This window comes from Candidatus Limimorpha sp. (genome assembly GCF_056203535.1).
The window spans coordinates 1-57,671 of sequence record NZ_JBADWU010000073.1; the positions used below are offsets into that span (position 1 = coordinate 1).

At 44.2% G+C, this 57,671-nt stretch carries 40 protein-coding genes (1 of these 40 running past the window's edge); 15 read left to right on the top strand and 25 right to left on the bottom strand.

What is annotated here, in order from left to right; all coding sequences use genetic code 11:
- Window positions 1-686 precede the first annotated feature (686 nt).
- From AC06MN_RS08545 to AC06MN_RS08555, 3 genes are all read left to right on the top strand, one after another.
- Window positions 687-1,391, top strand: a complete 705-nt coding sequence (locus AC06MN_RS08545; protein WP_475671946.1) for a hypothetical protein — start codon at window positions 687-689, stop codon at window positions 1,389-1,391.
- Window positions 1,392-1,424: 33 nt separating this feature from the next.
- The gene (locus tag AC06MN_RS08550; RefSeq protein ID WP_475671947.1) at window positions 1,425-3,290 is read left to right on the top strand and encodes a T9SS type A sorting domain-containing protein; all 1,866 of its coding nucleotides are present in this window, start codon (window positions 1,425-1,427) and stop codon (window positions 3,288-3,290) included.
- Between the two features lie 620 nt (window positions 3,291-3,910).
- On the top strand, window positions 3,911-4,924 hold the full coding sequence (locus AC06MN_RS08555) for a hypothetical protein (protein WP_475671948.1): 1,014 nt from the start codon (window positions 3,911-3,913) through the stop codon (window positions 4,922-4,924).
- Between the two features lie 531 nt (window positions 4,925-5,455).
- On the opposite strand, the gene AC06MN_RS08560 is transcribed toward AC06MN_RS08555, so the two are convergent.
- The 12 genes from AC06MN_RS08560 to AC06MN_RS08615 all read right to left on the bottom strand — a co-directional run bounded on the left by AC06MN_RS08560 (window position 5,456) and on the right by AC06MN_RS08615 (window position 27,184).
- Complete coding sequence (locus AC06MN_RS08560; RefSeq protein WP_475671949.1) at window positions 5,456-6,796, bottom strand: ATP-binding protein; 1,341 nt, start codon at window positions 6,794-6,796, stop codon at window positions 5,456-5,458.
- 707 nt (window positions 6,797-7,503) lie between these two features.
- The gene (locus AC06MN_RS08565; RefSeq protein ID WP_475671950.1) at window positions 7,504-8,379 is read right to left on the bottom strand and encodes a sensor histidine kinase; all 876 of its coding nucleotides are present in this window, start codon (window positions 8,377-8,379) and stop codon (window positions 7,504-7,506) included.
- The gene (locus tag AC06MN_RS08570; RefSeq protein ID WP_475671951.1) at window positions 8,379-9,710 is read right to left on the bottom strand and encodes a sigma-54-dependent transcriptional regulator; all 1,332 of its coding nucleotides are present in this window, start codon (window positions 9,708-9,710) and stop codon (window positions 8,379-8,381) included. The genes AC06MN_RS08565 and AC06MN_RS08570 overlap by 1 nt, the downstream gene beginning before the upstream one ends.
- Before the next feature lie 15 nt (window positions 9,711-9,725).
- Window positions 9,726-11,240 (bottom strand): Fic family protein, encoded by a 1,515-nt coding sequence (locus AC06MN_RS08575; RefSeq protein ID WP_475671952.1) that lies wholly within the window; start codon window positions 11,238-11,240, stop codon window positions 9,726-9,728.
- 305 nt (window positions 11,241-11,545) lie between these two features.
- Window positions 11,546-12,766 (bottom strand): ATP-binding protein, encoded by a 1,221-nt coding sequence (locus AC06MN_RS08580; protein ID WP_475671953.1) that lies wholly within the window; start codon window positions 12,764-12,766, stop codon window positions 11,546-11,548.
- Between the two features lie 315 nt (window positions 12,767-13,081).
- Complete coding sequence (locus AC06MN_RS08585; RefSeq protein WP_475671954.1) at window positions 13,082-15,442, bottom strand: ABC transporter permease; 2,361 nt, start codon at window positions 15,440-15,442, stop codon at window positions 13,082-13,084.
- 125 nt (window positions 15,443-15,567) lie between these two features.
- Window positions 15,568-17,985 carry an ABC transporter permease gene (locus AC06MN_RS08590; RefSeq protein WP_475671955.1) on the bottom strand — a complete coding sequence of 806 codons (2,418 nt, stop codon included), beginning with the start codon at window positions 17,983-17,985 and terminating at the stop codon, window positions 15,568-15,570.
- Window positions 17,986-18,345: 360 nt separating this feature from the next.
- Window positions 18,346-19,026 carry an ABC transporter ATP-binding protein gene (locus AC06MN_RS08595; RefSeq protein WP_475671956.1) on the bottom strand — a complete coding sequence of 227 codons (681 nt, stop codon included), beginning with the start codon at window positions 19,024-19,026 and terminating at the stop codon, window positions 18,346-18,348.
- Window positions 19,027-19,168: 142 nt separating this feature from the next.
- A complete protein-coding gene (locus AC06MN_RS08600; protein ID WP_475671957.1) occupies window positions 19,169-21,499 on the bottom strand; it encodes an ABC transporter permease in 2,331 nt (776 codons plus the stop codon).
- Between the two features lie 92 nt (window positions 21,500-21,591).
- Window positions 21,592-23,937 carry an ABC transporter permease gene (locus AC06MN_RS08605; RefSeq protein WP_475671958.1) on the bottom strand — a complete coding sequence of 782 codons (2,346 nt, stop codon included), beginning with the start codon at window positions 23,935-23,937 and terminating at the stop codon, window positions 21,592-21,594.
- 295 nt (window positions 23,938-24,232) lie between these two features.
- Window positions 24,233-25,492 carry an efflux RND transporter periplasmic adaptor subunit gene (locus AC06MN_RS08610; RefSeq protein ID WP_475671959.1) on the bottom strand — a complete coding sequence of 420 codons (1,260 nt, stop codon included), beginning with the start codon at window positions 25,490-25,492 and terminating at the stop codon, window positions 24,233-24,235.
- A gap of 339 nt (window positions 25,493-25,831) precedes the next feature.
- Window positions 25,832-27,184 carry a TolC family protein gene (locus tag AC06MN_RS08615; RefSeq protein WP_475671960.1) on the bottom strand — a complete coding sequence of 451 codons (1,353 nt, stop codon included), beginning with the start codon at window positions 27,182-27,184 and terminating at the stop codon, window positions 25,832-25,834.
- Between the two features lie 199 nt (window positions 27,185-27,383).
- On the opposite strand from AC06MN_RS08615, the gene AC06MN_RS08620 reads away from it, so the two are divergent.
- The 4 genes from AC06MN_RS08620 (at window position 27,384) to AC06MN_RS08635 (ending at window position 32,793) form a co-directional block, all read left to right on the top strand.
- Window positions 27,384-29,084 (top strand): M23 family metallopeptidase, encoded by a 1,701-nt coding sequence (locus tag AC06MN_RS08620; RefSeq protein ID WP_475671961.1) that lies wholly within the window; start codon window positions 27,384-27,386, stop codon window positions 29,082-29,084.
- 159 nt (window positions 29,085-29,243) lie between these two features.
- Window positions 29,244-30,488: a hypothetical protein gene (locus AC06MN_RS08625; RefSeq protein WP_475671962.1), complete on the top strand. Its 1,245-nt coding sequence runs from the start codon at window positions 29,244-29,246 to the stop codon at window positions 30,486-30,488.
- Window positions 30,489-30,869: 381 nt separating this feature from the next.
- Window positions 30,870-31,661 (top strand): SDR family NAD(P)-dependent oxidoreductase, encoded by a 792-nt coding sequence (locus AC06MN_RS08630; RefSeq protein WP_475671963.1) that lies wholly within the window; start codon window positions 30,870-30,872, stop codon window positions 31,659-31,661.
- 64 nt (window positions 31,662-31,725) lie between these two features.
- Complete coding sequence (locus AC06MN_RS08635; RefSeq protein WP_475671964.1) at window positions 31,726-32,793, top strand: VOC family protein; 1,068 nt, start codon at window positions 31,726-31,728, stop codon at window positions 32,791-32,793.
- Between the two features lie 54 nt (window positions 32,794-32,847).
- Here AC06MN_RS08635 and AC06MN_RS08640 read toward each other — a convergent pair whose 3' ends face one another.
- The 7 genes from AC06MN_RS08640 to AC06MN_RS08670 all read right to left on the bottom strand — a co-directional run bounded on the left by AC06MN_RS08640 (window position 32,848) and on the right by AC06MN_RS08670 (window position 39,960).
- Complete coding sequence (locus tag AC06MN_RS08640) at window positions 32,848-33,363, bottom strand: OmpH/Skp family outer membrane protein (protein ID WP_475671965.1); 516 nt, start codon at window positions 33,361-33,363, stop codon at window positions 32,848-32,850.
- A gap of 78 nt (window positions 33,364-33,441) precedes the next feature.
- Window positions 33,442-34,098 (bottom strand): OmpH/Skp family outer membrane protein, encoded by a 657-nt coding sequence (locus AC06MN_RS08645; protein WP_475671966.1) that lies wholly within the window; start codon window positions 34,096-34,098, stop codon window positions 33,442-33,444.
- 62 nt (window positions 34,099-34,160) lie between these two features.
- Entirely contained in the window at window positions 34,161-36,797 is a 2,637-nt protein-coding gene (locus tag AC06MN_RS08650) for a BamA/OMP85 family outer membrane protein (protein WP_475671967.1), read from the bottom strand.
- A gap of 5 nt (window positions 36,798-36,802) precedes the next feature.
- Complete coding sequence (locus AC06MN_RS08655; RefSeq protein WP_475671968.1) at window positions 36,803-37,549, bottom strand: isoprenyl transferase; 747 nt, start codon at window positions 37,547-37,549, stop codon at window positions 36,803-36,805.
- 3 nt (window positions 37,550-37,552) lie between these two features.
- On the bottom strand, window positions 37,553-38,347 hold the full coding sequence (gene porG / locus AC06MN_RS08660) for a type IX secretion system protein PorG (RefSeq protein WP_475671969.1): 795 nt from the start codon (window positions 38,345-38,347) through the stop codon (window positions 37,553-37,555).
- Between the two features lie 110 nt (window positions 38,348-38,457).
- Window positions 38,458-39,336 carry an NAD kinase gene (locus AC06MN_RS08665; RefSeq protein ID WP_475671970.1) on the bottom strand — a complete coding sequence of 293 codons (879 nt, stop codon included), beginning with the start codon at window positions 39,334-39,336 and terminating at the stop codon, window positions 38,458-38,460.
- Window positions 39,337-39,630: 294 nt separating this feature from the next.
- Window positions 39,631-39,960, bottom strand: coding sequence for a nucleotide pyrophosphohydrolase (locus AC06MN_RS08670; protein WP_475671971.1), 330 nt, complete (start codon window positions 39,958-39,960; stop codon window positions 39,631-39,633).
- Between the two features lie 153 nt (window positions 39,961-40,113).
- On the opposite strand from AC06MN_RS08670, the gene aroE reads away from it, so the two are divergent.
- The 3 genes from aroE to AC06MN_RS08685 are packed head-to-tail and all read left to right on the top strand — an operon-like array spanning window position 40,114 to window position 43,877.
- On the top strand, window positions 40,114-40,845 hold the full coding sequence (aroE, locus tag AC06MN_RS08675) for a shikimate dehydrogenase (RefSeq protein WP_475671972.1): 732 nt from the start codon (window positions 40,114-40,116) through the stop codon (window positions 40,843-40,845).
- A 12-nt stretch (window positions 40,846-40,857) separates the two neighbouring features.
- On the top strand, window positions 40,858-42,996 hold the full coding sequence (locus AC06MN_RS08680) for a Tex family protein (RefSeq protein WP_475671973.1): 2,139 nt from the start codon (window positions 40,858-40,860) through the stop codon (window positions 42,994-42,996).
- Window positions 42,997-43,040: 44 nt separating this feature from the next.
- Window positions 43,041-43,877, top strand: a complete 837-nt coding sequence (locus tag AC06MN_RS08685) for an outer membrane beta-barrel protein (protein WP_475671974.1) — start codon at window positions 43,041-43,043, stop codon at window positions 43,875-43,877.
- 174 nt (window positions 43,878-44,051) lie between these two features.
- On the opposite strand, the gene AC06MN_RS08690 is transcribed toward AC06MN_RS08685, so the two are convergent.
- The 3 genes from AC06MN_RS08690 to rimM form a co-directional block, all read right to left on the bottom strand.
- Window positions 44,052-44,744, bottom strand: coding sequence for an ATP-grasp domain-containing protein (locus AC06MN_RS08690; RefSeq protein WP_475671975.1), 693 nt, complete (start codon window positions 44,742-44,744; stop codon window positions 44,052-44,054).
- Between the two features lie 67 nt (window positions 44,745-44,811).
- Window positions 44,812-45,522 (bottom strand): tRNA1(Val) (adenine(37)-N6)-methyltransferase, encoded by a 711-nt coding sequence (locus AC06MN_RS08695; protein ID WP_475671976.1) that lies wholly within the window; start codon window positions 45,520-45,522, stop codon window positions 44,812-44,814.
- Window positions 45,519-46,043 carry a ribosome maturation factor RimM gene (gene rimM, locus AC06MN_RS08700; protein ID WP_475671977.1) on the bottom strand — a complete coding sequence of 175 codons (525 nt, stop codon included), beginning with the start codon at window positions 46,041-46,043 and terminating at the stop codon, window positions 45,519-45,521. Before rimM ends, AC06MN_RS08695 begins: the two co-directional genes overlap by 4 nt.
- A 270-nt stretch (window positions 46,044-46,313) precedes the next feature.
- Between rimM and AC06MN_RS08705 the strand changes: the two genes are divergently transcribed.
- Window positions 46,314-47,381 (top strand): hypothetical protein, encoded by a 1,068-nt coding sequence (locus tag AC06MN_RS08705; RefSeq protein WP_475671978.1) that lies wholly within the window; start codon window positions 46,314-46,316, stop codon window positions 47,379-47,381.
- Window positions 47,382-47,511: 130 nt separating this feature from the next.
- On the opposite strand, the gene AC06MN_RS08710 is transcribed toward AC06MN_RS08705, so the two are convergent.
- Both AC06MN_RS08710 and AC06MN_RS08715 read right to left on the bottom strand, forming a co-directional pair.
- Window positions 47,512-48,183: a nucleotidyl transferase AbiEii/AbiGii toxin family protein gene (locus tag AC06MN_RS08710; protein WP_475671979.1), complete on the bottom strand. Its 672-nt coding sequence runs from the start codon at window positions 48,181-48,183 to the stop codon at window positions 47,512-47,514.
- Complete coding sequence (locus AC06MN_RS08715; RefSeq protein ID WP_475671980.1) at window positions 48,167-48,697, bottom strand: helix-turn-helix transcriptional regulator; 531 nt, start codon at window positions 48,695-48,697, stop codon at window positions 48,167-48,169. Before AC06MN_RS08715 ends, AC06MN_RS08710 begins: the two co-directional genes overlap by 17 nt.
- Before the next feature lie 188 nt (window positions 48,698-48,885).
- Here AC06MN_RS08715 and AC06MN_RS08720 point away from each other — a divergent pair, with 188 nt between their 5' ends.
- The 3 genes from AC06MN_RS08720 (at window position 48,886) to pepE (ending at window position 53,907) form a co-directional block, all read left to right on the top strand.
- The gene (locus AC06MN_RS08720; protein WP_475671981.1) at window positions 48,886-50,307 is read left to right on the top strand and encodes an arylsulfatase; all 1,422 of its coding nucleotides are present in this window, start codon (window positions 48,886-48,888) and stop codon (window positions 50,305-50,307) included.
- 188 nt (window positions 50,308-50,495) lie between these two features.
- Window positions 50,496-52,808: a hypothetical protein gene (locus AC06MN_RS08725; protein WP_475671982.1), complete on the top strand. Its 2,313-nt coding sequence runs from the start codon at window positions 50,496-50,498 to the stop codon at window positions 52,806-52,808.
- A gap of 325 nt (window positions 52,809-53,133) precedes the next feature.
- Window positions 53,134-53,907, top strand: a complete 774-nt coding sequence (gene pepE, locus AC06MN_RS08730) for a dipeptidase PepE (RefSeq protein WP_475671983.1) — start codon at window positions 53,134-53,136, stop codon at window positions 53,905-53,907.
- A gap of 2 nt (window positions 53,908-53,909) precedes the next feature.
- On the opposite strand, the gene AC06MN_RS08735 is transcribed toward pepE, so the two are convergent.
- Window positions 53,910-55,283: a hypothetical protein gene (locus AC06MN_RS08735; protein ID WP_475671984.1), complete on the bottom strand. Its 1,374-nt coding sequence runs from the start codon at window positions 55,281-55,283 to the stop codon at window positions 53,910-53,912.
- Between the two features lie 109 nt (window positions 55,284-55,392).
- On the opposite strand from AC06MN_RS08735, the gene AC06MN_RS08740 reads away from it, so the two are divergent.
- A protein-coding gene (locus AC06MN_RS08740; protein WP_475671985.1) for a calcium-translocating P-type ATPase, PMCA-type crosses the window boundary here: on the top strand, window positions 55,393-57,671 show its 5' portion. 484 nt of this gene lie beyond the right edge of the window; the window shows 2,279 of its 2,763 coding nt (coding positions 1-2,279); its start codon is at window positions 55,393-55,395; its stop codon lies beyond the right edge, outside the window.

Here is a 57,671-nt window from a genome sequence, read left to right on the forward strand (position 1 = left end):
ATGCGCGGTTCCTGAGCTTGTCGAAGGATGCGCATCCAAAAATCCAATCTGCGTAAAATCAGCGTCATCAGCGAAATCTGCGGTTCAAAAAATCATATTCCGCCAAGACGGGAGAAAGTAAATGCGGAGTAAATTTGTCGAATAATTATGAGTAAATTTCTAAAGGGAAACAAATCTAACATAAATCTTTACACAAATCTTTTTCTTGTTCTTTCCTTTTTTAATCCATGTCGGTGCGCCTCATCGGTCGCCCGACAACTGTCATCGTCAAGACGATGCCAGCAACAGGGGCGGAAGGATTTTGGGGCGATTAGCCCACGGCGGCTTGCCGCCATCATTCTCCAGCACGAAAGCAAGGATTTATGATAGATTTATGAAAGATTTGTTTCTAAAAACATCTTGCGCCAGCCAATCCGTAGAAATTCATGCGCTTGCGCATCCAAAAATCCAATCTGCGTAAAATCAGCGTCATCAGCGAAATCTGCGGTTCTGAAAAAATCAATCTGTACAATCCGTAAAATCTGTAGTTTGTTGAAAATCAGTGTAATCTACAAAATCTGCGGCTTCAAAATATCACCTCCATCAAAAAAATCCGCCAAATTTCTTTCCAATCTAAATTCTATTCTTATATTTGCAGCCAAATACTCAAATCAAACAATTTTATTAATTAACTAAATCCTAATAGAATGAAAAAGAAACTACTCATTTTGACGATGGCTTTTGTAGCATTAGCCACAGTCATGCTTACTTCCTGCAAAAAGGAAGAAAAACCTTCTTTTGAAGGCTCACGTAATGACATTACTGAAATGAAAGAAACTCCAAATCGAGGTATTGATCCAGTTTTGGTGATTCAAGAGTTGGCAAGAAACTACGGCATGATATTTGACTTTGATAATCTTTGGGGACCATATAGTGTTTCTCTCAATTCTATGGTTGATATTTATGTTGTGCCATCGTCTTGGTCTATTTACAACAATTTTTATCTGACATTCTTTCTAAACAGAAGTGCAAATTTACTAGGTATATATGTAGCGGATTTGTCTTATGCTTTTGGGTTAAAAGAATCGTCATTTGCTCCTCCGTTTACTTCATATTACTATGAAGTTGTTGACCCAGAGCTTTTTAATGTAGGTGTTGACAGCAATCAGAAAGACTATAATGTTGTTTTTACAGGAGAAGTTCAAATTAGCGCTTCAAATGGTCAGCGTTCTCTTGTCGTTGATAATAATATCGGTACAATTCCTAATATTGACTATAATCTTTTCTACAATCTTTCTCATGGTATTTATACTTTAGAGCGCCCCCATATGTATCCTATGAGTTCGAGTTTTGGACGTATCGAAATGGCATTTTGTATGGCCAATACTTTTTATGTAAACTTTTATCAATAATCAATAACATTAACATTCTTTAAAAAATTAAAAATGAGAAAATTTTCATTACTTTTGATGACTGCTGCCTTACTGATTGGCGGTAATCTGATGGCACAAGAAGTGCTAGTTCGGGACTCTTTTGAAGAGTACACTGTTGGCAACGGCCTTATGACCGAATCAGCCGCTGCTGGAAACGATTGGTGGGAATCATGGCCAAGCAATCCTCCTGCGACAGAACCTATCATTTCTGACGAATTTGCGTCAGATGGTGTAAAGTCTGCGCATTTGACCTACCGTAATGATGCTGTTTTTCTCCTTGGTAACGAAGAAAACGGCATCTACGACCTTGAGTTCGACATCCTTGTTCCTCAGGGCAAGAACGGTTACTTCAACATCCTGCACAACTATGCTGGTTCAGCCAGCACATGGGCTATGCAGTGCTACCTCCACCTGACCAACGATGGCTCGACCTCAACTTCAGCTCCGGGCCACGGCACCATCCACGCCGGTTCAAACGGCACCGCTGACGTTGCTTGCGTTTACGATGCTTGGATGCACTTCCGTCTCCATGTCGACACCGACAACGATGTGGCTGAATACTACTACACCGCTCCGGGCGAATCGGAAGTTCTCGTCTGCACATGGCAGTGGAGCTTGGACAGCTTCGGTGCAAACACCGTTGGCCGTACCCTTTCAGCTATGGACTTCTACCCTCCAGAGAATGCCGCTACATCAGAATACTATCTTGATAACTTCAGCTTCACAAAGCTTAGCGGCGAATCAGCTCCACTCATGAGTGTTGACGTTGACGATTTCTATTTCGAACTCGAAGAAGACGACATGGATTCTCAAGCCTTCACTATCAGCAACGATGGTAACTCAATCGGCGACTACATTGCTTACATCGACTTCGGCGAAGGTCAAGGCGGTTCTGCAACACAGCAAATCTACTACGACATTGATCCTAACCTCGAAACCGGTGACAACATTTCAGGTGTCGGCCTCAATATTGAAGAACCAGAACTGATTGAAGTTGGCGCTATGTTCTCAGCTGCTTCATACGCTGGCGCTGTCATGGGCACCAAGATCACCAAGGCTGAATATCTCATCGTCGAATTCACCGAAGGTGGCAACGGCATCGAGCCTAACACTCCTCTCACATTCCGCATCTATGGCCAAGGCCTCTATGGTCAGCCAGGCGCAGTGCTTGCCGAAAAGGTCCTGCCTTACAACCAGATTGTCAACAACCAATGGAACACCGTCACTTTCGACGAGCCAGTCGACCTGACCGGTTACAATGTTTGGGCTACCTGTGAATTCACACAGGCTATCGGCGGTTATCCGATGTGCTTCGACGGTGGCACACACGTCGAAGGTGGCGACATGTACCGCACCAAGGGCGGTGGCGCTTTCAACTCGGCTTCAGCTAACTTCTCACAAGATTATGGTAACTTCCACATCCGCATCACCTGCCAGGGCAGCCCAGTATCTGCAACTTGGGCAAGCATCAACAAGGCCGACGGTTCTCTTATGGCTGGCGCAAGTGATGAAATCAGACTGTCTGTCAACTCAATCGGTCTCAGCGAAGGTGATGAATACGAAGCAACACTCGTCATCAACAGCAACGACCCAGAAAATCCTTTGATTGTCCTTCCTATCACCCTCAAGGTTGGTGATGTCAACGTTGATGAAAACTCAAGCGTTTACAGCATCTATCCTAACCCAACAACATCACAGGTCACCATCGAAGGTGAAAACATCAACAGCGTGGCTATCTACAATGTTGCCGGTCAGTTGGTTCGCGTTCAGAAGCTCACTTCTAACGTCCTTGATATGAATGTTGAAGCAGGTGTCTACTTCCTCAACATCATCGACAACAATGGCAACAGCACTGTTCAGCGCGTTGTCGTTAAATAATCCTGAAACGTAATAACGTAAATCTGATACGAAAGCGGGGCGCAAATTTGCGCTCCGCTTTTTTTTGTGTAGGGAAAGTAAATACGGAGTAAATTTGACGAGTAAATTGGGAGTAAATTTTTATCGGACATAAATCTGACAAAAATCTGTCGCAAATCTTCATTGCTGTGCAGGAATGATATTTGCGCCAGTCAAATCTGTGTTAATTTATGCGCTGTTCCTGAGCGAAGCCGAAGGACGCGCATTTGAAATTCAATCAGCGTAATCAGTGAAATCAGCGGTTCAAAAAATAAAGTTCCGCCAAAGCGGTAGAAAGTAAATTCGGAGTAAATTTTAGAGTAAATTATGAGTAAATTTTTTCTTTCGCCAGCCAATCCGTGTTAATTTATGCGCTTGCGCATTAAAAATTAAATCTGTGTAAAATCAGCGTCATCTGCGAAATATGCGGTTCGAAAAAAACAATCCGTTCAATCTGTAAATCTGTAGTTTATTACCCGTCAGCGTCATCTGCGAAATATGCGGTTCTGAAAAAATCAATCCGTCCAATCCGTAGTTGCTCAAAAATGTTGCATATCGCAAATTATTCCCTATATTTGCCGCGAATTCAATTGACTTTGCTTATGCGTCACATATCATTCCTATCAGTTATTGCCTCAATTCTGTTCCTTGTTTCGTGCCATCCCGAGGTGGATTTGTTTGCCGATTACAAGGAAGTCCCTGTCATTTATGGCCTTTTGGATGCCGACGCCGACACCAATTTCATTCTCATCAAGCGTGCCTTTTTGTCGGAAAATGCCATGTATTATGCCGCTATTCCCGATTCAACCAGCTATCCGGGGCGTTTGGATGCGCGTCTGGTGGAATACGTCGATGGTGAGAAGTTGCGCGAAATTATCCTCGACACGATAACCAAATGCAACAAGGAGCCGGGTGTTTTCCCTTCGCCGAAGCAAAAGATGTATTATACGGCGGAAAAACTGCATGGCAACACCGCCAAACACGAATACAGCTACCGGCTACTTGTCGCTTTCAAGGATTGGACTTTGGAAGCCAAGACCATAATGGTGGGCGGCAGCGATTTTGCGGTCTGGAGCCGGACGGCCAATTTCTCGATGTTTCCTGATGAAGCCTATCCGAGCAAAATGTTTTTCTATCCGGCCTTACACGGAGCCATGTATCAGGTGACTATGGAGTTTTCTTTCGGAGAGCAGCGAGGCGATGACGGCGACACCGTCACACGCACCATGTCGTGCGATTGGGGTGTTTATGATGCCAATGAGTTGAATTTCAAGGATGGAAAGTATTATCTCAACTATAGTTGGAGGACTTTCTATGCCAATTTGCGTGAGTTTTTGGGTGCTGATACTGTCCCGATTGGCATCAAACGCTATATCAGCGATTGGCCTGTCACTTTCTATGTCTGTGCCGGAGGCCGCGAAATGCTGGAGTATAACATGGTTAATGGTGCTTCGGGTACCGACATGCAAGACCAACTTGACTACAGCCCCATTGATGGTGGCATTGGCTTGTTTTCGTCGCGCAGTTTCAGGGAGCAGCGGGCGCGTCTGGCTGGCAATACCGTTCCCGAACTGGTCGAAAAAGGCTGGGGCTTTAAGTTCATTGGCGGAGAATGAAACGGAGATGTGTGGAGGAATTTTTTAAAGGGGAACAAATCTAAAACAAATTTTGTCTTACATCTATGTTTTTAAAAACCTCAAACTTATATGGATTCCCGCCCTGCGGTCGGGAATGGAGAGTTCGGGATTAATAAAGAAGCGGCGACGGCCTATCATCACGTTTAATGTGAACCTCACACGCCGCCGCCTTTATGATACCCCTAACTTTCTCCATTCCTGTCGTCAGACGGAAATCTCAAACTTATGTTTTCGCTGTCCAAAAAGCGGAAGCAAATATTTATGATAGATTCATGAAAGATTTGTTTCTAAAAACATCTCGCGTCAGCCAATCAGTGTTAATTTATGCGCGGTTCCTTGCGCTCTCTGAGCTTGTCGAAGGATGCGCATTTAAAATTTCCGTGTCAATCCACTAAATCCGTGTTCGATTCAAAGCAGTCTATTGAAAATCAGTGTAATCTGCGAAATCAGCGGTTCGAAAAAATCTCTGCGGAAGTCAGCGTAATCAGCGGGAAAAAAGCCGTCCAGAATTCACATAGGTTGAAAGACGAAAACCGGCTGCGGTATTTCCGCTGGTTTCAGATACATGATCATGTAAACCGGCATATAGCTGACTTTGCCCGACTGTTGCATGTTGCCTGATGAAAACACGATGCTCCTTTGAATGTTGTAGTCGTTGTTGTCCAACACATTGCTTAATGCGTTGTGTCGTTTGTAGTCTTTCCCCGACTTTACCTCGATGGGAATGACTTCGTTTTCGTGTTCGATGACAAAATCCAGTTCGCCTTGACTTTTGCTGTTGAAATAGTGAAGGGGATAGCCATGAGCCTTTAGCTCTTGGGCAATGAAATTCTCGAAAATGGCACCGAAATTGATGTTGGTTTCTCCCGATATGATTTGCAGTTGAAATTCAGAGGCATAACAGCAGGCCAAAAGCCCTACATCATTTAGAAATAGTTTGAAAAGGTTGCGCTGCTCATTAAGCCGCAACGGGATGCGTGGTTCATCGACATTGAAGACCGGCAAGGCGACACCAGCATCAGCTAACCAAATGAAACTGTTTTTGAAACGCTCATATTTGGCATTTTGGTTGAGCGTTTTCATGATGAACCGCTTGTTTTTGGCATTCAGTTCCGATGGAACCGTATCGAAAATTTCCTTGATGTAGAGTTTGTTGTCTGGGTCGTGTTTAGCAATGTCTTTATAATACATTCGGATGATGCTTTCCTGTTCATTGCGTACATGCTGCAAATTGTTGGTGGACAGGTATTTCATTACTGCTGATGGCATCCCGCCAATCACGAGATAAAGCCGAACCAGTTCCAGCATTTTTTTGTGAACCACTTCATCGACACATTTGTGCTGCACGAAACATTCATTCAGATGAGCCATCACTTCATCGCTCATGCCCACGGCAAAGGCAAATTCTTCAAAATCAAGTGGAAACATTTCTTTTTCGGTCATGTAACCGACAGGAACACTTCGTAAGTCGTTCAATTCGACACCTAATAATGAACCGCTCATTACATAACGGTAGCTACCTTCGTCGACGAGAAATTTTATGGCAGTAACGATTTCTGGACATTCCTGAACTTCGTCAAAGAAAATCAGGGTTTTGCCTGGTATCAGTTTCTTGTTAGCAAAGGCAGATAGGCGCAACAAAATTTCACTTACGCTGTTGGGCTTGCCGAAAATGGTTTTCAGTTGCGGTTGTTCGACAAAATTCAGTTCAATAAACTGCTCGAAACATTCTTTGCCGATCTTCCTGACGGCGAAGGTCTTTCCGACTTGTCGAGCACCAGTAACGAGCAAGGATTTCTTTTCTTCTTTGAAGAAATTTGTCAAGTAGTTGTAAATCTTCCTTTTAATCATTGTCTTTGCCATTTTTTCATCCTGTATTTTGCTTTATTCTGCCGTTTTTCCAACCTATTTTCGGTCTATTTTTACCGTTTTTCCAACTTTTATGAGACGCAAAAATACAATTATTTCCAATTTAATGGCCAGATTCCCCCAAAAAACTTGTGTCAATAAGATCTGCGAAATCTGCGGTTCGAAAAATAATGTTCCGCCAAGGCGGTAGAAAGTAAATTCGGAGTAAATTTTAGAGTAAATTTAAAGGGAAACAAATCTAACATAAATCTTTACACAAATCTTTTTTTATCATTGTCTCCACCATCGTCATTATCGCGTAGGCGAGGACGGTTGTCGATAATAGTCATCGTCAAGACGATGCCAGCTACAGGGATGGAAGAATTTTTGGGGCGATTAGCCCAAGACGGCTTGTCCCTTCGATGCTTCGACAAGCTCAGCAACCTAAGCTCAGGGAACAACCATCATTCTCCAGCACGGAAGCAAAAATTTATGATAGATTTTTGAAAGATTTATGTCCAAAATCCATCATGCGTCAGCCAATCCGTGTTAATTTATGCGCTTGCGCATCCAAAAATTCTGCGCAATCTGTATTATCTGTAGTTTATTGAAAATCAGCGAAATCTGCGAAATCTGCGGTTCGAAAGAATCCAATCTGTAATTATAAAAAAACAACCTTATTTTGTAAGATTTGCTTCCAAATCATCAAATCACCGAAACACCAGCTCGAACACGGTCTTTTCCGGCGTGCTTTCCAACAAATCGATGGAGCCGTTGTGAAGGTTCATGATTTGGCGCGAAATGCTGAGGCCGATGCCCGAACCATTTGGTTTAGTAGTGAAGAAAGGTACGAAAATCTGTTCCTGACTTTCGCGGCTGATGGCTTTGCCGTTGTTACTGACCACGATACGCACCTGCTCCTCGGCATTGATGCACGCTTCAATTTCAATTCGGCTTGCCCCGGCTTGCACTGCGTTCTTTATCAGATTCACCATGATTTGCGACAGCTGGCTTTCATCAGCATAAAGGATAATGTCATCTGAAAGTGCTGTATAAGTGCATTTTGCATTGGCAGCAGCGCATTGTTCCGAAGTCAGGTTGATGACTTTCTCCATCAATTCCGAAAGCATGATGGCTTTCTTAATGGGTCGCGCCACACCCGCCAAGGCGCGATACGACTCAACGAATCTGATTAAATCCTTCGATGAAGATGAAATCGTTTTCAAACCTGTTTTCACATCTAATTGTGTTTCTTCGGGATGCTCGACGGAGCGGCTCAAAGCCTCGCTCAAGGAGGCTATCGGGCTGACCGTATTCATGATTTCGTGCGTCAGGACACGGATGAGTTTTATCCACGATTGCTGCTCGTCGCGCTGGCGGTTACGTTCTAATATCCAACGCATTCGGTTTAGCGTGGTGTTGAATTTCCCATTTTCCTGAAAGCGGAAATTCATCTCGTCATCCTCAAAAGCATCAAGCATATACGCCACCTTATTTCGGTCTTTGCGCCGCACGATGATGGCCGTAGCGATGGCTGTCACCGCAACACTGGCGAAAACAATCAATATCACGAGCCATATTTGCATCAGATACCGTATTTTTTGAGTTTGTTGTATAAGGTCGGTCGGCTGATATTCAGCGATTTCGCCACCAAAGTCAAATTGCCGTTATGCCTTTCCATAGCCTCTCGGATGGCTTTTTCCTCCGTTTCCTCCAAGGTTTGCGTCTGGGTTTCGGTTGACTTTGACACCGATGTGATTTTCAAATCGTTTGGCGTGAGCATAGTGCTTTCGGCAAGGATAACCGCTTTTTCGATGCAGTTCTGCAACTCACGGATATTGCCGCTCCACTGCTGGTTTTCAAGCACTTCCCTACCCGATTCGCTCAAACCTTCAATGTTTCGATGGTATTTTCCGTTGAATTGCCTGATAAAGATTTCAGCCAAAGGCAAAATATCGCTTTTACGTTCACGAAGCGGCGGCAGATGCAGCGGCATGGTGTTGAGGCGATAATACAATTCCTCGCGGAAACGGCCTTCCCTGACCATTTTTTCAAGGTTCATATTGGTGGCGCAAATCAGGCGGATGTCAATCGGAACTAACTTATTATCACCGACTTTCGTAATGCTTCTGTTTTGTATGGCGCGCAAAAGCTTAGCTTGAAGATGCAGCGGAATGTTGCCGATTTCGTCGAGGAAAAGCGTGCCGCCGTTGGCTTGCTCAAACTTGCCGATGTGGTCGGCATGGGCATCGGTGAACGCGCCTTTGACATGGCCGAAGAGTTCGCTTTCAAACAAAGTCTCGGTGATGGCTCCGGCATCGACACAGACCATCTGACGGTTGCTTCTTTTGCTCAAGCGATGGATTTCATTGGCTAGGACATCCTTTCCCGTGCCATTTTCGCCAGTAATCAAGACCGTTGCATCAGTTGGCGCAATCTTGCCGACATGATGACGGATGGTTTGCATGGCCTGACTTTCGCCCCAAAACATTTCGACGCTTTCGTCTGACACTCTATGTTTTGGAGAATCCTTGCAAGCCTTTTGGCAGGCATTGTTCAAGGTGGCAAGCAGCTTTTCGTTTTCCCAAGGCTTCACAACGAAATCGAAAGCACCGCGACGCATTCCCTCAACCGCCAAGGCAATGTCGGCGTAGGCCGTAAACAGCACCACTTCGGTTTGCGATGCCATGCGCTTGATTTCCGTCGTCCAAAAAAGGCCCTCGTTGCCCGTGTTGATGTCGGAGTAAAAATTCATGTCGAGCAGTACAACATCGGGCTTGAAGGTCTCCATTTCGGAAACCAAAGTCGCGGGCGAAGCGATGATTTTCACCTGCCCGAAATGCGGCGGCAGCAACAGCTTCAGTGCAGCGCGAATGCCCTGATTATCATCGACTACTAAGATTTTGCCTTTGTTCATAAGCAACTAATTTATTCAGATTCCTTCATTTACAAGTTTAGCTAATAAAGCCGCAAAATCGCCGATGTCACCTTTGACACTTGCTTTTTCCAACGATGCCATATATTCACTTCTGACATTTTGCGGAACGATTGTCCATCGGTAGCCGCCCGAAGCCAACATGACATTCATCAGGAAACGCCCCATACGCCCGTTGCCGTCCATATAAGGGTGAATGAACGTGAACATGAAATGCCCCAACACAGCCCGCACCCAAGCATCCGTTTCGGCTTTCAGCAAGTCAAACAAAACCGGCATGGCATCTCTCACGGCTTCCGGATTTAATGGCGTGTGCATGGAATTCTTAATGTATACTTGTCCAGAGCGATAGCCAGCAAGGTCAGTAGGTTTGATGATGCCAGCCATAACGCAAGGTGCAAACATTTCACGATACCAGTTCCTATGGTCTTCTGCCACAGTTTCGCCTGCATTTTCCCCTTCAAGAATCCGTTTAATGCTTTTTCTGACTTCCTGAAACGCTTGCCAATAGCCCCTTGCCGCAAGAGCGTTTTTATTCTCTTTGTCTGATTCGTTTTTCTCCGGATTCCATTGCCCCGTCCTGACTTTTTCAATCAGTTCTTCGGTCACTTTGTAGCCTTCGATAGAGAGGGAATGATAGGCATCCTGCTTGTATCTTTCATCAACATCAAGCAAATAGGATTTCGCATCCATTAATACAGTAACCTTTGGTTTTACAGATAAGACATCGCTTCTCATATTTTGCCACATCAGCCTGATACGAGTGGCGTATGGCGACACATCACGCACAAAATCAATCTTTTCTGCAAAAGGGTCTTCCTCGCGCACCACATAGCCCAACTTTTCCATAGTTGTCTTGATTTCGTTAGCGACCATCGGCATTTGCACATTGTTGAATGCTCCTATCAGGCGTCCTGCTTTCGCCGAGCGGCCTTTATCCAAAAGAAACGGCAAGACATCGGAAGCATCGCGGATGGTGGCCAGGGCCGTTCTCGCCGTAATAGTGTCATTCTGGAAAAAAGCGGGAGAAGCCATCACAAGCGCTTCGGGAATACCATACACGTTCAAACCGTAACGCGATTCCTTGACTGGCATTGAGGCGCAATCCGCTTTCAGGAAAAAAATACTGCATCCGAAAAGCAGATTGACAAGCGTATTCTGGCATTTCGGCGAGCGCACTATCACTTGCGGCGAAATAGTCCAATCGCCTGTCGAAACATCCAAAGAAGCCTCAACGGAAAGACTCCAGTCTTCACCTAACTTTTCGCGCGTATATGTCGACACAAAATCCCTATATGATATGTACCAATCAGTCGTGTCACCTGTTTTTGACGACGGATTAGAGGCAATGTACCATCCATTGATGACTTTTGTAAGGAAACCATTTTCCTCAAGCCGTTCAAGATGCGTGCGGGAAATGTCGGCAGAACGGACGACGAAAGTCTTTTTGTCCTGCTGCAATTGTCTCAGAACCGACAATGACTGGGCGAGTTTTTCTGCTGGTGTTGCCATGATGTTTCGTTTATAATACGCTGCAAAATTACACTAATTTTTTCGCTGCGCAATTACACGTAAGTTTTTGCTGCGCAATTACACGTAAGTTTTTGCTATGACACACGCAAATCCTATGATTTTTAGGTCTGTTTGCCATTAAAAATATGTGTAATTTACAGATAAAATTCATCGCATTTTATTTATCATCATATTATTGATAATCTGATATTTAACGCAATTTCATTGTGGTAGTTGGCCAATTTTTGTTATGGCACTTGGCCGATTTTTGTTGTGGCACTTGGCATTATTTTATTTCTGCCATTTCAATCTTTCAGACTTCCGATTGGGACGACCAAAACGCCATCGGTTCTGCGGTAGGCATAATCGCCGACACCAGTGAGAATCATTAGAAAACTCGGCTTTTTCATGCGTTCCGTGTCAATTTTTTCAGATAATCGAAGCAGATTCTTCGCTCCTTCGCCGATGTTTGCATCACCGCCAAGTTTAATTTCAACCAATCCGTATGTTCCGTTTCTCTTATGAATGACGGCATCGCACTCCAGCCCTGACTTGTCGCGATAATGATAGACAGTTCCATCAATAGCATCAGCATAAACACGCAAATCCCTGATACACATTGTTTCAAACATAAGTCCCATGGTCTCCAAATCATCCAACAAGTCTTCAGGGCCAAGACCCAAAGATGCCGTTGCAATGGAAGGGTCGGTGAAATAGCGCGTGTCGCTTGTGCGTATTGCCGTTTTTGAACGCAGATTCGGATTCCATGCAGGGACATCTTCAATCACGAAGATTTTCTTTAAAGCGTTGATATACGAATAGATAGTATTCTCATTCAATGTATCTTCATCATTCACTTTCATATCGGCCAAAATAGTTCCGACAGGAGTTTGCGCACCCTGAAGCCGTGCATACGATTTCATCAGCCGCTCGGCGCGTTGCGGATCACGCGCAACACCATCGACACGCGAAATGTCGGAGCGTGTAACGGCCTTATAATATTCCTTTGCCTGCATAAGCGCCGCCCTGACACTTTTTTTCTGAGTGGCTTGCGGCCAACCGCCACGGCAAATCAGAAAAGCGAGGCGGTCGATGTCAACCGAAGAATTTCCGTCAACCACCGAGGGATTTTTAAAGAGTGCGGCAAGGCTCACATCGCCACTTGAATCGCCTGATTCCCAGAGGCTCATCGTGCGCATGGTAAGCCAGGCGAAACGACCTGTTCCCGTATGGAAAATGTCGTCATTGGATGGCGGAACAGCCGAACCTGTCAAAATGAATTGTCCATCTTCACCGCGTCTATCCACCTCAAAACGGACAGCATCCCAAAGTTTGGGCGCAATTTGCCACTTGTCAATCAGCCTCGGCACTTCGCCACTCAACAGCTTGCTGATGTTTGTGGTGACAAGCGTAATGTTCTGTTCCTTTTTCTCAGGATCAGCCATGAACAACACGCTTTTGGCCTGCTGAAGAGCCGTAGTCGTCTTGCCGCAATACTTTGGACCTTCTATCAAAACTGCTCCCATCGCCTCTAATTTTTCACTTAGCAAAACATCTGCAATTCGCCGTCTATACGCAATCATTTTTTATTGATTTTTATTCGGCGGCAAAATTACACTAATTATTTTAATTATCAAACATTTAACAATATTTTGTTATGGCACTTGGCCGATTTTCGTTGTGGCATTTGGCCAATTTTCGTTGTGGCACTTGGCATCGTTTTTGGGGCCGTATCACTATAGAGACGTTTCATGAAACGTCTCTACAATCGTATCGTTATTTATGAGACGTTGCCGTAACGTCTTTTTGGGACAAATAACGTAAGGTTAATACACAAACCATCACTTTTGCAGTACATCGACTATTTTCCTTTTACCAACAGTGTTCACATTCAACAGCGTAACTCCTGACAATAGCAACACAAAGACCAACAAAACACATAAGGATACAATTACAATTGAAAAATCGCTAATATGGAAGGCAAAATTGCGAAGCCACCGCATTGAAACATAACATGACAACACAATTGCGGCAAAAAGCGGGAAAACATACAGCATTAGTTTTCTATTGATATAATACACTCCTATTTGCGTTGGCGTCGCGCCATACACTTTACGTATGGCCATGTTCGCCGCTTCCTGATTTATATGATAAGATATAATAGCAGCAAAGCCTGTAAGCGACAACAACAATGCTGCAATGAAGAAAATCATAGAAAGTGTTCCCATTTGAGATTCCTGCCGATAAGGCTTTTTGTCATCCACAAAACGATAGTCGAAGGAAGATGTATACAGATATGGAGCGACAGCATCTTTTATGAAAGCCAAAGTCTGTTCTTTTTCTTCTGACATAATTTTCACCATTACATTGGGCTGATTTTCAGGATAATAAAGCATAACCAAAGGCAAGATGGCATCATGTAAATCCCTGAAATTAAAATCTTTGACAACTCCAACAATACCGCCTTCGCCAGCAAACGTTTCAATTCGTTTGCCAATTGCATCATGCGCTGTCATTCCCATCGCTGCAGCGGCAGTCTCATTAATCACATATTCCCAATTTCCCGCGTAAGAGCCTTCAAAATAATCATCAATGTTCAGATTTTCATCAAGAAACCTTCCTTCTATTAATTGTAATCCTATCATTTTCATAAAAGAAGCATCTGTAGTCCAAACATAAAACGGCACATCTTCCTCTTTTCCTTCCCATGACACATTTGAACTAAAGCCTCTAATGTCTTTCACACTTCCTTCACACAATCCGACTTCTACGATTCTTGGGTCTTGAAGCAGTTTCTCCTTGATTAAAGGAACTTCATAACTACTGATATTGAGCGCATTGATAGATACTATATCGCTTGTATTGATGCCGTCTTCATGATTTCGCATAAAAGAAAGCTGGAGTAAGATAGTAAATGTGAACACAGCCATTAAAGCCGACACTGCAACCTGAAAGACAGAAACACCGTTGCTAAAACGGATGCCTTTGCTGAAACGCATCCGGCTTTTCAGAATGTCGGCAAGCCTGACGCTATGAAGGCAATAGTACTGAAACATAACGGTAGACAGGGGAAGTATCACAAGCAAACCGAAAACGAAACAAATCACAGGCCAGCCTATTTCAACCTGAATTTTTGATTGCATAAGAGACTGAAAAACAGGAAGCAACAAAAAAATTAAAAGCAGAGAAAACACTATTGCAAAGGCAGTATTTAAAAATGATGATTTTGCACTTTCTGCCAATATGACGACATCGTTTCCTCCAAATACTTTCCTAACAGCCATGTCTTTTGTGTGCTTTATCATGCGCGACACATCCAGAGTAGCACAATTGACCACCATGACAACAATTATCAAGACCATTCCAACAATAATGATCCAAACATAGGCCGACTTACCATTGTTGGTACTGTAAGGGTCATCAAAGTCGGAATGAAGATGAATATCGTACAATGGCTGGAATTCAAGGAAGCGATGACGGTCATAATCAGTCATTTGAATACGAGCCAAACGATTAGCTTCAGCAGTTGAAAAATTTGCATGAGGATAGGTCTTGACATAAACACATCCATCAAATGTAGCATTGTCTGAAACTTTCATCTCTCTTGCATCTTTTGGCACCACAATGTCAAAAGGCAAGTGAGTGTTTGCAGGGACATCTACGACCAAAACTATTTCCGACACAGTTTTATCGCCCATATGAAAGACCGAAATTGACTTCCCCAACGCAGATTCCTTACCGAAAAGTCTGTTCGCTATGTCTTTGGAAACAGCAACCTGGCCTGGTTCCAAATCCGTTTTTTCAAAACCTTCAACTATAGGATATGAGAAAAAAGAGAAAAAATTACTGGTGGAAACAATTGCGTCAACAAAAATACCTTCATCTTCGTCAACATTTTGAATAGAAAAAGGACTTTCACCTTCATTCTTGCACAAATAGAATGACAAACCATCCTCTATTTGAGGAATTTTAGCAGGAAGATCTTTATAAAGTCGGCAGACCACATTAGGCTGTCTTATGCCAGTAGTACTTTCAACGGAAACCAATCTGTAGATCCTCTCGCCATCCTTATTGAAATGGTCGTATGAAAGCTCATTCACCACCCAAAAGAAAAGCAATCCCGAAATAGTAATTCCTATGACTAAGCATAGAATATTTATCAGTCCGAAACGCCTTTCGCTATTGTTTGCTCTAATTTTCATTTATTTAGTGTTTTTTCAAATTATGAAATGTTTTTCTGTATGATTTCATGCAAAAATACAAATTATTGTGAAATTGAATGAACAGAATGCTTTGTGTTTCTTGCCGTTAAACAATCCAGATGGACTCATTCCGTCCGAATCGATTTCACTGGATTTTCCGTCGCGGCACGCAGCGAACGCAAGGTGACGACGGCCAGCGTAATGGCCAAAACCACCAACAACGCCATGACGAAAACCCACCAATACAGGCGCGTGTGATAGGCGAAGCCTTCGAAATAGCGTCTGATGACGAAATAGGCAATCGGGACGGCTATCGCGAAGCAAATCAGGACGATATAGATGAATTTGCGGTTGAACATGAGCAAGATGTCCTTGATACTGGCACCTTGCACACGACGCAAACCGATTTCCTTGCGGCGGTATTGCGTCTCGAAAAGCACCAAGCCAAACACGCCAATCAACGAAATGAGAATGGAAATCAGGGAAAAGACCGTCACCAAAGTGGCAAGTTTTTGCTCCTGTTCGTATTGACGGCCCAATTCCTTGTCGAAGAAATCTATATCAAGGCCTTCGTGATTGATATTCGGCGACATTTCGACAATTTTATCTTTCACATAATCAATAACTTCCTTGATATTGGCATTTGATGCGGTGCGGATATAGACATGCGAAAGGAGTTTCCACGAATTCGGGCCGAAAATATAAAAGGCAAACGGTTCGGTTTCGTGTTGCAAAGGCATGAAATTGAAATCCTTGCAAAATCCGGCAATGCGCGTCTCGCCATTATGTCCTTCAACTTTGTCTTCCAAGGTCATTCCGTATTGGTCTCTTGCCTTTTCGTTGAAGATGAAAACGCCCATCGTGTCAAGTTCGTCGGCTTTTGAAAAATCGGAGCCTTCGTCCATTTCCATCTTCATGAAATCCAAAAAGTTATAGGAAACCGGATAACACTGGAAAGAGATTGATGTCTCTTTGAAGTTGCGCCCCCAGCCCATGCGTTGTTCTGCAATGAAATTCCCGTTGGCGAAAGCGACATCAGAAATCTGCGGATTCTTTTTCAATTCTGAAGCAAAAGTCTCCCTATCATCAAAACTGACGACTAAACGAGACGGAATTTCTCCCGTCAACAGCTGTTCCTTGTCAAATCCCATATCATAATTCATCAGATAATCGTGCTGCAACTTTACAAACGAAGCACTGATAATCAGCGCAATGGAAATGACAAACTGCACGCCGACCAAAGTCATGCGCAGGCGTTGTCCCGATTTCGACGCGCCATAATTGCCTTTTGAAGTCAGGGCCAAAGGGAACGATGTGATGTAATGCGCTGGATAAAGTGTAGCGATGACGGCAAAAAACAAACCTGCGCCAACGACGGCAGCAACCATCGGCAGATTGTCGGCAAGCGCAATGGATACGGAAATGTAACTTGCGATGAATGAATGTTTAAGCACAAGAACGATAAGCAAAGCAAAAAGCAAGGCAATGACCACCAATCCGACAGCCTCGAAAACGAAATTCAGTTTCATGCTGGCGATTGAGCAACCATAAACACGATGCGTGTTCACGCCACGGATGCGCTGCGGCACCATCGCCATGAAAAAATTGACGAAATTGATGAAAGCAATGACAATCACTAAAATGGCAATCATCAAAAGCGCATTGGTCGTCGAGCGGCTGCCTTTGCTGCCTGTCAGACTATCGTTGGCAAAATAGGTGTCGTAAACCGAAATAAGCCTGAATTTATCCGCTTGGTTACGTGCTATTTCTTCATCGTAATGATAAACTTCCATAAAGTATTCTTTTGCCTTTGCTTTTGCGACTTCTAAGAACTGCTGTTCATCATCGGCGGAATGTAATTTGACGAGATGCGCAAAACTCCATTCGCTATAGTCGTCAATCCAAGCATCACCCACATCCTTAAACATCTCTACACATTCCCAATTGCTGTTTTTTGGAAAATCGGTGACAATTGCTACGACTGAACGCTGGTTCTTCCCCCATTCATTGCCAAAGCAGAAAGTATCACCGACATCCAAGCCCAAACGCTTTGAAGCCGATTCCGTAATGACATAGGCATCTCCCGCTTTACCCCAATTGCCTTTCACCAGCTGCACGCCTAACATTTCTACGGCATTATTAGAAACACCAAAATCAACGGCATACGCATTAAGATTTTCGTACGAATCATTTTCATCGTTCTGAATGAGTACTGGAGTTTGACAGAATTTCACCATTTGATTGCCTAACGCGGGCATCAAGCCGAAATCCTCGACGGCAGGATTGCCTTCGCAAATGGAATTGCCTAAGGGACGAGATAAGAAAGAAAAATAACTTCCTGATACTGTCCCAAAACTTCCTCCGTCCATTTCCAAATAAAAGACACGCTCGCCATCAGGGACGGATTTGTTGAAAGTGAAATCGTGGCGCACCTGAACAAGAATGAGATACGCCGTAGCAAACGCCACCGCCAGCCCGATGATATTCAGCACCGAAGCAGCCGTAAAGCGTTTTAATGTCGTTATGAAATTCTTGATAATCATGATGGTTGTGTTTTGTGGATTTTAAATAAGTAGCCATACAAGATGGCACAAATAATAGTGTTTGTAGTTTCCGTAACCTTCAAGCCATTCAAAATCAGTAAGGATTTTTTGCAGGATTTTTAGTGAAGATTTTGAGCGAAGCGACCTTTGTTATGGAATGAATTCCTCTATTTTTAGTAGGATTTTTAGTTTGGATTTTTCGCAAGATTTCGAAAAAATCACGACAAAAAATCCGAACTAAAAATCTTCCATAAAATATTTCTACGAATTTCATTTTTGATGGTCGGGCTTTGCCCTCAAAATCCCAACTAAAAATCCTTTTGAAAATCATAACCGAAAATATCAGGTTGTGGTTTAAAATCACAGCAAATCAACCACATCCTTCACAATCTGTCCATCGAACAGGTTGATGATGCGGTCGGCAATGGCGGCATCTTTTTGCGAGTGCGTCACCATGACGATGGTGGTGCCTTCGCCGTTCAGTTCTTTCAGCAGGTTCATCACCTCCCTGCCGTTTTTCGAGTCGAGGTTGCCCGTAGGTTCGTCGGCGAGAATCAGTTTCGGGTTGCTGACGCAAGCTCGGGCAATGGCCACACGCTGCTGCTGACCGCCTGAAAGCTGCTGCGGGAAATGCTTGGCACGGTGCGTGATGCTCATGCGTTTCATCATTTCGGCCACCCTTTCCTTGCGCTCGGCGGCGCCGATGTTCATGTAACGCAAAGGCAGTTCGATGTTCTCATACACATCGAGTTCGTCAATCAGGTTGAAACTCTGGAACACGAAACCGATGTTGCCCTTGCGGAACTTGGTGCGGTCCTTTTCCTTGAGTTTTCCGACTTCCTCGCCTAAAAGTTCGTAAGAGCCTTCCGTCGGGTTGTCCAAAAGGCCAAGGATGTTGAGCAGCGTTGATTTGCCGCAGCCCGAAGGCCCCATAATAGCGACAAATTCGCCGTCCTTGATTTCAAATGATACGCCGTTCAAGGCTGTCGTTTCGATTTCTTCCGTGCGGAAGATTTTGCTAAGATTTGTTACTTTGATCATGATAATTGTTGTTTATTTGTTATTTGTTTATATGTTGAATTGTTTGTTTGACTGCGGGACTTCGGGGTCGCGAGGTTGCGGGATGTTTGCGGCTCTCGTGCTCTCGCGATCCCGTGACCTCGTGACCTCATGGCTTCGCCGTTTACTCTTTCTTTAACGCCTCCGCCGGATTGACTTTCGCCACCGAGACGATTTGCCACAACACAGAGCCAATGGCTATCGCAAAGGAAATCAACACGGTGACGACAAATATCCAGGGATGGAGGTCGATTCTGTAATAATATTTTTCCAAAAAGATGTTTGAAATCCAGACTGCAATTGGAATTGCCAAAATATTGGAAATCAAAATCATAATAGAATAATTCCTTAAATTGCGAATGATTTCCTCTTCTATTGTGCTTCCAAAGACTTTGCAAATGGCAATACGGTTTCGGTTTTCTGATGCGAAATGCGTGCTCATGGCCACAAGCCCAAGAATTGAAATGAGAATGGCAACAATGGAAAAGATCTCAATCAGCGTTTTGGTTGTACTTAAACCACCTGTCGAATACCGCTTTATTTCGGAAAGGTAATTCATCGTGTAAGGATATACGAAAGTGCCATGCTTTTCTTTTGAATAGCTTCCGTATGCCTTGCTGATTTCTTTCCTTGCATCATATTGATTTCCAACAGTTTCAACAAGCAATCCTCCGTGTATATTTTCAGGATTCTGAATAATGATAACGCCAAATTCGTTGCCTTTTGCAATTGGGCCGAAAACCACGATGAAATCTTCGACAACGCCAGCCTCATTGTTGTATTTTGCCAAAGGCGTTCCTTCCAAGTCAAAATGCGCGGCATCGAAACCTAAAGCCTTGAATGCTGATTCGCTGAGCAAAACAGAGCCAGCCTCAATGTCTGAAAAACGATTTATTTCTTTGAATTTCAACATATTGAATATTGTTGTATCGCAATACATAGGGCGCAAGGAATAAGGTTTTTCTTCCTTTTCCTCAATGCTTGAAACCAATTTTCCTGGCACATCACTGACGAAGCCAATGCTTTTCACGCATGGCAAAGCCTTTAATTTGTCGGCCAAAGGAAGCATTTCATCATAACTCACACCTAATTCAATATAGAACTTGTTATCGAAGTCGCAGCCCGTCGGCTTGTTTATGAAATGCCGCACCTGAAGCTCAAGAACAAGGCTGAACGCAATCAGAATGACGGCAATCATATTTTGCAAAACAATGAAAACTTTCGAGAATAATTGCTTGTCTTTCAATCGAAAAGAGCCTTTTGTAACATCAAGCGGAGAAAAACGCGAGACCATGATGGCTGGAACCAATCCCGAAACTAAAGCCACAACCAAAATCATGAGCGCATAACAAATAAAGTATTTTGGCGTAAACGGCACTTCAATCATAATGTCGGTACCAATCAAGTCCCATATCAAAGGCATGATGGCTATGGCAATCAGGAGGCCTATCAGAAAACAAATTGTTGTAAAAGCAAGCGATTCAGCAAAATAGCGCAACAAAACATTCCGCTTTTCTGCGCCCAGCAAACGACGCATCGCCATTTCCTTGGCTCGTTTTCCCGTCAAGGCTGCATTCAGATTGATGTAATTGAAGACTGCCGAAACCAGCAAGGCCAAACCTGCAATTATCAACACGATAAGCATTGTTTTAGATCCTCTGTTATACCAAATGTTTTTCTCGGAAAAGAAAACCTTGTCGAGCCGAATGACATCAGCCCCCGACGTGCCGTCTTTGCGGTACAAATCGGGATAAACACTACGGCACAAACCATCCATTTTCTTTTTTACAGATTCAATATCAGCATTTTGCTGTAACCTGAAATATGTATTCCATGACCCAGCATTGAAATTATCGCCTATCTCGCGTTCATCTTTCAGAAATTCAAATTCCTCGCAATTCACAAACACTTCGTATGGATAAAGCATTGATTTCCATCCGTTTCTGATAATTCCTGCCACCGTAAAATCATAACCTGCAAAATTCACTGACTTTCCCATCGCCTCATGGCGGTTTTCAAATAAACTGTTGGCTAAAGACTCAGAAAGTATCACTGAATTTTTGCCATTAATGGCATCAGGATTCCCTTCCACAAAATGCTGTGGAAACAACTCAAAAAACGCACTGTCGCAAGCAATTGACATTCTGACTTGCAGTATTTTCTTCTCTGCTTTTATTGTAAATTTCTCATCATCAAGCGTATAGAAATGCGTGGCAAGCTCAACTTCGGGGATAGCTTCAACAACCGATTGCTTCATCGCATAATCTGATGCAATGAATTTTTCGTCACAAACGGCATAGATACGCTCCGAGTTTTCAAATTCATGCCGCACGGATAGCTGCTCGCTTACGAAGCAGAAAATGATGATGACGAAAGCCAGAGAAACGCTCAAGCCAACCGCCTCGATGGCGCTGTAGAGCTTGTTTCGGCTAATGAATCTGATGAATGAACGCATGATGTGATATGTTTAATTGTTTATTTGTTGAATTGTTTCCGCTTGCTGAGCTATTTCAAATAATCTATATGTCCAAAAGTCTAATTGTCCCCCTACTCTTTCTTTAACGCTTCCGTCGGATTGACTTTCGCCACCGAGACGATTTGCCACAACACCGAGCCAATGGCTATCGCAAAGGAAATCAACACGGTAACGATGAATATCCAAGGATGCAAGTCGATTCGATAGGCGAAATCTTCCAGATATTTTCCGCAAAGCCATACGCCAATCGGAATGGCTATCACGTTGGCAATCAAAATGATGATAACGTAATCGCGCAGGTTTTTGCGGACTTCGCTTTCCATTGTGCCACCGAAAATCTTGCGGATGGCAATGGTCTTTTCACGCTCCGACGCGAAATGCGTGCTCATGGCCACCAAACCCAGCAAGGAAAGAATGACCGAAATGAGCATGAAAAGTTCCATCAGGCGCATTCTGCGTTGCGGCTTTTCCAAACATTGATGAATGATAACATCCACAAAATCATTGCATGACGCCGCCATATATAGGCCTCTCGCTTCTTCGACATATTTCTTATACAACGCGCCGATGGCTTCCTTCGCCTCCTTGTGGTCGCCTTTTATTTCCATCAGGAAACCGTTTCTGAAATTGGTCTTTAAAAGCATGACCATTCCAAAACTTTCGTCCGTGACATGCAGCACATCGCTGACCATGAAATCGCCGACGACACCGCAAATTTCGTTACCGAAATTGCCTTGCTGCCATTTCACAATCGTGTCCACATTGATTTCGCCGTAGGGCAAACCCGTAAGTTCGGCCAACATGCTTTGCGTCATAAAGCAACCCTGAGGAACCGTCGTATCGCCGAAAATACTCAGAATCGGTATCTCAAGCATATTCAAGACTGCCGTGTCGCAAATCATAAAATGAGCCACCTCCTCATCTTCCTCATCATTCAAATGGCCGAGATATATAGCATTTGGAACTTTGGTAGGAATGCCCGTTGTGGTTCCAAACCGCGAAACGCAAGGCAAAGCCTGCAACTCGTTGGCCAAAGCCTCGTTATGCGATGGGTCGAGCGTGAAACTGGCATCCAAGAAATACAAATCCTTGGTGCGGCAACCAACATCTCTGTTTTGGACATGACGCATCTGCAATTCCATAGTCAACACCAAGGAAATCAGCACGATAGTTATCACATTCTGAACGACGATGAATATTTTCGAGGCAAACATTTTGTTATGCAGCCTGACTTTTCCATTCACCACATCAATCGGTCGCGCCTTCGAAATCAGCAGTGCGGGCATAATGCCAGCCAAAAACGAAACCACGGCAACAATCAGCAGATAGTAGCACAAATATCTGAATGACAACGAAATGCTAATCGGTATCGTAGCATCCATTAACTGGTTGACTAAAGGCAAAATCAGGAAAGCAAGCCCCAAACCGACAAGGAAACAGATGAAAGTGAAGGCAAACGACTCGGCAAGATATTTCCCGACAATATCACGCTTTTGGGCGCCGACCAAACGCCGCGATGCCATTTCCTTGGCGCGTTTTCCCGTGAGGGCGACATTCAGATTGATGTAGTTGATAATGGCCGAAACTAAAAGCAGCAAACCTACAGCCAACAGATTGTTTATCATCGACTTGTCGCCTTTTCGCAAGCCGAATGCCTGAGAACTTGAGAAATACACCTCGTCTAAGCGCACTATTGCCGACTCCTCGAAAAACGCATCGTGAAATCCGTTTCCGTAAGCCGTTTCGTAGGCAGCATCGACTTTGTTTTTCACCGATTTCATATCGACATTCGGGCTGAATTTCGCGAAAGTGAAAGGCCTGCCAAAGTGATTGAACGGATTTTCAATTTCAGTTTTCATCAAGATGAACTTGGAAATTTCAACCACCACATCATCATCGGGCAACAGTGTGTTTTGGAAATCGGAAATCACGCCTGCAATGATGTATTCCTGGTTATCAATAACGAGTTTTGTCCCGATGACTTCGTCCGATTCTATGCTGTTGGCCAGTTTTTGCGAGACGAATGCACATTGCTCATTGTCAATCATATCGGCATCGCCGCTGACGAATCTGGCAGGAAACAAATCGAAATACTCGCGGTCGCAGGCAAGCACATTTGTCCTGAATTTCAAATCCTTGACTTCAACAATCGTATTCTGAAACGACTGGAACCGAGAGAGTTTCTCAATTTCAGGAATGCCTTTCAAAGCATCCTTGGTTCCATACGAAATGGCAAGTTTTTCGTTTGTGCCCATTGCGTAGATGTTTTTGTAATCGGGATTTTCCCGCGGAATGTTCATCTGTTCCGTCACAAAGCAGAAAATGATGATGAGGAAAGCCAGCGAAACGCTCAGGCCCACCGCCTCGATGGCGCTGTAGAGCTTGTTTCGGCTAATGAATCTGATGAATGAACGCATGATTTGTTATGTTTAATTGTTTAGTTGTTTATTTGTTTATTTGTTGAATTGTTGTCCGTTTCCGCTTGCTGAGCCTGTCGAAGCAAGATCCCGTTTTCCATTTCAAAATCTCACTTCGACAAGCTCAGTGAGCTAATAATCAATTTGTCCAGAAGTCCAATTGTCAAAATGTCTAATTGTCCAAAAGTCAAAATGTCCAAAAGTCCAATTGTCAAAATGTCTAATTATCCAAAAGTCAAGATGTCCAAAAGTCTAATCTTCAAAATGTCTAATTGTCCAAAAGTCTAATCATCCCTTACTTCATCATCAGCACATCATTCTCCCCGAAATTGTCATAGCCCGAAACAATGACCTTCTCCCCTTCGCTGAGGCCTTCCAATACTTCGTAATACTGCGGATTTTGCCGCCCGATGCGGATTTCGCGTTTCGTCGCCTTGGTGCCATCGTCCGAAACCACATAAATCCATTTGCCGCCGGTCTTCTGGTAGAATGAACCGCGCGGAATGATAATGCCTTCCGTCGGCTGACCCAACTGAAGATTAAGGTAATAGGTCTGACCGGAACGGATGTTTTCGGGCTGCTCGCCATCGAACTTAAAATCGGCCTTGAATTTGCCATCGCGCACCTCGGGATAAACCTTGCGCAACAAAGCATCGAAGGTCTCGCCTTGACGTTCGAAAGTGGCGGAAAGGCCGGTCATCACACGGTCAATGTAATGTTCATCTATCTGTGCTTCAATCTTGTAGCTTTCCAGGTTGTTGATTTGTCCGATTTTCGTTCCCGCGCCGACCGATTGTCCCAAAACGACATCCAACAAGCCCAATTCGCCGTCAATCGGTGCCTTGATGCTCAGATTGTCCTTGCGCTTACGAATCATCTGCATGTTGATGCGCATATTGGCAAGGCTTTCGTTCATCTGCTCGATTTCCACGCTGCGGTAAAGGCTGTCCTGACGCGCACGGTTTTTCACCAATTCCAATTTGTCCAAAGCCAGCTGATAATCCTCTTCGGCTTGCAGAAAATCCTCTTTTGCAATGAGTTGGTCGTTGTAAAGCGCTTTCTTGCTGTCGTAATCGCGTTTGGCACGACGCACATCTACATTCAGCTGTAGCCTTTCCTGCTGAAGACTAAGTTTCTGCTGCTCCATCGAAATCAAGGTGTTGCGCAAGATGTTTTCCTTTTCGGCCAATTCCGCTTCTGAGTTAAGAATCTGCAAATCAAGGTTTTCATTGTTCAACACAACGATGACATCACCTTGATTGACATGGCTGCCTTCCTCCATCACGATTTGCTCGACGAGGCCGCCTTCCTGCGGACTCAACTGAATGGTCGTCATAGGCTGCACCTGTCCACTGACACGGATGTAATCGTTAAACTCGCCGAATTTCACCGTGTTGACCGTAATCGTTTCGGCATTCACGCGCAAGGTCTTCACATCAGGCCGCGCAATGAGGTAAATCACGAAAGCCGCCACGACTCCGCCAATCCACCACGGCAATGCCTTTTTGCTGAAAACAGCTTGCAATCCCTTTTTGGGTTCAATTTCTCTATCCATTTTTTTATTTATTTGTTTATTCTCATTTTTATTGGACGCACGCAGTGCGTCCCTACACAATTCCTTTTTTGTTTTAGACGCGATGAATCGCGTCTCTACCTTTTTTTATCTCGCGAAGGGTGTCGTTCGCAAGCTCACTTTGCCCTTCGCTCTATTAATCTGCCCTTTCAGGGCGGACACGTGCTCTTTTTTTTCGCAAAGGGTGCTGCTCGCTGCGCTCGCTTTGCCCTTCGCTTGACTAAACTGCCCTTTCAGGGCGAACACGTGTCAAAATCCTTCTCCATCTCTTATTTCTTCCAGATTCTTTCCTCCTAACTCCTCACTCCTAATTCCTAACTCTTAAAACTGCTCCACATAACTCACACCTTTATAATATTTTACAACGCTGCATTTCATGTAATATTTCAACAAGGCGTAAAGGCGGTTTGCCTTGGCTTCCAAATATTTTGCTGAGGCCGTCTGGTATTCTATGGACGAAATCAAGCCCTGTTCCAATCGCTTGGTATTCAAGGCAAAGGCCTCCTCCTGAACCTTCTCCAACTGCTCGGCCTGAAGCAAGGCTGCCCAAGCGCCGTTCTTATCCTGGATGGCACGAAATACCTCATTTTCAATGTTTTTCATCGTCTGATTGTATTCCGCTTCGGCACGACGAAATTCATTTTTCCGCCTTGCAATATTGGAATGAGCCGACAAACGGTCGAAAATCGGGATGTTCAACGAGACTTGCAAGTATTCGCCGCTGTTGTTGCGCAACTGATTGAAAAAAGGCGTGGAAACATAATCCGGTTGATTCGGATAGGTATAATAACTCGTTGACCATCCACCATTTAGACTTAAAGATGGCAACAACTGCCACTTGGCTGTTCGCCATTCCAATTTGCTCCTGTCCATTGTGCCTTTTGCAATCAAGGCATCAACATTCGATGCTTTTGCAAAACTGATTATGGAATTTGGATTGTCATCATCCGATTCCAAAACTTGTTCATCTTCAACTGCGCAATCGATTTCAAAATCCTCATCGACAGGCCAAAACATGACATCTTTCAGGCTAATCATCGCATCATTGTAAAGATTCTGCATATCAATGAGTTGAAAGCGGCGGTCGGCTAAATCCGCTTCCATTTGCACCACATCGGCATGGCCTTTCTGGCCCAGACTTTCCTGCTTTTGCGCCAATGCCAACGACTTTTCGGCAGCCTCAACCTGAATCTGCATCGTTTTCACCATTTCGGCATAATACACCGCATTATAGAAAGCTTCCATCGTGGTCAGGCAAATGCCGTCCTTGGCCTGCTGATCCTTGCTCAAGCCCATTTCCATCATCGTCTTGCTGATTTTCAAATTGTTAATCGCTTGAAAACCATTGAACAACATAATACCTCCCGACAAGGAGTAGCCATTGTTGAAAGATGTCGTATTGACATAAACATTGGTCTCAGGGTCAATGTTTCTACCGTAATAATTATAGGCATAGGTGCTGCCCTGAATGCTTGGCGTAAAGGCACTTAGGATGGCATCGCGGCGGGCAATGCGCTCGTCATCGCGGTCAGCTTGCTGTAGGCGCATCTGCGTCGAATTGCTGATGGCGTATTCCATGCAGTCTTTCAAGGTCATTTTCCGAATGGTCTGCGCTTCCGAAATGTTTTTTGCCAATAATGCGCATACCAAAATCCATATTTTCATTCTTTTCATCGACATAAAGTTTAAAAACAAAGTACTGCAAGCACACGTCGTGCCAAACTCGTTAATAAACAATATATCAATAATTTACAAAATAATATAATTGTAAAATTGTAAAGAAACTTTACAGTGGGTGTAAAGAATGTTTACAATACATGCGGTTTGAAGTTTTTGAAAAATTGCGTAATTTTGCAAGCATAAATCTATAGAAATGAAAAAATCGTGTTTATTTTTAGCAGCTTTGCTGTTTCCGTTTGTCACTTTTGCGCAAACCACGTTCCCGAAATATGGCAAACCCATTGATATTCCGATTTATCTGTCGGCCACTTTTGCCGAATTGCGGCCAAATCATCTTCATGCCGGCATCGACATAAAGACGCAGGCGGTGGAGGGAAAGAAGGTCTATGCCGTCGCCGATGGTTATGTGAGTCGTATCGGCGTGTCGCCTTACGGTTATGGCAATGTCTTGTATATCACTCATTATGACGGATATACGTCGGTTTACGGACACTTGCAGCGTTTCAGCAGCGAGATTGCAAAGTATGTGAAGGATTATCAGTATGCAAACAAGACTTTTGCAGCACAAATTTATCCAGGAAAAGACAAATTCCGTGTGAAAAAAGGTGATGTTATTGCCTATTCTGGCAATTCAGGTGGCTCGGGCGGCCCTCATTTGCATTTTGAAATTCGTCATACTGAAAGCGAAAAACCTGTCAATCCGCTGTTTTTCGGCTACCAGATTGAGGATAATGTGAAGCCTCTGATTCAGGGCTTTGCCATCTATCCGCTGAATGGCGCCACTTTGGAAAATGCTGGCAAGGCGAAATATTATTCCGTGACAGGGCAAAACGGCAAATACAGTTTGAAAGACAGGACTTTGGTCACAGCCAATGGTGAAATCGCTTTCGGCATTTCGACTTACGACCAAGTCGGCACTTCGACTAACAAAAACGGTCCGTACAGTTACGAATTGTATTTGGACGGCGATTTGCGTTTCAAGGTTGAAGCCGACAGTTTTTCGTACAGCGAGCCGCGTTATGTGAACAGCCTTTTGGATTACGCCCATTATAAAGAGGTGGGATCGAGTTATGTCCGCACCATTATCGACCCATACAACAAACTGAAAATGATAAAGTTGAAGAATGGCATTGTGGATGTTGCAGAGGGCGATACGGTTTCGGTTTGCTTCAAGGTGCGCGATTATGTGGGCAACGCATCTCATGTCGATTTCAAGTTGATTGGCACGAAGCCCGCCGAAATTGAGGCCCCAATCCGTCGACGCAGCGAATATCTGGTCATGGCCGATGGCTCGATGAACAGTGAAATCACGATTGAGAATTTCAACGTCACGATGGAAAAGGGCACCTTTTTCTGCGATGAATATGTGAATACGGGCCAACACGATGAAGACGGCTGCTGCTCACGCATTTTCCGTTTCGGCGACGACCGTATGACAACTTTCAAGAATTTCAAGGTGCGCATCATCCCGAATGATGAATGGGTTGACGATTCAAGGTTGTATGTCGCTTATATCAATAATAAAGGCAAGGTCTCATCGTTGGGCGGCAAGATGGTGAAAGGTGCCGTAGAGGTTGAAACGCGCAATTTGGGTGAGTTCACCTTGAAAATCGACAGCATTGCGCCAAAGGTTTCACCAGTCAATTTCAAGAATGGTCAGTCTGCAACGGAACTTAAATCATTGAAATTCAAGATTTCTGACGATATGACTGGCATTGATTCGTACAATATTTATCTGAATGACAAATGGGTTTTGGGGCAATACGATGCCAAGAATAATTTACTTTATTACGACATTGACGACCACATGCCATCGGGAACTGTTAATGTAAAAGTTGTGGTGAAAGACGGTGTCGGCAACAAGAAGACCTACACCGCCAAAGTGGTGAGGTGATTGATGGGTGATTAGCTCGTTGAGCTTGTCGAAACGGCGGTTGATGGATGATAGGTGACGGGTGATGGATGGTGATTTGTTCAGCAAAAAAACATTATTTGTTGCGCCAATGGGACTTTTCTCTATTTTTGTTCCAAAATCACGCTAAAAATAAATATCATGAACGGTTTTCTAAAAAGCATGCTGCTGATTGCTGTAGCAATCGCTGCGACTTCTTGCCGAGGCATTGTCGGATATGCGGCTAAAATGATTAAAATTTACAATGGGCAAGTCTCGTACAATGACAATGATAAAGTGAATGATGACACAATTCATTTTGTCATCGATCACCGAAACAGCATGTTGATGAAAGCAACCATCAATGGGATGGAGGATACGGTGCTTTACGACTCCGGCGCAAATTCTTCCGTAATTCAATTTTTTACCAAAGAGACCAAGCCGAAAGGTATGAAGTTTTATCGTATGCCTGTGGAAGGTGCCGACAAGAAGACAAAAGTGAAGATATCGCCTATTCCCGTGCATATCGAAACGCCCATGTGCATTGTCGACCATTTTGGCAATGCCATACTTTTGGAACAGACACATTCGTGTGATAAGGAGCCTTCTATAAAAAAGTTCCGCGTCGTGGGTTTTCCGGGACTTGACTTTCCGCCTTTTTCCATCGATTTCACTAACAACCGGATGTATCACATTCATGACATGTCGGAGATTGATACAACCGAATACATACCTGTGAAGTGCAGGCATGACAAAGATGTTTTGTTCATATATCCGATTATTAATGGTGTTGAACATGAATGCATTTTCGATACTGGCAATAGTGGAGGAATACTTATTAAAGACGAGCAAAAAATTGACCATCATACTGATACTGATTTGCTTTACGAAGGTTCAATAGGCATGAGTATTGGAGGCCTGACCGAAAAAAAGCGTTTTGTGGTAGTGCCTGAAAACACGATTGAGTTTGCAGGACAAAAGGAAACGGTCCCAGTTATGTATCTTGGCGACAATCTCACTTCAAACAATGTCGGATTGCAGTATATCAAAAGGTTCGACTGGGTTGTAGGGTATCAGGTTTTACAAAGAGACGAAAACCAAACGATAACTTCGCTTACATATAAACTGTACGCAAAGCCCCATGTTGCGGATACCACCAAAATGAAATATCCAGACCATAGCTACGCAGTTACAACGTTTGATGGCACCTTGAAAATAGCAACCCGCCTGTTGGATGGGCAGGAACGCTTCGAGGTGGGCGACCAAATTGTCTCCGTCGATGGAGAAGACATCACGGAAGAGAACATTTGCTATTACTACGATTTGTTGACCGAAACCAAGGATTGGTCGGGTTTCGACATACAGGTGAAAGGTTCAAAAGGTTTCACAAAACGTGCAAGACAGTGACAAAGCTTTATTGTTCGGGGACTTGCAACCGTTTGTTTCAGGGCTTTTCGTGCGTTTTATTCCCTGCGCTCCCTGGGCCTGTCGAAGGGGCGCATTCAAAATTTATTCTATGTAAATCATTGAAAATCTGTATAATCTTCGAAATTTGAGGTTTAAAAAAACTCTCTGCGGAAATCAGCGGCATCAGCGGAAGAAAATATCTGTAAAATCTGTGTTTAACAGGAAAACAATTGCCAACGTTGAAATGTGTTACAATTTATTTTTTAAGCGTTATTTAAACAAACTCTCAGAATATTTTGCAAAAACCAATCACAAAATCATTACTTTTGCAGTGCAAATTCCATTTGCAGAAAACCAAGCTGCAAATCAAAGTTTTGTGATATGATTAATTTAAAAGGAAAAACGGCACTCATAACTGGCGGCGGTTCAGGCATCGGACAATCCATTGCCATTCACTTGGCTCAGGAAGGGTGCAACCTGATACTCACTGGCTTAGGCCTCGACGGTTTGAACCTAACCAAGACAACTTGCGAGAAATTCGGAGTGAAAGCCTACGCAACAGAAACTCAATTAGACGATTACGCTTCCATCGACCGGCTCTATGACTATGTCGTCAACTTAGGCGTCACCATAGATGTTTATGTGCTGAATGCAGGTATTTCGCAACGCGAAAAGGCTTTGGAAACCGATTTTTCAGTCGATGAAAAAATCATGAAAATCGACTTCTTGAGTAGCGTTTATCTCGTCAAAAAATTCAAGGAGATGATTAAATCGGTTGAACATGTGCAGTTTAGCGTTACCACTTCCCTATCGGGTCTGTTTGGTTTTCCTTTGCGCTCGGCTTATTGCGCAGCAAAACATGCCCTTTTCGGTTTTTATGAATCCTTGGAACTGGAATACGACAACATCAATGTCACCTTCCTCATTCCGGGACGCATCAACACGCAAATCAGCAAAAGTGCCCTGCATGGTGATGGTACCGCCCATGCCAAAATGGATGCCGGACAAGCCACAGGACTTTCGGTTGAAAGATGCGGCGCCATTGCCGTTCACGCAATTAAAAAGCAGAAACACAGAAAGTTAATCGGCAAAAAAGAATTGCTCATGGCTTACATCCACAAGTATTGCCTTGGCTTGTATTACAAACTGGCGCGGAAGATTTCAGCGACCTAAATATATTTCCACAACCTTAAATCATTAAATCTTAAATCTTTAAATCCTTAAATTCCAAACCGTCATGAAAGAAAAAATAATTTGCGGTATACAGCAGGTCGGCATTGGCGTTGCCGATGTCATCGAAGCATGGAAATGGTACTACGACAATTTCGGCTACGAAGTGAAAATCGTTGACGCTGAAGGTGTTGCCGAGCGGATGCTGCCTTACACGGGTGGCAAGCCACAGCCTCGACGCGCCATCATGGCTTTCAATATTCGCGGCGGCGGCGGATTCGAAATCTGGCAGCCCAAAGGTCGCGAACTTAATTATCTGAAAAAGCCTTTGCGGTTGGGCGATTACGGCATTTTAGTCGCAAAAATCAAGACGGCCAACATTCAGAACGCCTTCGATACTTTCAAACGCAAAGGACTTGATGTCATCACCACAATCAGCGAAACGCCAATGGGTTACAGGCATTTCTTCATGAAAGACCCATACGAAAATCTCTTCGAAATTGAAGAAGACAATTACGTTTTCATCAAGGAGAAGAAAGCCACTGGCGGCGCCAACGGCGTAACCATCGGTGTAAGCGACATCGACCGTTCAATAGATTTTTATGCAAAACTGCTTGATTACGATAAAGTTGCATACGACCATACGGATTTCTTCAGCGACCTGAAAGGCGTTCCTGGCGGCGAAAACGCATTGCGTCGTGTCGTCTTGGAACGTTCCAAACCGATTGAAGGACCTCTCAGCCGAGTGATGGGCACATCCCACATCGAACTGGTGCAAAACCTCGATGAGCCAGGCCGAAAGCTCCTCGACGGACGCTATTGGGGCGACCCTGGCTTCATCCACCTTTGCTTCGACGTGCGCAACATGGATGCCATCAAGGAACAGACAGAAGCTCTTGGACATCCGTTTGTCTGCGACAGCGGCGTCGATTTCGACATGGGCGATGCCAACGGACATTTCACCTACGTTGAAGACCCCGACGGCACACTGATTGAATTTGTCGAGACTTTCAAAGTTCCGATTTCAAAAAAGTTAGGACTTTCGTTCAACATGGCCGACAAAGACGATCACAAACCGCTACGCATCATGAAACTGCTGCGATTTGCGAAAGTGAAACGCGAAAACATCAAATGAAAAAAGCCAGCTGAACGCTGGCTTTTTTCGTTTTTCTTATCAAATGTTTTTCAATTACTTGATACCCAATTTTGCTTTCACATCCTTAGTAGCGTCAACAGCATCGGTACCGATATAGACGGCTGCGCCTGTAGCGGCATCAAGAATGTAGGTGTAACCCTTTTCCTTACCGACAGCGTTGATGGCGTTCTGAATCTTTTCAAGGATTGGAGAAAGTTTTTCGGCACGTTTGGCTTCAAATTCCTGTTCGGCATTGGCTTGGAATTGTTCGATACGGCCTTGGAGATCCATGATTTCCTTTTCCTTCGACTGCTTTACTAAATTCGACATGGTTGCTTGATTAGCAGTGTAATCCTGCATCTTGGTCTGATATTCGGTAGCCATCACTTGCAACTGCTTCTGAAGTTCACCATAATAAGTCTCAAGCTCTTTTTCAGCCTTTGCCTTATCAGGCATGGCATCGAGGATTTCAGCTGTGTTTACATGAGCGATTTTCACTTGTGCGCTGACCACACCATTCATCACGAACAATGCTACAGCAAGGAATAAAACTTTAAATAATTTGTTCATCATGCGGATTTTTAATGATTTAACTCTAATTGATTCTATTATTTGAGCGGCAAAGATAAGGATTTTTTCAATACAAAATCATTTCTTTCCTGCAGGTTTGGTCGGAGCAGGAGTTTTGCCACCACCATTGCCTGTCGAATTTGGCTTGCTGCTGCCAGAGGTTGCAGCACTTCTGTGACGGTCTTCGCGACGGACAGTCTGCATCACGTTACCAAGCTGATCGAGGACTTCATCGCTGATGTCGTTCTTATCGTTGGCATAAAGAACCGATGTGCCCGAAGCCAAATCAAGGATAAAGGCATAGTTTTTGGTCAAGGCAAGTTCCTGCATGGCCGTGTAAATCTTTTCCTGAATAGGCTGTACAAGTTCGGTACGCTTCTGATAAAGCTGACCTTCGGCACCGAAATACTGCATCTGCAAGTTTTTGGCTTCCTGTTCCTTATTGATGATTTCCTGCTCACGGGCGTGTTTCTGGTCTTCCGAAAGCAGCACCATTTCAGTCTGATATTTGCTGTACATTTCCGAAACCTTGTCCATGACAGCCTTGATTTCATTCTGCCATTTTTGCGACAAGGCATTCAGTTCTTCCTGAGCATCACCGTATTCAGGGATGTTTTCCATGATGTACTCTGAATCGACGTAAACGATTTTCTGACCGCCAATCTGGGCATTGGCACCCATCACGCCACAGCAAACAATGGCTGCGGTCAACAACAAAGATTTTAATTTTTTCATTTTATCTCAATTTAAATTATTTCAAAAACAAGGCCTATCATACAAGAATCGTTCCAAAATCATCAGTCGATGGAACCGCCGATGGAGAAATGAAACTGGCTGCCACCTGCATCGGGAACGCCATACACATTATCAAAGCCATAGCCCCAGTCGAGACCGAGCAAGCCGAACATCGGCAAGTAGATGCGCACACCGACACCTGCCGAACGCTTCACATTGAACGGATCGAAATTCTTGAAGTCCATCCAGCAGTTACCAGCCTCAAGGAAAGTCAAGGCATAGATGGTGGCCTGTGGATTCAGCGACAGCGGATAACGGAGTTCAAGCGTATATTTCGAGTAGATGTCACCGCCCGTCGTCGTGCCGTAAAAGCCCGGTGTCAAAGATTCGTTCTTATAACCACGCATACCAATCAATTCACGGCTGTCAAGCGAATAGTTGCTCAAGCCATCGCCGCCCAAATAGAAACGGTGGAAAGGCGTTGGGCCAATCTGATGGTTGTAATGGCCGAGATAGCCGAAACGGACACGGGTCATCAAGACGAACTTGTCATAAAGTTCGGTATACCAAGCCGCCTTGAAGTTCCACTTGTGCATTTCAATCCATTTGTACTTTTCGATGTCGCCCATAGTCGAATAGTCCTTATCGGAGAATAAGGAATACGGAGGCGTCAATTCAACGGAAAGCGAAAATTCGGAACCATTGCGCGGATAAATCGGCTGGCTGACCGAATTACGGCTCAAGGCAAAAGTATAGCTCAACTTGTTGTAATTACCATAACCACCACCTATATTAAAATAGGAAGTCCTATAATTATCAAGACTATAACGCATTATGTTAACAGCCTGATAAAGTGAGAAATAATCGTCAGGCCACGTCAAACGCTTGCCAATGCCTATCGTTCCGCCACTCATAATGAACCAGCCATAATTGCTTTGTCCTTTGACACCAGTACGCAAATAGGACTGATGCACGGAAACAGTCAGTGAAATCGGTTTGCAGCCACCCAACCAAGGCTCGGTGAACGAAAGGCCGTAGGCAATATAATTCCTGCCGTAAGTTGTCACGTTCAAGCCAAGTTTCTGGCCATCGCCTCCCGGAATTGGTTTCCAAGCATCCTTTTTGAACAATTTCTTCATGGAGAAATTTGAGAACTGCAAGCCTGCCTGAAGCATCAGCATCTGATAACCGTAACCAGCCGAAAACTGAATCTGGTCGGCAGCGGCTTCTTCCACAGAATACTCAATATCAACGGTATGATCCGAATAGTTTGGTTTGATTTCCGGATTGATGGTTTCAGCATTGAAGAAGCCCAAGGTAGCTAATTCACGGACTGTGCGGATCACATCGCTACGGCTATACAACTGTCCGGGACGCGTATAAAGCTCACGCAAAACCACATAATCGTTGGTCTTGGTATTGCCCACCAATGAAACATTGCTAATGCGTGCCTGTTCACCCTCGTACATACGGATTTCAAGGTCGATGGAATCGTTTTCAACCTGAACCTCAACAGGATTGACATGGAAAAACAGATAGCCATCATCCATGTAAAGCGAACTGATATCCAAAGTGGTCTCGCTGAGAGTCAAGTTTTTATCAAGCAACTCCTTATTATAAACATCACCTTTCTTGATACCCAGAATTCCGTCCAAGGTTTCGGAAGTGTATTTCGTGTTGCCCGTCCAAGTAATGTTGCGGTAATGGTACTTGTGACCTTCATCAAGCACGATGTCGATGCCGACATTCCTGTCATCAATCCTATAAATAGAATCGCGGACAATCAGAGCATCGCGATAACCCTTTGAGTTATACTTTTCAATGATTTTCTGCTTGTCATCCTTATAGTTGCTTTCGATATATTTCGATGCCTTGAAAATTCTCGGACGATAATTCTCGGCAAAATATTCCTCAACGCCAGTAATGGCTTTCAAAGGCTTGAGCGTCAGCACATCAGCTATGGTGTTCACGACCAATGGTCCTAATGGATTAAGCGGATCGAAATGTCCTCTTTGCTTGGTTTCCTTCATGGCGGCCTGCAACTGACCGTCGGAAAGGTTTTCGTTGCCAATGAAATTAATCTTCCCGATTTTCACCTTGTGGCCTTTATCAATATTTATCACCATATCGACGTAGCCATTTCTTGTCGTATCGGCCACTTGCTCAATGTCAATATCAGCATTCAGATAGCCTTTTTCATAGTAATAATCCTCGATGATGCGACGAGTTTTGGTGAGCAAATGGTCAGTGGCGACATCACCGCGCGACAAGTTGATTTTGTTACGGATTTCGTCAGCTTCGGTTTTCTTAACGCCTTTAAACGAGAACTTTGAAACACGCGGACGCTCTCTGATTACGATTTCAAGGAAAACCTTATCTCCCACAAAATCAGTGGCGTTGATGGCAACATCCTCAAACATGCCCTGTTCCCAAATCTTTTTGATGGCCTGTGAAAAATCATTGCCAGGCACCTTGACGGTGTTCCCGACTCTCAGTCCAGAAATCATCATCAGAGCGTTCTTATCGACATTTTGTGTGCCCTCGACGGTGATGCCAGCAATCTCATATTCCTTCGGCCGGCCATAGTCGACTTCCGACAAATCGTCGCCAACCTGAATCTGAGCCTTAGCCTCATTGCCAAAAGCAAACAAGGCAAAAGCGAAAAACATAAAGCTGAAATATCGTATAAATTTATTCATCTTCTTCATTTATTGATGATTTGCTCACTTGTCTTACCGAAACGGCGCTCGCGGCGCTGATAGTTGATGATAGCCTCGTAAAGGTCATCTTTGCCGAAATCAGGCCAGTATTTCGCAGTGAAATACAGTTCGGAATAAGCAAGCTCCCACAACAGGAAATTACTGATGCGTTCTTCACCACTGGTGCGGATAAGCAGCTCTGGATCAGGAATTTCTGCCGTAGAAAGATAAGTTTTTATCGTATCTTGTGTAATGTCTTCCGGCTTCAATTGCGCATTGGCAACCGCCAAAGACATATTTTTCATGGCATTCGTAATGTCCCAACGCCCTGAATAACTCAATGCCAAGGTCATGGTCATACGGTCGTTGTTTCTCGTATCTTCCATGGTCTTCATCAACAAATCGTAATTTGACTTGGGAAGGCTTTTCAAATCGCCGATGGCATTCAGCCGAATGTTGTTTTTTTGGAAAGTCATAAGTTCTTCCACAATGGTTTTTGAAAAAAGTGTCATCAGGCCTGAGACTTCCAAAGTCGGACGATTCCAGTTTTCCGTTGAAAAAGCATAGAGTGTCAGATACTTAACGCCAAGTTCAGCGCAAGCCTCAGCCACATTGCGGACTGAAGACACGCCAGCATAATGGCCAAAAATGCGCTGTTTGCCATGCTCCTTTGCCCAACGGCCATTACCATCCATGATGACGGCAATGTGCTTTGGCAAACGTTCAATATCAATTTGTTGTTTCAGTTCCATAGCTTAGAATTTGCTCAAGTTGCAGCCTCTTCCATCGGGAAGGTTGAATTTCCATGTAAACGACACACGCGCCTCACAAAACCAATCCTTGAAAGCGGAATTGCCACGCTGCTGTCCAGGGAGATAAGTGCCTGTCGGGTCGGTATAATCGAAACCATCATCACCGATGGCATGAAGATCGGGATAAACCGTGCCGCAGTCATCAAGATAATCAGTGAAGGTCTTCTGCAAACGCCATTCAAAAGTAGCTGCAATATGTTTCGACAAAGCCAATTTCACGCCCAAGCCGAAAGGAATGGAAACACTCATCGAGGAATAATCCTTGCCTTCCGTTTTCAACGGCTTCAACTCCGCTTCGACCTCATCGACCGTACAATAAGACGTAAAGAGAAAACCCGAAAGCCCTGCAAAAATATAAGGCGAGCAGTTGCGTTTCGGATTACCAGTATAATATTCAAGGAAATTGAATTCAGCTACCAAGCTGAAATCGTGAATGGTAGAGCGGAAGCCCAAACCGCGCTCAGGACGCCAAGCTATTTTCTCGTCGGAAGCTTTCACCTGTGCGAAAGTGTAATCAAAACGATAAGTCCAACGCGAATTGACATTATATCGTGCTATGCCGCCGAACTCCAAATCAGGCATTCCGAAATGCTTTTGCGGGTTAATATCACCGATATAGTAACTTGTGCCAGCATGGAACCCTATCTCCAAAGTCTTTGGGTCATCAAACTGAGCATTCACCTGGCCAATGAAAGCCAAGCAAATGAAAATCAACGCAAAACGAAATCTTTTCAACATATTCGATTCAATAAATAAAGACTCACAGCCTCACGTGTCGCCGCAAAAACGGCACACTTTTCAGCATAAAGTTTGCAAAAATATGAAATTTTACAATAGAACGGAAGAAATTAGTTTCTATTGTCTTTCCCCCACAATAATTTATTGCGGATGGTGCTGAAAAAATCACGGTCATCCATACGAACCATGTTGATGCAGAAATCGGCCTTGCGAACGACAAGCTCCACCGAAGTGTCCAAAGTGCCCGACCTTGAATCCATGCTGAAAACGAACTTTTTCTCCCTTCCCTCGACCTGAATACGAATCACACTTTCGTCAGTAATAACAACCGGACGCACCGTCAGATTGTGCGTTGCAATCGGCGTAATGACAAAATTATGCGCGTTTGGCGCGATGATTGGTCCGCCTGCACTCAACGAATAAGCCGTTGAACCTGTGGGCGTTGCAAGTAAAATACCATCGCCCCAATAGGTATTCAGGTACACATCATCGACAAAGACCTTAATAGCTAAAAGCGAGTGCTCTGGATTACGAATCAAGCTCAACTCATTGAGGGCATACTTCACATCGCCGAAAACCGATTCGGGAGAAATCAATTCCAAAAGCGTGCGCTTTTCAATGGAAAAATCGCCAGCCACCACATGAGCAACCGCCTTTGAAATCTCATCCTTCGAAATGCTCGACAAAAAGCCCAGTCTTCCCATATTGATGCCCAAAACCGGAATGCCCGAATCGCGGACAAAAGGCACAGCATCCAGAATGGTACCGTCGCCACCGATGGAAATAAGCATATCGGCCTTGCTTTTCAAATCAGCATACGATTCAAAGACAGCAACTTGCAAGCCATTCGGAATGCAGTTCATAATCATTTCCAGAAACGGCTTGCACACCAACAGCTTGACATCATTTTTGAGCAATTCCTCCAAAAGTCTCCGCATGTAAACGGAATTTTCGGGAGCCAGATTTTTTCCAAACAACGCGACAGTCATGATTTGATGAGTTTGGGGCAAAAATAGTTATTTTTCTGAAAAGTTGCTTCTTATAAAAATACAAATATTAATACGCCTTTAAATCTATCCGTTTTTCCATAGATTTGAACATATTAGCATAGGGAGTTGGATTTCACCCAAAGGATTTCCGTTTTCAGCCAAAAAATCCACCTTCAAACAAAACGTAAAGGAAACCCCATAGCCCTATTTCAGCATGACTGACAAGCCACAATAATGCATGCCTTTCTTAGGCAAATCCGAACACAATTTTTCGCAATAAAAACACAACAATTCCTACAACTCATTGTATTTTTTCGCCGTGCCCCTCGCCTTCTCAACTGGATATTTCAAGGCATTTTTCTTCAGCTTGGCCAGCACGATTTCCTTCACATCGAGTTGGTATTTATCGGCAATCATAAAGGCATAATTGAACACATCAGCAAGTTCCTCCTTCACTTTTTCGACATTCACTTCTTCGGCTGGTTTCCACAGAAAAGCCTCCAAAAGTTCGTTGGCCTCGATACTCAATGCCATGCTCAAATCCTTGCCGTTGTGAAACTGATTCCAATCGCGCTCATCGCTGAAATCACGGTTAGCCTTGATAAGTTCTTCTATATCACTCATAATCATTATTCTATAAAAAATACATTACGATAAAACCCATAAAAACAAAGATGCAAAAATAGCAAAAACGCTGTTTATTTTTCATCTTTAATCACTGAGCGGCAAACCTTTTGCATTCATAATTTGACTATCTTTGCCAAAATTTTCAAGCCAATGCGACTTTTCGGACTTATCGGGCATCCGCTCAAGCACTCATTTTCAAAGGATTTCTTCAACGAGAAATTTCAATACGAAGGCTTAGACTGCCGTTATCAGAATTTCGACATGAAATCCATCGACGAAATTACACCTATTATTAATAAGTATCCCGAACTTTGCGGCCTCAACGTGACCATCCCTTACAAGGAAGCCATTCTTCCCTATTTGGATGAAATCGACGGGACTGCCAAGGAAATCGGCGCCGTGAACGTGGTGAAAATCAAGGACGGAAAGTTGAAAGGCTACAACACTGATGCCTATGGCTTCAACATTCTGTTGGAAAGAGCCTTGAAAGGTCAGCCGATTGAAAATGCACTGGTCCTTGGTTCGGGCGGTGCTTCAAAAGCAGTGCAATACATACTGAAACAGAGACAGATACCCTACTCCATCGTCAGCCGTTCCATAGAAAAAGGCGATTTCACCTACGATACGCTGAGCGATGAAATGCTCCGAAAAAGTCTGCTCATCATCAACGCAACACCTTTGGGCATGGCTCCGAAAATTGAGGATTTCCCCGAAATCAATTATCAGGCATTAGGCAAAAAACACATTCTCATCGATTTAATCTACAATCCGAAGCAGACCGCTTTCATGGAATTGGGCAAGACTTGGGGCGCAAAAGTTTACAACGGTATGCAGATGCTGGAAGAACAAGCCAAGAAATCGTGGGAAATCTGGAACGAATAAACAATTGAAACTATGGATTTTAGCACACAGATAGCGCAAGAACTGAATCTTTCAGGTTTTCACGTCGCCAATGTCATCTGCCTTTTCGACGACGGCGCAACCATTCCTTTCATCGCCCGTTACCGCAAGGAAATGACCGGTTCGATGAACGAAGAAGTGATTGCAGCCATTCAAAAACGTCTGGAACAACTCACCGAATTGCAGAAACGCAAGGAAAGCGTCATCAGTTCCATCCGCGAGCAAGGCAAACTGACCGACGAATTGGAGCAGAAAATACTGATCGCCACGACTTTACAAGAAGTCGAAGACCTTTATCTACCTTACAAGCCGAAACGTCGCACCCGCGCTGCCATCGCACGCGAAAAAGGCCTCGAGCCATTGGCTGCACAAATCATGGCACAAAACGTCGATTTCGTCGACAAAATCGCACGTCGCTATGTTGACGCAAACAAAGGAGTGAACGATGTCGGCGAAGCCATTGAAGGTGCCAAAGACATTATGGCGGAATGGATTTCGGAAAACATCGCCGGACGCAACCGCATCCGCAAAATATACCACATGCAAGGTGCCATCACCTCAAAAGTGGTGAAAGGCAAAGAAGAAGACGGCAAGACCTACCAGCAGTATTTCGACTTCAGCGAACCGATTTCCGAAGCGCCATCACACCGCATTTTGGCTTTGTTCCGCGCCGAAGAGGAAGGTATGTTGAAAGTGAAGATTGATGTCGATGATGATTTTGTGCTCAATTCGTTGGACAGCATTTTCCTGAAAAACGACAACGAAGCCTCTGAAATCGTGCAAGATGCCATCAGCGATTCGTGGAAACGACTGCTTGAGCCATCAATAGAAACCGAAATCCGTGCCTATTACAAGGAAAAGGCCGATGAAACCGCCATCAAGGTCTTTGCCGAAAACCTCAAGCAATTGCTTCTGGCTTCGCCTATGGGTCAGAAACGCGTTCTTGCCATCGACCCGGGTTTCCGCACAGGCTGCAAAGTGGTAGTACTCAGTGAGACAGGCGCTTTGCTGCATAACGAGACCATCTACCCTCACCCGCCAAAATCCGACACTGTCGGCGCCATGCGCAAAATCAAGAGTCTGGTGGATGCCTACCGCATCAAGGTCATCGCCATCGGCAACGGCACGGCAGGACGCGAAACTGAAGATTTCATCAAATCCATTAAATTCGACCGCGACATCATGGCCGTGATGGTCAGCGAAAGCGGTGCATCAGTCTATTCGGCCTCAAAAATCGCCCGAGATGAATTTCCCGATTACGACATCACCGTGCGTGGTGCGGTCAGCATTGGCCGCCGCCTGATGGATCCGTTGGCCGAGTTAGTGAAAATCGACCCGAAATCCATTGGAGTCGGTCAGTATCAGCATGATGTCAATCAAAAACTTTTGGGCGAAAGCCTCGACCAAGTGGTTGAAAGTTGCGTGAATGCCGTCGGCGTGGAACTGAATACAGCCAGTCAACAATTGCTTTCATATGTCAGTGGCGTCGGTCCGCAATTAGCCTATAACATCATCGCCTACCGCGAAGAAACGGGCGGATTCACCAACCGCAAACAGTTGCTCAACGTGCCGCGTTTGGGCAACAAGGCCTACGAACAATGCGCCGGTTTCCTACGCATCCACAATGGCGAAAATCCGCTTGACCAAAGTGCCGTACACCCAGAAAGTTACCACATCGTGGAAAAGATGGCCAAGAAACTGAATGTCAAGGTGAAAGACCTCATCGGGAACAAGAATCTGATTGCACAAATCAATGCAAAAGACTTTGTGGAAAACGATTTCGGCATTGAAACGGTCAATGATATTTTAAGCGAATTGGAAAAACCAGGCCGCGACCCGAGAAAGACTTTCGAAGCCTTTGAGTTTGACAAGAACATTCGTACAATCAACGATTTACGCATTGGCATGGTGCTGAATGGCATCGTCACCAACATTACCGCTTTCGGCGCTTTCATCAACATAGGCGTGCATCAGGACGGACTGGTTCACATCAGCCAAATGTGCGACAGATACATCAAAGACCCAAACGAAGTCGTTCATCTGAACCAAAAAGTGAGGGTCATGGTCAGCGATGTCGATGTCAGCCGCAACAGAATCAGCCTGACAATGAGAAATATTGCATCGCAGAATTAAAATATTCTCCTATTTTTGCCGTTTAGAATACAAATCATCACGATATGAAAACACGCAAACTCGTAATAATTGCACTTGCATTATTGATTATCATGCCGTTAAGTTCGCTGAAGGCACAAATCATCAAAGGTGAAGTTTTCCTTGGCGGCAATGCATGTCAGGTCGACGGCGACGAATGCTACGGCTACAAACGATTCGGACTCCATGCTGGAGCGGGAGCTTTGGTTCCTGTCACAAGTTTTATGGATGTCGGATTAGAAGTGCTTTTCAATCAGAAAGGAGCATTCAAACGAGATAGTATTCAATACGGCAGTTCTTTCACTCATTCCTACGATTTGAGATTGAATTACGCTGAAATCCCCGTCATGGTTTATTTTACCGACAAAAACAAATATTCCATCGGACTTGGCCTTTCTTACGGACGTATTGTCGGTATTTCAGAAAAAATCGACCATCATTCAACCGACATCGGCATTGGCGACGGTCATCTTCGTTGGAAAGAAGGCTATGATGGCCCTGATTTAGGAAACATTAAGAACCTTGAACAGTTGGGAGAAGTTGTTTACCACCAGCAAGGCATCCCTGACTCCATTCCTATTTCACAATATGTCAGCAACTCTAATTCATATACTCCCAGCGACTTATGTGTATGTGCATGTATGAGATTCCGTTTTTGGAAAGGATTTCATGCCGAATTGCGATACCAATATTCATTGAAATCCATCCGGACAAGAATACATTACGATGAGTTCCCTGAAATAAATCCACATCACATCAGTTTGCAGCACAACAACGTGCTTACGCTTCGCATTGCGTACATTTTCAACGAACCAGACCGCAAGTCAACAGACAAGAAAACAAAGACAAACAGCATCTATTAAGTAACTATTCAAAATTAAACTACATTATAAAGGACACGAGATTTCGAGACTGCGAGGCTTCGGGATGCCGGAATGCCTCGTAATCTCGCATTCCCGCGACCTCTATGCCTCGTTTTCAATATGTAAACTAATTTTGATCACCTACTTAACACAAAAAAGGCAAAGTTAGAATCATCAGTAATTACATCTGAAATTTCCTTCCTCATCCGCGAAGAACCAATAACTGCCTGTGATTTTCACCCTATAAACCTTCAGAGCAGTTTCTTCAATAGCCTTTTTCAAATCCTTCGGAACCTTACCGGAAAACTGGCAACCATCACTATAGACGGCGACCATCGCATCATCCGTTAGATGGGCGGTCAATAGAGTTCCGTATTTCTTGCTTCCTTTTTCTAACCAATTAAAAATAAACGAATCTGATGCAGCAAACTCATCAGGAGTAACGACAATCCAATCTTCATTTTCAGCAAACGTAGCACAAGCAATGTCTTTTTCATCTTCATTATATTCCCACAATTTGTCTTCCATTTTTTGAGGAATGTCATTCCAGCGGATTCCATTGACTCCGAATTGCACTAACCACCTTCCTTTTTCCGTCAGTTGAATATCGTTTATATGCTCATATTCCATATTTAATCCGACAAGTGCCTCTTCCAACACATCTTGACAGCCAATATGAGCAAAACCATTGACACCAAACAGTGCGATGACCCCATGATTTTTCGTGATGACTACATTCTTGCATTTTCCATGTTCCTCCATGCGCTCTCGAAGACGCGAAACCTCTTTTTTAAAACTTTGCCCAAATACGGAATCCGACAAGAGCAGGAGCAAGCACAAACTCAATAAACGGATAAATCTTCTCATAAAAACAAAATACTACTATTTTACATTTAGCCTTGCAAAGATAGATTTTTTTCGATTCAGAATAAAATCATCCCAAATAGAAATCCCTGAGAAATTCATCGTATTCCGCCGTGAATCTTCCATCGGCGCCACGAATCACAAAAGATGTCGTCAAGATTGTTTCTGACGGCATCTTTTTCAATTCCAAATTGACGCGGTTCGGCTCCTTTCCTTTCACAGGAACGATTTCCATCCTTTTGCTTTGATAAAAACCGTTTTTCTCTGCTTCTTTCAGAAATTCAACCGATTCCGCAACAGGAAGCACGACGGCAAAACGCCCATCATCTTTCAACAGCCTTGAAGCCGAAGCGCACAATTCGGCAAACGACAAGGAATCATCGGTGTGACGCGCCAAGTTTTTCCGCTCTGTATCGCTCTTGTAGGAATTGATGAAAAAAGGTGGATTCGAGATGATTAAATCGTATTTTTCATTTGTTGCAAAATCCCGCACATCAGACTGATACACACGCAGTTTGTCGCGCCATTGCGAAGCCAAAAAATTGATTTCAGCCTCATTTGCCGAAGCAGCATCCAACTCAACGGCATCGATTTTCCCCGCACCTTTTTGCGCCAACATCAAAGGCATAATGCCGCAACCCGTGCCAATATCCAGCACAGCATCAGTCGGACTCACCTCCACCCAACGACCCAAAAGCACGGCATCGGTGCCGACTTTCATCGTCGAGCGATGATGAAAAAGGCTGAAATGCTTAAAATGGAACGGGCGCGCATCCATCATCCTAAATACATGTCAATCAATCCTTCCGGGGCTTTCACATAGAGTTTTTTCTCCTTTCGGTCGACTTTCTGAATCACCTCGTCGAGAATCGGAATCAGGATTTCCTTGCCGTCCTTAACGACCTGAATGATGGCTTGCGTAGGATATTCCAGGATTTCCTTGATAGGACCCAAATCACCTTTTTCGGCATCAACCAAGGCAAAACCAATCACCTCGTGGAAATAGAATTGTTTTCCAGAAAGTTTCGGCAGCATCTCCAAAGGCAAATAAACCGACTTCCCGACATAAGCCTGTGCCGCCTCCAAAGTCTTGACATCCTGAATGGTAGCAAAAAACTTATCGCCACTCATAATCAGTTTCTCAACGAAAAACGGTGTCAACACCTTATTATATTCAAGGTAGAAATACTTCATGTCGAGATAGGCTGACGGATCGTCAGCGTCAATCTTAATCGTCACCTCGCCTTTTATACCGTGCGTCTTGGCAATGCGGCCCAGATAAAAACAATCCTCTTTTTTCATTTTGTCATCTTTTCGCGCAAAAATAATAATTATTTTCTGAAAGTTTAGAATAAGTTTTCTATTTTTGCAGCGGTTCTTCAGGCGGTTTTGTGCCGCCAGCATTAAGAAACACGAAGCGTTATGCTCGTCTTGCGAATGGAAACGTGAGAAATTTCTATATTATAATGCAAGAGGGTGTGATACGGTTCGCGCTGTTATAGCGTGGGCTGATTACTACATCTGCATTATAAGGTAATTCTCACGACCTCCATTCGAAGAAGTGGTGTATCAGTGCCACGCTTCTTTTGTTTGGATTTACCCTTTGTGGTGCTGAAAAGGGAATTAAAGGTTGCGCCCGGCACGGATTTAGGGTTCGTATTTATGAAAAAGCATTCTTTGATGGTTGCCTTGATAGGACTCGTGATGGCTCTTGCCTCATGTTCAGCACCTCACTATTTAGCTCTCCCTTCAAAAGTTCCTTGTCATGCCATTAAAAACACATGTTCTTTTGGAATTCAAAATATGGATGAACAAGCGAAAATTGAAAACGAAGATTTGATTTCTCATTACGATGGCTTTGATGTAAAATATACAATTTCTGACGATTTTACGGTTTCTTTCACGATAATCAATAATTCAGGAAATGATTTGCTGATAGACAAATCCCAGTGTTTTGTATTGTATGCAGGAAACGCAACCCAATTGTTTAAGGACATCCACATGACGGGAAATACAACTTTTAATGATGTTCAAGGAGCCATCAACAATGTTCAAACAAGTCATGGCAGTATCATGGCAATCATACCTTCGTATTCAAAATGGACATTACCATTATCAGAAACAAATATCAGGAATGTCGGCACACTGCCCGAATTTTGTTCAACATCAGGCACTCACTCACTATCACAATATGACAATCCAGAAACCGTAGAATTCATCATTCCTTATTCTTTTGACGCAACTATGAGAAAGTGGAAGACTTCCAGAAACAGGATTTTTGTTAACAGGATAGTGGCTGAAAATGAGACGCTTCTTCTTTCACGTATTCATGGAAATATATACTTTCCTTTTGATTCTCCAGGTCATTATTACAGCGATACACCTTATAAAGAACCAAAAATGATTTCAACAAAAGAATATATCTTTTATCGCTATTTAAGCGATCCTGATTTTTCCGAAGTAGATAGAAATGACGCAACAAACCAAAAGCTATATAGGAAACGCAAAGGATGGATGATATTTGCAAATAGTTTAGGATGTGTCGTAACTGCTCCAACTATTATTGGTGCGTATTTCTTTGGGCTTGAAATAACGTATTGGGATCATGACGCAAAAGAGGAGTATCTGCCGCCAAAATAATAGAATCTGACATTGGAATTACGATTTTTTTTAATTCCAATTCGGAAACCAATAATATCAACATCTTTGATGTAAGATTTTTGAAAGAATAACAGAGGATGCAGCACATTTGCCGCGTCCTCTATGTTTTTTATTCGGGAAGAACCATTTTCTCCAAAACTGGAATTTGTTCCATTAAATCCTCCACTACAAACTCCCAGTACTTTCCTTTCAGGCATTTGATTTCTGTAAAGTCATTGAGTTGGGGAAGTCTTTTGAAACCGTCAACGATTTTATCCAAGGTCAGCGACCAAGGATACCTTTTTAGTGCGAACTGCACCATATCTTCAATTGAATAGGTTTCTAATAGGTCGTGAATGTCCCAAAAGTCCTTCTTTCGCTGCTTGTCTTGTGCAATCGCATTGATTTTCATGGCTGCAATATCCTTTTCGGAAACCATTCGGATGCCGTCAATGTGAACTAAAAGGAAGACGGGGTTCTCATCATAGCAAATGTCAAGTTTGATGCAATCGTTGCAGCTGTTCCCGACAAACAACGAGTAAACCATTTGTGTTTCGTCAAGTCTGTCAAGATTTTCTATGTACGGAAACATCTCAACAAGCGCACTTTTGATTTCATCTGTTTTCATTTCGCCATAAAGCGTGTTTGTGAACATATCTATATCGATTGAAATACGGTGTCCTCTTTGCAATGCAAGCGATGTGCCTCCAACAAGATAAAAATCATCAAAAGCCCTGTTAGCCATAATCTTACGGAGACACTCCAACAGCAATGGCGATGCAATATTAGTTCTTAAATTCATAACCCAAGTATTTTTTCAAATTGTTGTTTCTATTTTCCGAATTCCATGAATCTTTGATACTTTTCAAAACATTGACAATCAAGTTTTTTCCATAATACCGAATGGTTTCCTCTATTTCATTTTGATTGCCATACTCAAAAACCCTTTTGATAATCCATTCCGAATTGCGTTGCCAGTCAAGAGTGCCAAAATCGGTATCCCAAAACAAGATTTCCCTATATTTTGACTTATCGGGGTGCAATTGTTCCTGCAAATGGGTGGTGGCAATAAAAATATCATGATTAGTCTGAATCTGATAAAAGAAACATTGATAATCAATGCCTAAGACTTTTTCCAATCTGAGAGAGTTTTCAGGTGAAATCCTTCTGCGATTGGCTATAAAGTCGTTGATTCTCTGGTATGGTATTTCGGAACGCAATGCCAATTCGCGCTGAGTGAAATGCTCTTTTGTCATGATTCTATTGAGTACCGCACCGCAAGGTATGTGATGATATGCCAGATATTGTTCGTACATTTGATGTTTTCTCTGCGGCAAAAATAATAAAAATAACCAAAAACGGTTATATTTTGAACAAAAAAATTATAAACAATTTGTACTCAAAAAAACAACAAATAGAATTGCCTAAAATGGCAACTCTTTTTCAGAAAAGTCTTGTAAAAATAGAAACCTGTTTTGTACTTTTGCAAAAAATCCGTTTTACGATGAAACTCAAGCAAGCCACCCTGATATCAGCCGCCACGCTTTCGGCATTAACCGCTTGTAACACAGACAAAAGCAAGGAGCAAACCGCCGAAAAGCCCAACATCGTTTTCATTCTGGCCGATGACTTGGGTTATGGCGATTTTGGCTGTTTCGGGCAGGAAATCATCAAGACACCCAACATCGATGCCTTGGCCAAGGAAGGCATGATTTGCACGCAAAGCTACTCCGGCACCACCGTCAGCGCACCTTCGCGCGCCTGCCTCCTGACTGGTCTCAACAGCGGTCACGCCCCGATTCGCGGCAACTTTGAAATCTACCCCGAAGGCCAGATGGCGCTGCCCGAAAACACCAACACGATTTTCCGCCTTTTCAAGGAAAACGGCTATGCAACAGGCGTTTTCGGCAAATGGGGCTTGGGCGCACCCAAATCGGAAGGCGCACCTGAAAACCAATTTGTAGATGAGTTTTTCGGTTACAACTGTCAGCGGCTTTCGCACAGCTATTATCCCGATTATCTCTACCATGATTCAGCACGCATTGAACTGAAAGCCAACGCAAAAGCAAACAACGGAACTTACGCGCCTGACACCATTCAGCAACTCACACTGCAATTCATTGAAAACCACAAGAACGAGCCTTTCTTCCTTTTCGTGCCTTGCATTTTGCCCCACGCCGAACTGATTGCGCCTAACGACAGTCTGCTTCAGCAATACGAAGGCAAATTCAAGGAAACGCCCTACCAAGGTTGCGATTACGGCTGCAAATCGTTCCGCATTGGCGGCTACGGCTCTCAAAACGAGCCACTTGCCGCTTACGCTGCCATGGTGTCGCGATATGATTTTTATGTCGGTCAAATCGTAGAAAAACTGAAAGATACAGGATTGATTGACAACACTTTAATCATCGTCACCTCCGACAACGGCCCGCATTGGGAAGGCGGCAACAATCCCGATTTCTTCAACAGCAACGGCATTTACCGCGGCTACAAACGCGACCTCTACGAAGGCGGCATCCGCATCCCTACCGTGATGGCTTGGAAAGGCAAAATCAGTCCCGACACGCAAAGCGATTTCATGTTTGCCTTTGGGGATTATCTGCCCACTTTCGCCGAACTCATCGGTGCGGAAAAACCTGAATGTGACGGCATTAGCATCAAGCCTCTATTGCTCGGAAAATCTCAACCGGAACATGATTACCTCTATTTTGAATTTCAGGAAAACGGCGGTGCGCAATGCGTGAGGAAAGGCGACTGGAAATTGATAAAACTTAATGTAAGCGGTGAACCCGTGTTTGAACTATATAACATCAAAGACGACCCAACCGAAAGCAACAATCTGATTGACAGCAACAAAGAAACATTTGAAGAACTAAAACACATTCTTGAAAACGAAAGAACCGACGACCCGAATTGGCGATTCTAATTATAAGTAGATGAGCAAATTCAGTTTACATATTGAAAAACAAGGTCGCGAGGTCACGAGATTTCGGGAACACGAGACTACGAGGTCTCTGGGAACACTTAACATCCCTCAACCTCGAAATCCCGAAACCTCGCAGCCTCGAAATCCAAATAGAAGTTTAATTTTGAACAATCAATAGCACATTGAAAATGAACACTTTTTCCAAAGTAGAAGAAAGTTTCCTGAAAATCTCAGGCATCGATAAAATCAGCACGACGACACCTTATATCATTGCACCCGACTTGCCGAAACTCAGCCTGATGATGGCCTTGCGCTTCATCGAATGGGTGTCGGAAAACCCAGACGGCGTCATCAGTCTACCTGCCGACAAGCACGCCAGTCTTTTCATCCGTTTCACGCATCAGATTTTGGACAATTGGGAAAGCAATGAAATTCAGCAACTTCTACAAGAACATGGTTTAGGAACCATAGAAAAACCAAGTCTGAAAGGCTTGCATTTCGTGCAAAGCGATGAGTTTTACCCGATTTCGCCCTTACAGCACAACTCGGCCTACAATTTCGTCATGGAAAACTACATCAAAGGCTTCGGCCTCGACATTGAAAAAGCCAGGCTGATTAACTCCGACGAAATCCTGCTTGACGGCGGCAAGACCTACAAGGAAATCTTCCCTGATTTCAAAATCGACCTCAATTTGCGCAGCCGAGAAGCCAAGCCCGAAGAGGAAACACTGAAACGATCCATTTTCATGATTGACGACTGGTGTTCGCGTTACGAACACAAAATCAGAAAATTAGGCGGCATCGGGTTCTATCTCAGTCCGATTGGTCCAGACGGGCACATTGCGTATAACATTAAAGGTTCCGACCTTTTCACCACCACACGCCTCACGCAAACCAACTTTGAAACCCAGGCCGATGCGGCTACAACCCTGGGCGGCATCAACGTGGCGAAGGAACGTTTGGTGATTACAATCGGCTTGGAAACAATCACTTACAATCCAAACGCCACCGTCATCATTTTTGCCGCAGGCGAAGCCAATGCCGACATTGTGAAAGCCAGCCTCGAAAGCAAAATGACCGCCGTCTACCCGGCCACGGCTTTGCAACGCCTCGAAAACGGACGTTTCTACCTCACCGAAGGCAGTGCCTACAAACTTGAAGACTCGGTGGAACGCTACTATCTGTCAACGCCTTGGAATTCCGAGAAGACCGAACGCGCCATTATCGACCTTTGCAACCGCATTGACAAATATGCGCATAATCTCACTTTGGAAGACCTGCAAAACGACAAATGGTGCAGCCAGATTCCCGATGTAAGTCTACAAACCGTTCAGGATGTCATTGATTCCGTGAAGAATAAGCTCCAGCGCGGCAAAGTCATCGACTATGGGCAAAACATCTATCACACCGGACCACATCACGACGACATCATGCTTGGCATCATGCCTTACGCCAACCGTCAGCTGCAGCCTATCAGCAACAATGTGCATTTTGCCGTGGCCACATCAGGTTTCAATTCCGTAACCAACAACTTTGTAATCAAGACTTTACAATCCTGTTTGGAAATGATTGGAAGCGGTCGCATCCAAATGTTCAAGTATCCCGATTTCTTCAGCGAAGGCTACAAGCACAAACGCTACAAGGACGTTTACCATTTCTTAGACAACTGCGCCCAGAAAAACGAAACGGAAAAGACAAGAGGACTGTGCCACCGTGTCATCCGCGACGCCATCGAAATTTGGCAACTGAAAAATGTCGAAGAAGTGATTTCCTGCTTCAAAAACACCATCATCGAACTGCAAAACTGTTACGATGGCGGCAAAAACTCTCCCGAAGTGCAAATGCTGAAAGGCCGTCTGCGTGAATTTGAGGAAGAACTCGTTTGGAACTATGCCGGCGTGGAAATCAACAACATACACCATTGGCGGCTGAGTTTCTACCAAGGCGACAAAAAACCTGACAATCAAGACGATGTCAATGTGATTCTGAACCAATTCCGTCAGCACAAGCCTACCATCATCAGCCTGGCATTCGACCCTGAAGGCAGCGGCCCCGACACACATTACAAGGTTTTGCAAGCCATTGCAACGGCAGTCTCAATTTGGAGCAAGGAAACGGATTTGTCGAAACTGCGCATCATCGGCTACCGCAACGTGTGGTTCAAGTTCCACCCTGCCGAAGCCACGCTTTTGGTCCCCGTCTCGATGAACGACTTAGCCATTCACGCCAAATCGTTTGAAGAAAATTACCTGACGCAAGTGGAAGCCGCTTTCCCAAGTCCTGAATGTGATGGCCCGTTCTGCGAGATTTCAAGGAGAATCTGGGTGAAGCAACTGAAACAAATTCAGCACATTCTGGGCAAGAGTTATTTCTACGAAAACGAAGACTCGCTCATCCGCGCCACACACGGTCTGATTTACCTGAAGGAAATGACAGCCGGGGAATTCATTCAGATTGCCAAAGAGTTGAAAAAACGCTCCGAAGGCGAGAACATCATTTGAGTTAGCATCCATACTACAAACGTGAAATGCCTTTGGCTCATGGAAAAGGCACTTCACGTTTTTGTATTCCATTAACACGAACGACAATCTGCACTTCCCTCAGACAACATATCTCTAAAATATGCTGCCAACTAATTTAGAGATTAACAATCGTTAAAACAATGACTTTCAGAGCGTTTTTAAAGACACTCATGCCTTTTGCGGACACTAATGATTTTTGATAGATTTATTGCCACATGACGATCTCGAAAATAAAACAGCATCATACATTTACATCAATTTGAAAATCTTTTCTATTTTTGCACAAATTTAAATCTATAAAGCAATGAGACTGTTATTAATAAGCAATTCAACCAATTTCGGTGAGAATTATCTGGCATGGGCTGCCAATCAGATTGAGTTTTTCTGCTTGCAGAACAATATTAATAAGGATAGCAAAATCGTTTTCGTGCCCTTTGCCGGCATCAACATTGGCGGCAAGGCTTATCCCGAAAGCTACGACGCTTACGAAGCCAAGGTGAAAGGCGTGTTTGCCGAGAAGTTCGGCCTGACCAATTTCACATCAGTGCATCATTTTGACGATAAGGTCAAGGCGGTGAAAGAGGCAGATTGCATCGTCGTAGGTGGCGGTAACACTTTCCATCTAGTGGCCGAAATGCACAAGTACGGCTTGATGGATGCCATCCGTGAGCGTGCTTTGGCTGGCGTGCCTTACATGGGTTGGAGTGCTGGCTCGAATGTGGCTTGCCCAACGCTTTGCACCACCAACGACATGCCTGTCGTGCAGCCTGCTTCGTTCAAATGCCTGAATTTGGTTCCATTCCAAATCAACCCGCATTACCTCGACCCGAATCCTGAAATCGACAAGCTGATTAAGCACGGCGGTGAAACGCGCCAAGTTCGCATCGACGAATATCTGGCTGTCAACCAGGATATGATGGTGGTCGGCTTGCGCGAAGCCACGGCACTCTGGGTGATTGATGAAAAAATGATGCTGAAGGGCGGTAAGAAAATGATTGTCATGCGCTACGGCAAGGAACCTGTCGAAATCGACCCGAACAGCGATGTCACTTTCCTGTTAGATAACAAGTTGGCTTAGTTCTATTCAAACAAGCTCCGATTCTCAAAGACCACCAGTTTCCTATCGAGATTGATGGTCTTTTTTTCGTTGCGGTTGCCTTGAATCAGGTACAAGGTGGCATCATCGCCCAAAATGGAAACGAAAGCTTTCTTGATGCGCGAAATGTTGGCACTCATAGTCGTTCCCGTAATGTCGATGATGTTTTCGACAGCGGTTTGCAGCAGTTCATCCTCGGCGTATGTCGAAATCTGACGGTAAATCTTGTAAAGCTGCTGCTTGTGGTCGACGAGATAGTTGAGCTTGATGCCTTCGGCGTGCAAAAGGAACAAAATGTAGAGAGCCTTGCTGATGGACGACATTTTCACTTCAATGTTGTTGCGGTCGGTGAGATAGATGCTGCCGTTTTCAGCCACGAAAATCCGGCTGATGCCTTGGCTGCCGTTATATTTCAATAAGGTGTCGATAATGACCTTGTGGAAACCCGTATATTGCACCTCGTCCTTTTCCTCATGTTTCGCCTTTAGGCTCAGTTTGTTTATGGAACGCTTTTCTTTGTCTGTCAATCCGTTGATTTCCAATTGCGTAATGTTGCTGTTGAGCCTATAGAACTGCTGTAAGGTCTGCAATGGGTCGCTGTCGATTTCGAGAATCAGGAAATTCTGGTATCGGCTTGGCATCTTGTTGTTGATTTTAAAGAAGAAACAAGGCTTTTCTAAAAGGAAACCGTTGATGTTGAGGTAATTGAGAAAAATCTCCTTCGACAAGTCGGCAGTGGTCATCAGCTTGATGTTGGTGTTGATGAGGTCGAGTTGCTCGTCCGTCAAGGTTGGCTCAAGGTAACTCAATGTGTCGTGAAAAGTGTTGCTTTTGCGGCTCATCTCCTGCATCACTTTAGGCAAGTAGAAGAAGTCGCGATTGCTGTCTTTCAACAAGTTGCAAATTGCATCGTATTCCTGTTCAATCTTTGCGTTGACATTCGTGTCGTAGGCCGATTCAACGTAGAGCACGGCGTTTTGGGTGTCGAAAGCGAGATTAGGAATGGAAACGAGATTGGCGTGAATGTCTTGTGTTTCAGGCAAATCAATCTGAATGGAAAGCAACATGGCGCTGATGAGTAGCGATTCATTGGGGTCGAGGCTGTCATCTGACAACGAAAGCTGCTGCAGAATTTTCAGAATGGCCATTTTCTCTACATTGCCAAGCGATTTCAGATAGAACAATGCGTTCGACAGAGAGAGGTTCGCCGACTTCTTCGTGCTTGACGCCGTGATATTCAGCACTTTGAAAACGTGTGTCAGGCAATCCATTTCGCCTTGGTTGACGATGCCGTCACTTTGGATGAGGTCGGAGAGGACTTTAGCCAATGCCGTCTTGTGTGTTTCCTTGAATTTCATCTTTCTAATTTTGGGTTGCAACCTTGCAACCTCCTTGGTTGTTATAAAAGTGTTATATTTTTGCAAAATTATATTTTTATTGGAAACGATAGGTAAAAATCGATTCATTATGGAACAAAATTACAAAAACGGCTTGAATCAGGAACAGGTGGAAGAGAGCCGGCGCAAGTTTGGCGACAACGTGCTGACCGAACCTGAAAAAGAACCTTTGTGGCGACAGTTTCTGGAAAAATTTCAAGACCCGATAATCCGTATCTTGTTGATTGCTTTATGTTTGTCAGTTGCAGTTTCGCTTTATCAACTGTTTGCGGGAAGCGAAAGCTGGACGGTTTTGCTGGAACCTTTGGGCGTGTTTTTGGCCGTCATGCTGGCTACTTGTGTCGGTTTTGTTTTTGAAGTGAGTGCGAATAAGAAATTCGATTTGCTGAATCTGTCCAACGATGAACGCAAGGTGACCGTCATGCGAAACGGCATGATTAATCAGATTGAGCGCAAAAATGTCGTGGTTGGCGATACGGTCATCATTGAAACGGGCGATGAAATTCCGGCAGATGGCATCTTGATGGAAGCCATTTCGCTGCAAGTGAACGAATCGGATCTGACCGGTGAGCCTGTGGCAAGAAAGACCACAAATCCCGCTGAATTCAAGGAAGATGCCACCTATCCGTCCAATTATGTTTGCCGTGGCTGTACGGTCACCGATGGGCACGGCATTTTTGTTGTCGAAAAGGTGGGCGATGCTACGGAATGGGGTAAGGTTTACCGCGGTGCGCAAATCGAAAACAATGTAAAAACGCCTCTGAATGAACAACTTGACCGATTAGGCGATTTGATTACAAAAGCAAGTTACATCATTGCCGGACTGATTATCATTATGCGTCTAATGATGTATTTCGTTTTTGGCGACCATGCCGGATTCGACTGGATGGATTTTGCACGTTTCACACTGAACACCTTGATGATAGCCGTCACGGTGATTGTGGTTGCCGTGCCTGAAGGCCTGCCGATGAGCGTCACCTTGAGCCTTGCCTTGAGCATGAAACGCATGTTGGAGACTAACAATCTGGTACGTAAAATGCACGCTTGCGAGACTATGGGAGCCGCTACCGTCATTTGTACCGACAAAACCGGCACGCTGACCAAAAACCAGATGCATGTGCGCGATTTCATCATTTACGGACTGAAAAACAACGAGTTGGATGAATCGGATATTTCCCATTTGATTAAGGAAGGTATCGCACTCAACTCTACGGCTTTCCTTGATTTCTCCGATGGCAAAAAGGCAAAGAGTGTGGGAAATCCAACCGAAGCGGCTTTGTTGCTTTGGCTTTTCAAAAACAATGTGGATTACATTGAAATCCGTGATAATGCACAAATTGTCAAACAGTTACCATTCTCAACGAAACACAAATACATGGCTACGGTGGTCAGGACGGATGTGCCGAATAAAAACATTCTTTATGTAAAAGGTGCGCCTGAAATCATGATTCGACATAGCTTGACGATTATATCGGAAGAAGGTATTCAGCCGTTTGAAAAATACCGTCAACAAATTGAAAGTCAGCTTTTAGGCTATCAGAACCAGGCCATGCGCACTTTGGGTTTTGCCTATAGGTATGTTACGGATGCGGAAGTCGATGAGGTGCTGGATGATGAAAAAATGTGTTCATACGAACTGACGTTTTTGGGCATTGCCGCCATTTCCGACCCGATTCGCGACGATGTGGCCGAGGCTATCAGCGACTGCACCGATGCTGGCATTGCCGTCAAGATTGTGACGGGCGACACGCCAGCTACGGCAAAGGAAATCAGCAGACAGATTGGCTTGTGGAAAGAAACCGACACGGAAGAAGTCAACCATATTTCGGGCAAGGAATTCGGTTTCCTGACCGATGAGGAATTGCTGGATAGGGTGGAGAACATAAAAATCATGTCGCGTGCCCGCCCGATGGACAAGGAACGTTTGGTGAGACTCTTACAGCAAAAAGGTCAGGTTGTGGCAGTTACGGGCGATGGCACCAACGATGCACCCGCCTTGAACACGGCTCAAATCGGTCTTTCGATGGGCGACGGAACCTCAGTAGCCAAGGAAGCCAGCGACATCACCATTCTGGACAATTCCTTCAAGAGCATCGCCCGTGCCGTGACTTGGGGCCGATCCTTGTATCTTAACATTCAGCGTTTTATACTCTTCCAGATGACCATCAACGTGGCGGCTTGCCTGATTGTGCTGATAGGCGCATTGCTGGGCACCGAGTCACCTTTGACCGTGACGCAAATGCTGTGGGTCAACCTGATTATGGATACTTTCGCTGCCATGGCTCTGGCTTCGCTGCCGCCTGAAAACGATGTGATGAAGGAAAAACCGCGTTCACGCAACGACTACAT

Bases quoted from the DNA above. Each gene is read 5' to 3' on its own strand.
- AC06MN_RS08680 (WP_475671973.1), top strand. From the start codon at position 40,858: ATGGATTTTAGCACACAGATAGCGCAAGAACTGAATCTTTCAGGTTTT.
- porG (WP_475671969.1), bottom strand. From the start codon at position 38,347: ATGTTGAAAAGATTTCGTTTTGCGTTGATTTTCATTTGCTTGGCTTTC.
- AC06MN_RS08555 (WP_475671948.1), top strand. From the start codon at position 3,911: ATGCGTCACATATCATTCCTATCAGTTATTGCCTCAATTCTGTTCCTT.
- AC06MN_RS08620 (WP_475671961.1), top strand. From the start codon at position 27,384: ATGAAAAAATCGTGTTTATTTTTAGCAGCTTTGCTGTTTCCGTTTGTC.
- AC06MN_RS08635 (WP_475671964.1), top strand. From the start codon at position 31,726: ATGAAAGAAAAAATAATTTGCGGTATACAGCAGGTCGGCATTGGCGTT.
- AC06MN_RS08560 (WP_475671949.1), bottom strand. From the start codon at position 6,796: ATGATTAAAAGGAAGATTTACAACTACTTGACAAATTTCTTCAAAGAA.
- AC06MN_RS08545 (WP_475671946.1), top strand. From the start codon at position 687: ATGAAAAAGAAACTACTCATTTTGACGATGGCTTTTGTAGCATTAGCC.
- AC06MN_RS08665 (WP_475671970.1), bottom strand. From the start codon at position 39,336: ATGACTGTCGCGTTGTTTGGAAAAAATCTGGCTCCCGAAAATTCCGTT.
- AC06MN_RS08690 (WP_475671975.1), bottom strand. From the start codon at position 44,744: ATGAGAAGATTTATCCGTTTATTGAGTTTGTGCTTGCTCCTGCTCTTG.
- AC06MN_RS08580 (WP_475671953.1), bottom strand. From the start codon at position 12,766: ATGGGAGCAGTTTTGATAGAAGGTCCAAAGTATTGCGGCAAGACGACT.
- AC06MN_RS08735 (WP_475671984.1), bottom strand. From the start codon at position 55,283: ATGAAATTCAAGGAAACACACAAGACGGCATTGGCTAAAGTCCTCTCC.
- AC06MN_RS08655 (WP_475671968.1), bottom strand. From the start codon at position 37,549: ATGGAACTGAAACAACAAATTGATATTGAACGTTTGCCAAAGCACATT.
- AC06MN_RS08600 (WP_475671957.1), bottom strand. From the start codon at position 21,499: ATGCGTTCATTCATCAGATTCATTAGCCGAAACAAGCTCTACAGCGCC.
- AC06MN_RS08595 (WP_475671956.1), bottom strand. From the start codon at position 19,026: ATGATCAAAGTAACAAATCTTAGCAAAATCTTCCGCACGGAAGAAATC.
- aroE (WP_475671972.1), top strand. From the start codon at position 40,114: ATGCGACTTTTCGGACTTATCGGGCATCCGCTCAAGCACTCATTTTCA.
- AC06MN_RS08565 (WP_475671950.1), bottom strand. From the start codon at position 8,379: ATGCAAATATGGCTCGTGATATTGATTGTTTTCGCCAGTGTTGCGGTG.
- AC06MN_RS08575 (WP_475671952.1), bottom strand. From the start codon at position 11,240: ATGGCAACACCAGCAGAAAAACTCGCCCAGTCATTGTCGGTTCTGAGA.
- AC06MN_RS08695 (WP_475671976.1), bottom strand. From the start codon at position 45,522: ATGATGGATGCGCGCCCGTTCCATTTTAAGCATTTCAGCCTTTTTCAT.
- AC06MN_RS08605 (WP_475671958.1), bottom strand. From the start codon at position 23,937: ATGCGTTCATTCATCAGATTCATTAGCCGAAACAAGCTCTACAGCGCC.
- AC06MN_RS08645 (WP_475671966.1), bottom strand. From the start codon at position 34,098: ATGAAAAAATTAAAATCTTTGTTGTTGACCGCAGCCATTGTTTGCTGT.
- AC06MN_RS08725 (WP_475671982.1), top strand. From the start codon at position 50,496: ATGAACACTTTTTCCAAAGTAGAAGAAAGTTTCCTGAAAATCTCAGGC.
- AC06MN_RS08590 (WP_475671955.1), bottom strand. From the start codon at position 17,985: ATGATTATCAAGAATTTCATAACGACATTAAAACGCTTTACGGCTGCT.
- rimM (WP_475671977.1), bottom strand. From the start codon at position 46,043: ATGAAAAAAGAGGATTGTTTTTATCTGGGCCGCATTGCCAAGACGCAC.
- AC06MN_RS08610 (WP_475671959.1), bottom strand. From the start codon at position 25,492: ATGGATAGAGAAATTGAACCCAAAAAGGGATTGCAAGCTGTTTTCAGC.
- AC06MN_RS08720 (WP_475671981.1), top strand. From the start codon at position 48,886: ATGAAACTCAAGCAAGCCACCCTGATATCAGCCGCCACGCTTTCGGCA.
- AC06MN_RS08615 (WP_475671960.1), bottom strand. From the start codon at position 27,184: ATGAAAAGAATGAAAATATGGATTTTGGTATGCGCATTATTGGCAAAA.
- AC06MN_RS08570 (WP_475671951.1), bottom strand. From the start codon at position 9,710: ATGAACAAAGGCAAAATCTTAGTAGTCGATGATAATCAGGGCATTCGC.
- AC06MN_RS08685 (WP_475671974.1), top strand. From the start codon at position 43,041: ATGAAAACACGCAAACTCGTAATAATTGCACTTGCATTATTGATTATC.
- AC06MN_RS08550 (WP_475671947.1), top strand. From the start codon at position 1,425: ATGAGAAAATTTTCATTACTTTTGATGACTGCTGCCTTACTGATTGGC.
- AC06MN_RS08585 (WP_475671954.1), bottom strand. From the start codon at position 15,442: ATGAAAATTAGAGCAAACAATAGCGAAAGGCGTTTCGGACTGATAAAT.
- AC06MN_RS08710 (WP_475671979.1), bottom strand. From the start codon at position 48,183: ATGAATTTAAGAACTAATATTGCATCGCCATTGCTGTTGGAGTGTCTC.
- AC06MN_RS08640 (WP_475671965.1), bottom strand. From the start codon at position 33,363: ATGAACAAATTATTTAAAGTTTTATTCCTTGCTGTAGCATTGTTCGTG.
- AC06MN_RS08650 (WP_475671967.1), bottom strand. From the start codon at position 36,797: ATGAATAAATTTATACGATATTTCAGCTTTATGTTTTTCGCTTTTGCC.
- AC06MN_RS08630 (WP_475671963.1), top strand. From the start codon at position 30,870: ATGATTAATTTAAAAGGAAAAACGGCACTCATAACTGGCGGCGGTTCA.
- pepE (WP_475671983.1), top strand. From the start codon at position 53,134: ATGAGACTGTTATTAATAAGCAATTCAACCAATTTCGGTGAGAATTAT.
- AC06MN_RS08670 (WP_475671971.1), bottom strand. From the start codon at position 39,960: ATGAGTGATATAGAAGAACTTATCAAGGCTAACCGTGATTTCAGCGAT.
- AC06MN_RS08715 (WP_475671980.1), bottom strand. From the start codon at position 48,697: ATGTACGAACAATATCTGGCATATCATCACATACCTTGCGGTGCGGTA.
- AC06MN_RS08625 (WP_475671962.1), top strand. From the start codon at position 29,244: ATGAACGGTTTTCTAAAAAGCATGCTGCTGATTGCTGTAGCAATCGCT.